At 63.8% G+C, this 57,671-nt stretch carries 42 protein-coding genes (1 of these 42 running past the window's edge); 15 read left to right on the plus strand and 27 right to left on the minus strand.

The genetic code is table 11. From position 1 onward, the window contains the following. Window positions 1-151 precede the first annotated feature (151 nt). From ABM562_RS16965 to ABM562_RS16975, 3 genes are all read right to left on the minus strand, one after another. On the minus strand, window positions 152-1,345 hold the full coding sequence (locus ABM562_RS16965) for a hypothetical protein (protein ID WP_115086504.1): 1,194 nt from the start codon (window positions 1,343-1,345) through the stop codon (window positions 152-154). Window positions 1,346-1,432: 87 nt separating this feature from the next. Next, window positions 1,433-1,900, minus strand: a complete 468-nt coding sequence (locus tag ABM562_RS16970; protein ID WP_460422702.1) for a VOC family protein — start codon at window positions 1,898-1,900, stop codon at window positions 1,433-1,435. A 108-nt stretch (window positions 1,901-2,008) separates the two neighbouring features. After that, window positions 2,009-3,628 (minus strand): NADP-dependent glyceraldehyde-3-phosphate dehydrogenase, encoded by a 1,620-nt coding sequence (locus tag ABM562_RS16975; RefSeq protein WP_115086506.1) that lies wholly within the window; start codon window positions 3,626-3,628, stop codon window positions 2,009-2,011. A 139-nt stretch (window positions 3,629-3,767) separates the two neighbouring features. Here ABM562_RS16975 and ABM562_RS16980 point away from each other — a divergent pair, with 139 nt between their 5' ends. Both ABM562_RS16980 and ABM562_RS16985 read left to right on the plus strand, forming a co-directional pair. Continuing rightward, window positions 3,768-6,008, plus strand: coding sequence for a putative bifunctional diguanylate cyclase/phosphodiesterase (locus ABM562_RS16980; protein WP_115086507.1), 2,241 nt, complete (start codon window positions 3,768-3,770; stop codon window positions 6,006-6,008). 770 nt (window positions 6,009-6,778) lie between these two features. After that, on the plus strand, window positions 6,779-7,081 hold the full coding sequence (locus tag ABM562_RS16985; RefSeq protein ID WP_115086508.1) for a DUF6124 family protein: 303 nt from the start codon (window positions 6,779-6,781) through the stop codon (window positions 7,079-7,081). A 141-nt stretch (window positions 7,082-7,222) separates the two neighbouring features. On the opposite strand, the gene ABM562_RS16990 is transcribed toward ABM562_RS16985, so the two are convergent. From ABM562_RS16990 to ABM562_RS17065, 16 genes are read right to left on the minus strand one after another with little or no spacing between them, the layout of a single operon-like run. Continuing rightward, a complete protein-coding gene (locus tag ABM562_RS16990; RefSeq protein WP_460422704.1) occupies window positions 7,223-8,011 on the minus strand; it encodes a carbohydrate deacetylase in 789 nt (262 codons plus the stop codon). Beyond that, window positions 7,983-9,155 (minus strand): GNAT family N-acetyltransferase, encoded by a 1,173-nt coding sequence (locus ABM562_RS16995; RefSeq protein ID WP_460422706.1) that lies wholly within the window; start codon window positions 9,153-9,155, stop codon window positions 7,983-7,985. The genes ABM562_RS16990 and ABM562_RS16995 overlap by 29 nt, the downstream gene beginning before the upstream one ends. Before the next feature lie 4 nt (window positions 9,156-9,159). Continuing rightward, window positions 9,160-9,849: a GNAT family N-acetyltransferase gene (locus ABM562_RS17000; protein ID WP_115086511.1), complete on the minus strand. Its 690-nt coding sequence runs from the start codon at window positions 9,847-9,849 to the stop codon at window positions 9,160-9,162. Between the two features lie 34 nt (window positions 9,850-9,883). Next, a complete protein-coding gene (locus tag ABM562_RS17005; protein ID WP_460422708.1) occupies window positions 9,884-11,803 on the minus strand; it encodes a hypothetical protein in 1,920 nt (639 codons plus the stop codon). Further along, entirely contained in the window at window positions 11,800-13,104 is a 1,305-nt protein-coding gene (locus tag ABM562_RS17010) for a lipopolysaccharide biosynthesis protein (protein WP_115086513.1), read from the minus strand. Before ABM562_RS17010 ends, ABM562_RS17005 begins: the two co-directional genes overlap by 4 nt. Next, window positions 13,101-14,111 (minus strand): polysaccharide deacetylase family protein, encoded by a 1,011-nt coding sequence (locus ABM562_RS17015; protein WP_115086514.1) that lies wholly within the window; start codon window positions 14,109-14,111, stop codon window positions 13,101-13,103. Before ABM562_RS17015 ends, ABM562_RS17010 begins: the two co-directional genes overlap by 4 nt. 9 nt (window positions 14,112-14,120) lie before the next feature. Continuing rightward, complete coding sequence (locus ABM562_RS17020) at window positions 14,121-15,257, minus strand: glycosyltransferase (RefSeq protein WP_460422710.1); 1,137 nt, start codon at window positions 15,255-15,257, stop codon at window positions 14,121-14,123. Beyond that, window positions 15,250-16,215: a glycosyltransferase family 2 protein gene (locus ABM562_RS17025; protein WP_115086516.1), complete on the minus strand. Its 966-nt coding sequence runs from the start codon at window positions 16,213-16,215 to the stop codon at window positions 15,250-15,252. Before ABM562_RS17025 ends, ABM562_RS17020 begins: the two co-directional genes overlap by 8 nt. Continuing rightward, window positions 16,212-17,582, minus strand: coding sequence for an O-antigen ligase family protein (locus tag ABM562_RS17030; RefSeq protein ID WP_134062543.1), 1,371 nt, complete (start codon window positions 17,580-17,582; stop codon window positions 16,212-16,214). Before ABM562_RS17030 ends, ABM562_RS17025 begins: the two co-directional genes overlap by 4 nt. Continuing rightward, window positions 17,579-18,667, minus strand: a complete 1,089-nt coding sequence (locus ABM562_RS17035; protein WP_460422712.1) for a glycosyltransferase family 4 protein — start codon at window positions 18,665-18,667, stop codon at window positions 17,579-17,581. The genes ABM562_RS17030 and ABM562_RS17035 overlap by 4 nt, the downstream gene beginning before the upstream one ends. Beyond that, window positions 18,664-20,253: a GumC family protein gene (locus tag ABM562_RS17040; protein ID WP_134062545.1), complete on the minus strand. Its 1,590-nt coding sequence runs from the start codon at window positions 20,251-20,253 to the stop codon at window positions 18,664-18,666. The genes ABM562_RS17035 and ABM562_RS17040 overlap by 4 nt, the downstream gene beginning before the upstream one ends. A 20-nt stretch (window positions 20,254-20,273) precedes the next feature. After that, on the minus strand, window positions 20,274-21,296 hold the full coding sequence (locus ABM562_RS17045) for a polysaccharide biosynthesis/export family protein (RefSeq protein ID WP_460422714.1): 1,023 nt from the start codon (window positions 21,294-21,296) through the stop codon (window positions 20,274-20,276). A gap of 22 nt (window positions 21,297-21,318) precedes the next feature. Next, window positions 21,319-21,966, minus strand: a complete 648-nt coding sequence (locus tag ABM562_RS17050; protein ID WP_115086521.1) for a CpsD/CapB family tyrosine-protein kinase — start codon at window positions 21,964-21,966, stop codon at window positions 21,319-21,321. Beyond that, complete coding sequence (locus tag ABM562_RS17055; protein WP_115086522.1) at window positions 21,967-22,713, minus strand: sugar transferase; 747 nt, start codon at window positions 22,711-22,713, stop codon at window positions 21,967-21,969. It lies immediately after the preceding gene. Next, window positions 22,710-23,780, minus strand: coding sequence for an NAD-dependent epimerase (locus ABM562_RS17060; RefSeq protein WP_134062547.1), 1,071 nt, complete (start codon window positions 23,778-23,780; stop codon window positions 22,710-22,712). The genes ABM562_RS17055 and ABM562_RS17060 overlap by 4 nt, the downstream gene beginning before the upstream one ends. Then, the gene (locus ABM562_RS17065) at window positions 23,777-25,129 is read right to left on the minus strand and encodes a UDP-glucose dehydrogenase family protein (protein ID WP_115086524.1); all 1,353 of its coding nucleotides are present in this window, start codon (window positions 25,127-25,129) and stop codon (window positions 23,777-23,779) included. The genes ABM562_RS17060 and ABM562_RS17065 overlap by 4 nt, the downstream gene beginning before the upstream one ends. Before the next feature lie 403 nt (window positions 25,130-25,532). On the opposite strand from ABM562_RS17065, the gene ABM562_RS17070 reads away from it, so the two are divergent. The 3 genes from ABM562_RS17070 to ABM562_RS17080 all read left to right on the plus strand — a co-directional run bounded on the left by ABM562_RS17070 (window position 25,533) and on the right by ABM562_RS17080 (window position 38,491). Then, window positions 25,533-27,242 (plus strand): sulfatase-like hydrolase/transferase, encoded by a 1,710-nt coding sequence (locus tag ABM562_RS17070; protein ID WP_460422715.1) that lies wholly within the window; start codon window positions 25,533-25,535, stop codon window positions 27,240-27,242. Between the two features lie 890 nt (window positions 27,243-28,132). Further along, entirely contained in the window at window positions 28,133-33,316 is a 5,184-nt protein-coding gene (locus tag ABM562_RS17075; protein WP_460422717.1) for a dermonecrotic toxin domain-containing protein, read from the plus strand. A 75-nt stretch (window positions 33,317-33,391) separates the two neighbouring features. Further along, window positions 33,392-38,491, plus strand: coding sequence for a dermonecrotic toxin domain-containing protein (locus tag ABM562_RS17080; RefSeq protein WP_460422718.1), 5,100 nt, complete (start codon window positions 33,392-33,394; stop codon window positions 38,489-38,491). A gap of 36 nt (window positions 38,492-38,527) precedes the next feature. On the opposite strand, the gene ABM562_RS17085 is transcribed toward ABM562_RS17080, so the two are convergent. Then, window positions 38,528-39,493: a LysR substrate-binding domain-containing protein gene (locus ABM562_RS17085; RefSeq protein WP_134062558.1), complete on the minus strand. Its 966-nt coding sequence runs from the start codon at window positions 39,491-39,493 to the stop codon at window positions 38,528-38,530. A 146-nt stretch (window positions 39,494-39,639) separates the two neighbouring features. Here ABM562_RS17085 and ABM562_RS17090 point away from each other — a divergent pair, with 146 nt between their 5' ends. Continuing rightward, window positions 39,640-41,016, plus strand: coding sequence for an L-serine ammonia-lyase (locus ABM562_RS17090; protein WP_460422720.1), 1,377 nt, complete (start codon window positions 39,640-39,642; stop codon window positions 41,014-41,016). A 165-nt stretch (window positions 41,017-41,181) separates the two neighbouring features. Further along, on the plus strand, window positions 41,182-42,480 hold the full coding sequence (locus tag ABM562_RS17095; RefSeq protein WP_258579227.1) for a serine/threonine transporter: 1,299 nt from the start codon (window positions 41,182-41,184) through the stop codon (window positions 42,478-42,480). A gap of 43 nt (window positions 42,481-42,523) precedes the next feature. Here the strand turns inward: ABM562_RS17095 and ABM562_RS17100 are convergent, their stop codons facing one another. Genes ABM562_RS17100 through ABM562_RS17110 form a run of 3 tightly spaced genes read right to left on the minus strand, consistent with a single transcriptional unit; the run spans window position 42,524 to window position 46,140 of the window. Further along, the gene (locus ABM562_RS17100; RefSeq protein ID WP_258579228.1) at window positions 42,524-43,348 is read right to left on the minus strand and encodes a hypothetical protein; all 825 of its coding nucleotides are present in this window, start codon (window positions 43,346-43,348) and stop codon (window positions 42,524-42,526) included. Window positions 43,349-43,360: 12 nt separating this feature from the next. Then, complete coding sequence (locus ABM562_RS17105; protein ID WP_460422723.1) at window positions 43,361-44,437, minus strand: hypothetical protein; 1,077 nt, start codon at window positions 44,435-44,437, stop codon at window positions 43,361-43,363. 44 nt (window positions 44,438-44,481) lie between these two features. Then, entirely contained in the window at window positions 44,482-46,140 is a 1,659-nt protein-coding gene (locus ABM562_RS17110; protein WP_346616997.1) for an alkaline phosphatase D family protein, read from the minus strand. Window positions 46,141-46,315: 175 nt separating this feature from the next. Here ABM562_RS17110 and ABM562_RS17115 point away from each other — a divergent pair, with 175 nt between their 5' ends. After that, window positions 46,316-46,723, plus strand: a complete 408-nt coding sequence (locus ABM562_RS17115) for an OsmC family protein (RefSeq protein ID WP_010226866.1) — start codon at window positions 46,316-46,318, stop codon at window positions 46,721-46,723. On the opposite strand, the gene ABM562_RS17120 is transcribed toward ABM562_RS17115, so the two are convergent. Further along, the gene (locus tag ABM562_RS17120; RefSeq protein ID WP_010226867.1) at window positions 46,720-47,397 is read right to left on the minus strand and encodes a DUF3313 domain-containing protein; all 678 of its coding nucleotides are present in this window, start codon (window positions 47,395-47,397) and stop codon (window positions 46,720-46,722) included. The genes ABM562_RS17115 and ABM562_RS17120 overlap by 4 nt on opposite strands. A 161-nt stretch (window positions 47,398-47,558) precedes the next feature. On the opposite strand from ABM562_RS17120, the gene ABM562_RS17125 reads away from it, so the two are divergent. Next, entirely contained in the window at window positions 47,559-48,059 is a 501-nt protein-coding gene (locus ABM562_RS17125) for a GNAT family N-acetyltransferase (protein WP_115086534.1), read from the plus strand. 302 nt (window positions 48,060-48,361) lie between these two features. On the opposite strand, the gene ABM562_RS17130 is transcribed toward ABM562_RS17125, so the two are convergent. The 3 genes from ABM562_RS17130 to ABM562_RS17140 are packed head-to-tail and all read right to left on the minus strand — an operon-like array spanning window position 48,362 to window position 51,734. Next, entirely contained in the window at window positions 48,362-49,108 is a 747-nt protein-coding gene (locus ABM562_RS17130; RefSeq protein ID WP_115086537.1) for an enoyl-CoA hydratase, read from the minus strand. 24 nt (window positions 49,109-49,132) lie between these two features. Then, window positions 49,133-49,738, minus strand: a complete 606-nt coding sequence (locus ABM562_RS17135) for a helix-turn-helix domain-containing protein (RefSeq protein ID WP_115086538.1) — start codon at window positions 49,736-49,738, stop codon at window positions 49,133-49,135. Window positions 49,739-49,784: 46 nt separating this feature from the next. Continuing rightward, entirely contained in the window at window positions 49,785-51,734 is a 1,950-nt protein-coding gene (locus ABM562_RS17140; protein ID WP_115086539.1) for an oxidoreductase, read from the minus strand. A 183-nt stretch (window positions 51,735-51,917) separates the two neighbouring features. Here ABM562_RS17140 and ABM562_RS17145 point away from each other — a divergent pair, with 183 nt between their 5' ends. The 6 genes from ABM562_RS17145 to ABM562_RS17170 form a co-directional block, all read left to right on the plus strand. Next, window positions 51,918-52,955 carry an ABC transporter substrate-binding protein gene (locus ABM562_RS17145; protein ID WP_346616993.1) on the plus strand — a complete coding sequence of 346 codons (1,038 nt, stop codon included), beginning with the start codon at window positions 51,918-51,920 and terminating at the stop codon, window positions 52,953-52,955. Between the two features lie 75 nt (window positions 52,956-53,030). Then, entirely contained in the window at window positions 53,031-53,786 is a 756-nt protein-coding gene (locus tag ABM562_RS17150) for a class II aldolase/adducin family protein (protein ID WP_233673406.1), read from the plus strand. A gap of 274 nt (window positions 53,787-54,060) precedes the next feature. After that, window positions 54,061-54,705, plus strand: coding sequence for a TetR family transcriptional regulator C-terminal domain-containing protein (locus ABM562_RS17155; protein WP_233673405.1), 645 nt, complete (start codon window positions 54,061-54,063; stop codon window positions 54,703-54,705). A gap of 72 nt (window positions 54,706-54,777) precedes the next feature. Continuing rightward, a complete protein-coding gene (locus ABM562_RS17160; protein WP_346616991.1) occupies window positions 54,778-55,494 on the plus strand; it encodes a response regulator in 717 nt (238 codons plus the stop codon). 4 nt (window positions 55,495-55,498) lie between these two features. Next, window positions 55,499-56,272 (plus strand): substrate-binding periplasmic protein, encoded by a 774-nt coding sequence (locus ABM562_RS17165; protein WP_258579232.1) that lies wholly within the window; start codon window positions 55,499-55,501, stop codon window positions 56,270-56,272. Continuing rightward, on the plus strand, window positions 56,269-57,671 hold the 5' portion of the coding sequence (locus ABM562_RS17170) for an ATP-binding protein (RefSeq protein WP_460422728.1). 853 nt of this gene lie beyond the right edge of the window; the window shows 1,403 of its 2,256 coding nt (coding positions 1-1,403); its start codon is at window positions 56,269-56,271; its stop codon lies beyond the right edge, outside the window. Before ABM562_RS17165 ends, ABM562_RS17170 begins: the two co-directional genes overlap by 4 nt.

The following is a 57,671-nucleotide window of genomic DNA, read 5'->3' on the forward strand; positions in this document are numbered from 1 at the left end:
GGACAATACCCCTTGGCGAGAGCAAACAGCCTGATCAAGACAGTTGCTCCCACAGGTCCATTGTGGGAGCCGGCGTTGCCGGCGATGGCCGCGCAGCGGCCTAGTAGTTGCCAGCGCCCCTTCGAAAGTGCGACGCACTCGACCAACGGCGCTACTCGCGCCCGCGCATGAAGAACCCCGCCACGTACTTGCGGAAGGTATCCAGGCTCTTGAAGTCGGCATAACGCTTGAACGTTTCACCCTCTGGCTCCGGCCCCAGCGGCTGCTCGGTCAGCGACACCGACAGCACCCGGTCCTGGTCGGAGCTGAGCACCAGTGCATCCATGCCCTGACCACCCAGCACCGGCCGGCGCATGATCACCTTGACGCCCTTGCTGGCCATCCAGTCAATCAGCGAGATGAGCATCTTCAACGGCTCTCGCTCTTCATCGCGATACACCGGAAACAGCTGCCCGCGGGACAACACCGGCACGCTGGCGACATGAATCAGCTCATAGAAATGACTGCCGGCACTGGCCGGCGAGTAGATCGCCAGGGCCAGCAACGGCCCCGGGGTTTTGCTGCCGCCCCAGAGCAGGTGATGGCCCTGGAAGTCGAAGCCGTCTTCACTGCGGTCGTTGAACACCTTGCGCGCCTTGACCTGGCTGACGCAGTCGAGCAGCAGGCCATGCCGGCGATGGTTGCCAAAGGCCGTGGACTCACGCAAGCGCCCCTTGAGCATCATCATGTGCTTCATGTCCAGGCGGGTTTCCAGGTAGTTGCTGGCCGGCACCCGCTCGATCAAGGGGTAACGGCTGGCCACCCCGCGCAATTCGGCGAACTGCCCGGTGAGGTCTTTTTTCAGGTGTGTGGCGTAGACATTCAGGCCACTGGCCTCGATCAGGGTCAGCAGCAGCGACAGCAGCCGGTGCTGTTCGCGTTTGTCGCCACTGCCTGCGGATTCGCCTGCGCCATCGCTGGCACGCTTGAAATCGCCGATCAGGCGCAACGGCGCGTCGGGCGCGAGCCAGGCCGCCGGTGGCGAATCGTTGTCGCTGTCGCGGCTGCCACTTTCACGCTCATCCTTGATGAACGCGCAGTCTGGCGCGTGCTCGGCCGTGCCCGGGTTGTTCTTGAGGAACAGGGTGCCGGTGTTGCCATTGAGGTTGACGTTGAGCACCGGCATTGCCCTGGGCTGGCAATCGCAGGCCAGCCAGTGGCCGGCGGCGCGCACCTTCATCAACAGCTGGTTGGCCTGCAACAGGCGTGGGCCCTCAAGACTACCCTGGACAAAGCCACGCAACAGCTCGTCTTCAGCAGGGGTGAGGGTGCGCACCAGCGCGATGTTTTTTTCGATGATTCGCATGGACAATCCTGGCCAGCCTTCCTTTGCCTGCCACCTTAATGCAAAGCCCGGCTGGCGAACATGCCCGCCAGCCGAACCAAGCGCTGCTTACTGGCCGCCAAACAGCTTGGCGGCGCGGGCGCGGATCTCTTCCACGGTGAGGTCTTCCTGGTGGGTGGAGACGAACCACAGGTTGCCGAACGGGTCTTTCAAGGTGCCGCTACGGTCGCCGTAGAACTGGTCTTTGACTTCAGTGACCTGGGTGGCACCGGCGGCGAGGGCCTGGGCATAGGTGGCATCGGCATTTTCGACATACAGGTGCAGGCCGATGGCGGTGCCATTGAGCGATTGGCTGCTGGTCAGCCCGCCAGACTGCTCGCACGGGTCGGCGAGCATCAGCGAGGAGTCGCCGATTTTAAGCTCGGCATGGCCGACGCGCCCGTCCGGGCTGTCGAGGCGGAACATCTCGATCGCACCGAAGGCCTTCTTGTAGAAATCGATGGCCTTGGCGGCATCCTTGATGCCCAGGTAGGGGGTAATGCTGTGTTGTCCTTCGGGGATTGGTTTGACTGCCATTTTATTGATCCTCCTTTAAAGCGCCGCAGGGGAATGGCGCGAAACTGTATATTTATACAGTTTCGGCGATTCGGCAAATCAAAATTCACAGCGCTGGACAGAAGGTCGTCAGAAAATGTAATCGGTGGTCAGGAAGCTCGACTCGCGGTTGCGGATGATGTCGCTGATCAGTTGCTTGTTGCTCTCCTGGAACCTGGTCGCCACCAGCGTGCGAATGGAGAACACGCGCAGTGCGTCGTGCACCGACAGGGTGCCTTCGGCCGAGTTCTTGCGCCCGTTGAACGGGTAGGTGTCCGGGCCGCGCTGGCACTGGGCATTGAGGTTGATACGGCCGACCTGGTTGGCGAAGGTATCGACCAGCATGCCGACTTCAGCCGAGTTGCTGCCGAAGATGCTCAGCTGCTGGCCGAAGTCGGAATCGAGCACATAGTCGATCACCGTCTGCAGGTCGCGATAAGGCACCACCGGCACCAGCGGGCCGAACTGCTCTTCATGGTACACGCGCATCTGCGCATTCACCGGGTACAGCAGGGCGGGGTAGAAGAACGAGCCACGGCTGGCGCCACCGCCTTCATTGATGACTTTTGCACCCTTGTCGACGGCATCGGCCACCAGGCCGTTGAGGTAGTCGATCTTGCCCGCTTCCGGCAGCGGCGTCAGGGCCACGCCCGGCTCCCAGGGCATGCCCGGCTTGAGCGCGGCCAGCTTGCGCTGGAACTTGTCGAGAAAGCTTGCGACCACGTCTTCATGGACGAAGAGAATCTTCAGCGCCGTGCAGCGCTGGCCGTTGAACGACAGGGCGCCGGTGACCGCCTCGTTCACCGCGTTGTCGAGGTCGACCTCGGGCAGCACGATCCCCGGGTTCTTGGCATCCAGGCCGAGGGCGGCGCGCAGGCGGTGCGGGCGCGGGTGGAGTTTTTTCAGGTCGCTGGCGGCCTTGTTGGTGCCGATGAAGGCGAACACATCGATCTTGCCGCTGGCCATCAGCGCACTGACGGTCTCGCGGCCACGGCCATAGATGACGTTGATCACCCCGGCCGGGAAACTGTCGCGAAAGGCCTCAAGCAGCGGACGGATCAGCAGCACGCCGAACTTGGCCGGCTTGAACACCACGGTGTTGCCCATGATCAGCGCCGGGATCAGGGTGGTGAAGGTTTCGTTCAGCGGGTAGTTGTAGGGGCCCATGCACAAGGCCACGCCCAGCGGCGCGCGGCGGATCTGGCCGAGGGTGTCCTGCTCCAGTTCGAAGCGGCTGGAACGGCGGTCCAGCTCCTTGAGCGCACCGATGGTGTCGACGATGTAGTCACAGGTGCGGTCGAACTCTTTTTCCGAATCCTTGAGGTTCTTGCCGATTTCCCACATCAGCAGCTTGACCACCGCCTCGCGCTGTTCGCGCATCTTGCCCAGGAAGGTCTCGACATGCTGGATGCGTTCGGCCACCCGCATCGTCGGCCAGGCGCCACGGCCTTTGTCGTAGGCATGTACGGCGGCGTCCAGGGCGGTGAGGGCGGTATCGGCGTCCAGCAGCGGCGTATTGCCGAGGGTCACCTGGCGCTCTTCGTTACCTTCCTTGAGCCACACCGGGCTGCGCACCGTGGCCAGGGGCCCGTCCCATTGCTGCAACTGGCCGTTGACCAGGTACTCGCGTTGCACCAGCGGTTCACCCAGGCGGTACGCCTCGGGGATCTCGTTGGCAGTGGGAAACAGCGAATCGAGCAGACGGTCCATGGGCGCAGCACCTCTTTTTCTGTAATGGGTGAAACGTTTCAGTCCGAGCATAACGCCAGGGCGCTAAAAAAAGCCAGCCTCGCTCAACATTGCGCCCAAGGCGCCGATAAAGCAGTAATCCGATGCGAATAACGGACCCATGAGCACAAGAACCCTCGCCCTTGATGACAATCTGGTCCTGCCAAAGAACCTGCGCACCACCCTCAATCGCCTGCTGCCGGTAGGTTTTGCCCTGATCGGTATCGGCCTGTCGGTGGTGCTCGGGCGTCTGGACGTGCAGCGCCAGGAAGCCGAAGTGATCGCCAATGCCAGCGCGCGCCTGTCCGGTGTGCGCGCCAGTATCGAAGCGCAATTGCGCTCGGCGTTCGGTGAGACCGAGGGCATTGCCCAACTGCTGAGCGCCGACGGCGAAATCAGCCCCGAGCATTTTCACGACATGGCCCGCCAGGCCATCGCCTCGGTGCCGCACATCCGGCATATCTCCCTGGCCCCGGGCGATGTGATCGCCGACGTCTACCCGCTGCACGGCAACCAGAGCGTGCTGGGCATGGACTACCGTCAGTTGCCGGACCAATACCCGCTGCTGCAGCGCGCCCGCGACAACTACAGCCCGGTGCTGGCCGGCCCGGTGCAACTGTTCCAGGGCGGGCGCGGGCTGATCTACCGGCGCCCGGTGTTCCTCAAGGGCCACAAGGGCGTGCAGCTGTACTGGGGCAATGTCTCGATCGTCGCCGATATCGACCGTTTGCTCAGTACCGCCGGGCTCGACCTCGACCCGGGCTTCGAGCTGGCCCTGCGCGGCGCCGACGGCCAGGGTTCGATCGGCGGCATGATCTGGGGCGACCCGAAGCTGTTCGAGCAGCACCCGGTCACCGTCAACGTCGACGTCCCCGGCGGGCTCTGGCAACTGGCGGCCAGCCCCCTGGGCGGCTGGCCATCGATGAGCCTGTTTGCCTCGCCGTTGTTCCTGTTTGCCCTGACCTGCACCGGCCTGTTCAGCGTGTTCGTCGCCCAGCTCAACCGCAGCAACCACCTGATCAACCTGCGTAACCGTGAACTCAAGCTGTCCCAGGCGCAACTGGAGCGCCTGGCGCATTTCGATGCGATCACCGGCTTGCCCAACCGCCTGCGCTTTCATCAGCAACTGCTCGATGAAATCAACCAGGGCCAGCGCCTGGCGGTGCTGGTGCTGGATATCGACGGCTTCAAGCAGGTCAATGACAGCCTCGGCCATGCCATGGGCGACCTGCTGCTGCAGCAGGCCACGGCGCGCTTCATGCAGATCATCGAACCGCAGGATTGCCTGTGCCGGCTGGGCGGCGATGAATTTGCCTTTGTTTTCAAAGGGCCGGATGGCCGGTGCATCGAGCGCATCCAGGCGTTGCTGCAAACCCTGCAGTTGCCCTTCGACCTCAAGGGCAACGCTGCCCTGGTCACCGGCAGCATTGGCCTGGCCTGGTGCCCGGAACACGGCCAGAGCGCCGACCGCCTGCTGCGCCATGCCGACACCGCGATGTACGCGGCCAAGGAGAGCGGGCGCAACGCCTACCGCCTGTACCAGCCGGAGATGACCCAGCGCCTGCAGCAGCGCCTGGACCTGGAACACAACCTGCGCCGTGCGCTGAAGCACAACGAATTCGAGCTCTGGTACCAACCCAAGATCGACCTGTTCAGCGGCCGTGTCGAAGGCGCCGAAGCGCTGCTGCGCTGGCGTGATCCAGAGCACGGGCTGGTATCGCCAGCGCAGTTCATCCCCCTGGCCGAACGCACGGGGCTGATCATCCCCTTGGGGGAGAAAGTGCTGGATCTGGCCTGCGCGCAGATCGCCGCCTGGCGCGCCGCCGAGCGCCTGCCCGGGCCGGTGGCAATCAACGTCGCGGCCCTGCAGATCGAGCGCAGCGACTATGTTGCCAGCCTCAAGCGCAGCCTCAAACGCTACGACCTGGCGCCAACCCTGCTGGAAGTCGAAATCACCGAAAGCCTGCTGATGGAAAGCCAGCAGCATGCCTGCGCGGTGCTGGCGCAGTTGCAGGAACTGGGCGTGACCACGGCGGTGGACGACTTCGGCACCGGTTACTCGTCACTGGCCTACCTGAAGATGCTGCCGATCGACCACCTGAAGATCGACCGCGCCTTCATCAAGGATTTGCCCGAAGACGACGATGGCGCGGCGATTACCCGGGCGATCATCGACCTGGGCCATGCCCTGGGCTTCAAGATCACCGCGGAGGGCATCGAGACCGCCGAACAATATGCCTTTTTGCGCAACGCTGGCTGCGACCAGGGCCAGGGTTTCTGGATGGGCCGGCCGATGCCGGTGGCTGAATTCGACAGCTGGCTGGAAACAAAAGTAGCGGATAAAGGCATTTTGACTCGGTGAATTTAAGATTGTCGAATTTCGGCTGAGATGTGATAGCAGATCGCTTGGCTTTTCCTATACTCGGTGAACATGCCACTGGGGTGGAGTAAAAAAATGCGACGCGACGGAACATCAACCCTAAATTCTTACGATGCGATTCAAATATTGAATGACCAAGGCTTATGCCTAAGCGCTATAAGTTCTTTATGTAGATATAACGATTCGAAAGGGAAGCTCTCTGAGCAAGAGGTCGAGATTCTTCGTGTTGAAGCCGAGTTGCAATTCGCTAGGTTGCAAGAGTTCTACCTAAGAAAATTGGGCGGATACGCTTTCGTTCGTCATTGACTCGCTTCGTGGCGCCTAATTTGGCTGAAATGTCTGTGCTCACAGGTGACGGCGTTACTGCTGTTAGTAGATAGAGGACTTCCTAGATTTACTTGAAAATTCGCCCGTCAAGCCTTTTTAAGCTAGTTCAAATGGTTCCTAGGATTTATCCTACGCGCTCTGTCGCCTTCAGTCGCTTGCTTGGGCTAAATGTTCAAACTAGGCTCGCTCGGTCACTAAATTTTTGGTGATCGGGTTTGGCGACCCGGGATCTATATGCAGATATGTCCCTGAAGAAAGGCGGGCGTTTTCATGCCCGTATGTCTTTTATGGTGGCTGTACGCGGGAGGGCTTAGGCCCTGCCGGGGTTTCCTGCGTTGATCCGGTTCGCCAACCCGCGTACAGCTGCCACCTAATCTCGTTTGGCGACGAGTTCGTGGTAGCTCCACTCAACCAGGAGCCTATCGATGAAAAAGCCAGTACCCGACCCACCATCACTTCATCTTGTCGAAACCATAGAAACCAGTGTCAATAGTTGTCCAGATCATCCACCACTTTTCAATGTTCGAGCTGGTGTGTGTGCAGAGGATGCATTAGTTCATGCGCTCCTTTACCTGAAATGTGCAAGCGCGACAATCTCGCAGGCTGCTCAGCATACCGGTGAGGCAGGGCGTGCTTTTGTATGGTCTTCGCAGCACTCTGTTGAAATGGCCAGCGCGCTCATGGACGCCTTGCTAGATGGAGTCGAAGCTCGACAGCTCCAGGTCTGAGCCATAGCTGAAAGCGGGTACGAATTAGATCCTGCTCTATTGGATAAAATCACTCGCTTTCAGTAACCGGACCTATTGACAGGGGAATCGACAGCCCAGTCAGCGCAACGGCTATGCGCTGACTGCTTACACTCAAGCATCCTAAGATGGTGCCAGCATATTTCTTTCCACAGTAAGCACACTATACCCAACCCGCGGCACCCCCCCCAACCGCTGCTCCACCAACGCCTTCAACGACTCCCCACTCCCCAAATACGCATCACCAAAATCATGCCCGCCCAACGCACTCGGGTGCGCCACCACCTCCAGCAATCCTTCAGCCGGCGCCAACCCCGCCCTTAGATCCGCCGGCGTACACACATAATCCGCCGTCGCCCCCGCCAACTGCTTCAACCGTCGATTAAGCAACGTCTTGAACACCCGCTTCAGCGGCCCGATGTTGTGCCCAAGGTTGCGCGCCAACCTCACCGCCACGCCTTCACGCGCCGCAAACCGGGCGACGATTACGCCAATGGGCCAGATGTTGTGCACGTGCTGGTGCGAGTCCAGGTGGCTGGGCGTCAGGCCCTGGTTCAGGCAGTGCTGCCACTGCGCCTGCAATTCCTGCTCGACGGCCTCGCGCTCGGCCCGGCTCAGGCGCAGGGTGCGCTGTTTCAGGCGCAGGTCGAATTCGCCATTGGGCGCGCAGAAGCGCGGCTGCTTACCGATGGCTTCGCTCAAGGGCCGGCCATAGGTGAGGTTGAAGTGCAGGCCGATGCGCCCGCGCAAGGCCGGCAACTGCGCCAGGCTGCACGCCGCGCTGAACGCCGGCATATTGGCCATGGCCGTGGCCGAGCTGATCAGCCCGGCCTGGAAGGCATGCAGGATGACGGCGTTGGTGTGGGCGCTGAGGCCGAAGTCGTCAGCGTTGACTATGACCTGTGAGGGCATCCGGGTTCTCCTGTGGCGAGTCGGGCTCGGCGGTTGCGTCCGAGGGTGGGCGGCGCAGGCGCTGCAGCTGCGGCTTGAAGCGTTGCCACAGGCGCACGGCCAGGCCCAGGGCCAGGCCGCTGGGGCGCCAGCTGTAGAAGCTTTGGCGGTGGTGTTCGAGGGTGCCGGTCATGCGTTCGTGCAGTTGGTGGCTGGAGTTGTTCAGGCTCACCCGCGAGGCGTCGACCCATTCCCAACCGTCGTCCAGGCCCCAGTGAATCCATTCCTCCAGCAGCACGCGGCCACTGCCAAGTTCGGCATGGGCGGGGACGAAGGCGAGGTTGTAGTCGTACACCCGGCCGCGCTCGAACACGCCCAGGCGGTAGCTGATGCAACGGCCATCGAGCTCCAGCAGCACCAGGCGCACCAGGCCCTGGGCCGCCAGGGCGGTGAAGGCCTGGTACATCCATTGGCGGCGCAGGCGCCCGGAAAAGATGCCGACGTCGTCGTCGCCTTTCCAGCTGATGTGTTCCACGGCGCTGACGGCATCGAGCAGTGCGCTGATGGTCTCGGCGTCGGGCGTCACCCGGCGCACCTGGGCGCCGCAGGCGGCAATGCGCTTGCGTGCGCGGCGCAGTTTGTAGCGCGGGTCGCCGCTGATTTCCTGGCGGTCTTCAGGGGCGATGCGGTGCACCGGTACCCGGCAGCTCAGGCGCTGTTGATGGGTGGAGCTGCGCCGTGCCCAACGGCTCAGCAGCGTGTGGGTCGCCGAGCCTTCGGGCACTTCGTCCAGTTGCAGCAAGGCGTGGGGCAGGTGCGCGCGGATCGCCCGCAGTACCGGCGCGGCAGCCTTGGCGGGCAGGTCGCAGAGCAGGGCGATGCGGTCACTGAGCGGATACCCCAGGTGGCGTACCACCGGTACCGTCAGTGGGCCGAAGCGCTCGTTGCTGCGGATCAGCGGCAGGCACAGGCACAGCCGGCCCTGATCGCGGCCAACCAGTACCTGCAACTGTTGCCCGACTGCCAGCGCCGCTTCGGCCGCCTGCATCCAGCCCAGGTGGTTGAACGGTGTGCTGTCGGCCAGTCGCTGGCGCAGCTGCTCGTACTCGGCGGCGGGGAAGTCCGCCGCCGCCAACGACGGGTACCACTGCAGTTCAAGGCTCATGGGCTCAGGTCACCGTGGCCGGGGCCGGGCTGGCTTCAGGTTTGCGCAGGGGCTCCAGGCGCGACTCGCTGTAGCGCGTTTCGCGGAAGAACTTCCAGCGCCCGAACAGGCAGTACACGTGCATGATCCGCCCCTGTTCCTGATAGCCCATGCGCAGGTGCAGTTTCAGCGCCGGGATGTTGTGGCTCTCGCACACGTCGACCACGGTGTCGCAACCCTGGGCGGCCATGGCCTTCCACAGTTCCAGCTGCAAATCGACCGAGAGCAGGGTGCCCCAGTATTTGCGCGTCAGCTCGCCACCAAATTCGAAAAACTGCCCGGGTTCCACCGGGAACCAGCAGCCGTAGAAGTGGCGGTCGTGGTAATGGCGCTGGCTGCCCCAGATAAAGGCCACGGTGTCGCCGGCGTCATCGAGAAACATCAACCCGGTGTGGCCTTCGACGGCCAGTTCGCGCATCGTCTCGATGCGGTCGCCGAAGTGTTTGGCAAAGGCTCGCACGTTGTGCACGGTGATGGTTTCGATGCGCAGCGCCGGGTAGGGTCTGAGTTTGTGCGGTGGCACGGGGCTGACCAGGTCGCGTTCCATCCACAGCAGTTCCCAGTGGTAGAACAGGTAACGCTTGACCCCGGCGTTAAGGGTATTGCGCAGTCCTTTGCGCTTTATACGGTCCTGGATTTTGCTCAAAGCACTCATGGTGCCTCCTGTTTCCGGCAGGTGAGGTGCGCGCTCATGACGCGCTCCAGGTCAGGGCGAACAGGGTTTGCCCCGGCAGTTGAAAGTGGATGCGGCCTTGCTCGCAGGCGAACGGCGCGCTGCGGGTCTTGTTGTCCGGGCCGAAGAAGCTCAGCGCGCCTTGCGGGCAGGCTTGCTCGGTGGCCAGGCTCACCTGCTGCAGGCGCTCGCCCTTGTTCACCCCCAGCAGGCTGCGCTGCTTGCCGCGGGCCATGGCCAGGGCGTCGACTTCGAAGGCGTCGTTGTCCAGGGCCAGCACCTGGTCCAGCCAGTGCTGCTGGATGAACTGCTGGGCCAGGCCCACCGGCTTGAGCTCAAAGCGGTTCTCGCCGAGCACCCGGACCATGCCTTTGGGCCACTCGGGTTCGTCGGCGACGTGGAACCAGTTGAGCATGTCGAGCAGGCCGTCCTGGGAGGCGTTGATCACCACCGAGGTCCACCACAGGGCGGTGAAGTGGGTTTCCTGGTCGTAGGGGCTCAGGCTCGAACCGCTGGAAAGGTTGGTCTGGTCGAGCAGCAGGGCCTTGTTTGGCCGGCCCTGGGCGTTGAGGCCGACCAGGTTGGCCGCCTGGCGCACCGAATCGCGGTAGCTGCGGGTGGCCAGCAGGTCGCGGACCATCCATTCGTGCCAGGCCAGGGCGTCGATCTGGCTGCCATGCTCCTTGAGCAGGCGCCGCGCCCAGTCCAGGCCGATGCGTTTTTCGCTGCTGCCGTGCAGGGGGCCATTGACCAGCCGGGAGCTGGCCGGCATGGCGATGCGCACCCCGGCTTCGCGGGCGCCGGGGCTGCGTTGCACGCGCTCGGCCATGGCCTGGAAGTAGCGGCTGAAGGTCGGGTAGTCGCTGTAGTTGAGGTTGGGCTCGTCGGCGAAGGCCAGGTAGTGCAGGGTGCTGCCGCCCAGCTTGCGGGTGGTGTTCAGCCAGTCGTCGAGGCCGTCGTGGCTGGTGCGGTCGGCGGCCAGTACCGATTCGCGGCCGGTGCCGGCCAGCAGGGTGATGTCCTGTTTGATGGTGTAGCGTTGCTGGTAAAAGCTGCGGAATGCCGTTTCGTACCCCGGCTTGCGCGCGAGCAGGTCGGCAAAGCTGTAGTAGCCGGCGGCTTGCGGCTGCAGTGCATCGAGCACGGCGTAGCTGGACGGCGGCGGCAGCACATAGGGCAGGTTGACGCCCAGGTCCGGGGTGCGGCCCAGCACCGTGTGGCCGAGGGTTAGCGCGACCTTGCCGTCGCTGTTGTGCAGCGGCCGCAGTTGCCCGGGCTGCTGGGCGAACAGGTTGGCGCTGCCGTCGAGCCAGAACGCCACCTTGCCGCGCCCTTGCAGTTGCAGGCGGAAGGTCTGCTCTTTACTCGACTGCGGTAGCGTCAGGCGATCGAACTGCCAGTAGGCGGGGTAGGGCTTGAGCGCCAGGCTCAGCTGTTGAGCATCGCCCAGGCGCTGCACCTGCAGGCCGCGCACGCCGCCGTGGTACTTGCCGGCCAGGCTGGCTTTCTCGCCCGCGGGCACTTTGAAGTACAGCTCGACATTGGGCCCAACCTCGGCGCTGAAATGCACCTTGGCCGGGGCGAACAGGGCGCGGGTGCTGTCGGCGTGCTCGATGCGGTAACGGCGGAAGCTGTAGCCGGGGATTTCCAGCTGGTAGTCGCTGTTGCTCGCCGCCAGTGGCCACTGCACCCGGCCACGGGGTTCATCGGCCTTGATCGGGCGATCGGTCTGCAACTGGCCCTGGCCATTGAGCAGGAAGATGTGTTCGGGGTTGGCGTCGGCCTGCCAGGCCGGTTGCCAACTGACCGTCACGGTGTCGGCCTTGGCCGCCTGCAGGTACAGGCTGCCGTCGCGAATGTCGCCCCATTGCAAGGGCGCAGCCTGCAGCGTGGCACTGAGCACCAGGGTGGCGAACACCAGGCCGGCGCGTTTCATGCCGGCCGCCGTTGCAGCATCTGCCGCAGGGGCGCCAGGTCGCTGGGCAGTACCAGCAAGGTTTGCCAGAACGGCACGCCGCTAAGTTTGCAGTACAGCAGCAACATCGCCAGGGTCACCGCCAGGTAGGCAATGGACGAGGCCATGGCGGCGCCGACGATGCCGTAGACGGGAATCAGCAGCACGTTGAGCACCAGGTTCAATGCCGCACCCAGGCCCATCAGCAGCGATACCGTGCCGGGGCGGTTCTTGCCCAGCAGGTCGAGGCGCAGGATGCTCGCGTAGCACAGGCCGAACAGCCCGGGCAGCAAGGCCAGCAAGGCCGGGTAGGCCGGCTGGTATTCGGCGCCGAACAGGGTGACGATCAGCCACTCGCCGATCAGCGCCATGCTCAGGCAGGCGCCGAGCATCACCGTGGCGGTCAGGCGCAGGGCCAGCGGGGTCAGTTTGTCCATGCCGGCGTCCTGCTGCAGCAGGCGTTTCATCAAGGGCGTGGTCACCGCTTCGGGGACGATCAGCAACAGTTCGGCGGCAGCGCTGGCCATGGCGTAATGGCCCAGCGCCGCACTGCCGAGCATGGCGCTGATGAACAGGTAGTCCGAACGCAGGATCACTTGCTGGAACAACAGGTCCGGATGGCTCTTGGCACTGTAGGAGAGCAGCTCGCGCTGGCCGCTGCGGTCCCAGCACAGGCGGATTGCATGTTGCCGGCCGAGCCAGTACAGGCCCAGCAGCACCACCAGGCTCAGGCCCAGCAGCCAGCTGATCAGCGCCGCTTCCAGCGCCGCGTTCTGCCACATCCAGAACATCCCGACAAACAGCAGCAGCGGCACCAGCGACTCGGTCAGGCGCAAGGCGTTGAAGGCGCCAACGCCGCCGGTGGCGTTGTGCAGGGTCAGCAGGCCGCTTTTGAGCACCGTCAGCGGCACCGCCAGCAGCAACAGCCAGGCCAGCAGGCCGAGCTGGGTGGTCACTTCAAGTTCGTTGCCGAACGCCCGGGCCAGGGCCACACAGATCAGGGTCAGGGCGCCGGCCACCAGGCAGCCGTAGATCAGCACCTGGCTGAGCAGCAGGCCCATGCTGCGCTGCTTGGCCGCCTGGTAACCGACGGCTGTATTGAGGCCGCCGCTGGTGGCGGCGCTGATCAGGTCGGGCAGGGTGCTGAGCAGGGCGAACAGGCCACGCTCGCTAGGGCCGAGAATGCGCGCCAGCAGCACGTTGCGCATCAGCCGCAGGGCGATCATCGCCAGGCGCGTGCCCATGCTCAGCAGCAGGTGGCGAACATAGTGGCTGCGGCTCATGGGCGGCCCCCGCGGCTGATGCGCCAGGCCAGCAAGGAAGGCCGGCTGGCGGTGCGCTGGCTGACGCTGATGCGCGGCAGGGCCAGGGGGTCGTCATGGCCCTGGCAGATCCCGGCGCGGGTGCTCAGGGCAAACGGGTACCGGTGCGCGGCCAGGCGTTCGCGCACCCGCGCATCGTGGTCGCCATTGGGGTAGCAGTACACCGGCAGCGGTTGTTTGCAGCCTTGTTGCAGGGCGTAGTGGCTGCGGCTCAGTTCTTCTTCCAGGCGCTGGTCGTCCAGGCCTGGCAGCAGCGCGTGGCTGGCGCCGTGGGGGCCGAAGCTGATCAGCCCGGAGTTCTCCAGGTGACGCACCTGGTTCCAGTCCAGGGCCTGGGGCAGGGATTCGGCCGGGCAGGCATCGGTGAGGTGATGCAGGGCCATGGGGCTCAGGGTTTTCAGGCTTTGCAGGTATTTGCCCAGGGCCTGGCTGCGGGCATGGGACCGATCGCTCATGAAGTAGGCGGCCGGCAGCGGCCGGCCGATCTTGCGCAATTGCTCGATCAACGCCCGGCGCGATGTTTCGCCGTGGCTGCCCCAGAGGGTTTCGCCCAGGCTTTCCCACCAGAAGCGCTGGCGGCTGCCGATGTAGTCGGTGGACAAAAAGATGCTCGCCGGCACCTGGTATTGCTGCAGCAGCGGGAAGGCATTGAGGGCATTGTCGCGCCAGCCGTCGTCGAAGGTCAGGGCGACCTTGGGCCGGCCGCCGTTGCGCGGCTGCTCGTGGGTTTTCAGCAGGTCCATCAGGTGCACGCAGTCAAAGTGGCGTTGCAGCCAGCGCAGCAAACGCTCGAAGGCCTGGGGGCCGACGCACAGTTCGTTGCGATGGGGCAGGGCGGCGCTGCTGTCGTCGGCCAGCACCCGGTGCAACATGAGGATTACGCCGGCGCCGCGCAACTGGCTGCGACCCTTGGGCGAGTTGAGGTAAAACCAACCGCTGGCACGCTTGATACTGGTTTTTATCGGCATGTCAGGTGCTCATCGAGTCTGGTCGGGGTTCCATTGGTTGTAGCTGTGCCCGCGCAAGAACTGCCACAGGCCGACGCTCATGCCGGCCAGGGTCACCAGCACGAAGGCCGCCAGGCGAAACGGTTTGGGCAGGCGTTGGCGTACATCCAGCAGGCCGGCGATGGCAATGGCATAGCCAAGCAGTTGCGCGGCCAGGGTCAGTTGGTAAAAGCCGTGGCCATCGAACAACCACAGGTTGGCCAGCAGCAAGGGCAGCAACAGCACCGGCGCCAGGCGGCGGATCAGCTTGTGGCTGATCAGGGCAATGGCGTACAAGCCATGGCGCAGCGGGTTGAGCAGTTCGCGGCGGGCGGCCAGGCTGATCAGGCCGCCGACGGTGACCCGCTGGCGACGGCTGAACTGGCGGTCGGCTTCGTCCACGCCCTGGTCGAGGACCTGGGCCTCGTCGACATACACCACGCGCTTGCCGGCGACTGGCGCACAGGTATTGATGTAGAAGTCGTCGTTGACCCGCGCCGGGATCGGCTGGTACAGCTCGCGGCGCACGGCCTGCAGGGCGCCGTCGGCGGACACCGTGCAACCGGTGCGGCTTTCCACCCGCCGCAGCCAGGCTTCGTAGTGGCGGTACAGGCTTTCGCCCAGGCTCAGGCCCTTGCCGGCCACCGGGATGATCATCTTGCCGACCGTGCCGCCGACCTGCGGGTCGGCAAAAGGCGCCAGCAACGCCGCCAGGGTGCCGTCGATCCAGTGCACATCGGCATCGGTGAACACCACGATGTCGCCCGTGCACTGGGTGACGGCGACGTTGAGCACGCTGTTCTTGCCCATCCGCGGCAGGTCCAGGACCCGAATGCGCGGGTCGTCGAAGCTGCGCGCCAGGGCCACGGTGCGGTCGCTGGAGCCATCGCTGGCGACGACGATCTGCAGGCTTTCAGCGTGATAATCCTGGGCCAGCAGGTTGCGCAGCTTGTTGTCGATGTTGCGTTCCTCGTTGTGCGCGGCCACCACCACGCTAACCCGTTGCGGTGGCAGCGCTGCCGGTGTGTGGCGCGGGAGCAACGGCCCCAGCACGGTGAGCAGCAAGGGGTAGCCTAGCCAGGCATAAAACGGCAGCAACAGGCACAACCAAAAAATGAATTCAGCCACGGGCGGGCCTCCTTGCGCTCCAGTTGAACAGGCTGAGCACGAAGGCCGCGCCGGCCAGGTGCAGGCGGATCCAGTGCAGGCCCCAGAGCTGCAGGGCGAACAGCAGGTCGCGGTGTTTCAGGCTCTGGCGCAGGCTCAGCACCAGCGCCGGGACACTGGTGACGAATAGCATGAATAGCGCCACGTGCGGGTAACCATCGAGCAGCGCCAACAAGGCCAGGGCATCGAGCAACCAGGCAGCCAGTGACAACAGCGGGAAGCGCAGCAGGCGCAGGCTCAAGCCATTGCAGCGCAGCAGTTGCAGGTTGCTGCCCTGGCGCCACAGCTCCTTGCCCAGCCACTCGCTCCAGCTGCCCTCGAAACCCCAGTGCAGCACCACCGGGTCGCGCAGGGCCAGCAGGCGTGCGCCGGCCTTGTTCAGGTGCCAGGTAAAGTCCTTGTCTTCGCCGGTGCGCAGGGTTTCGCTAAAGCCGCCGACCTGGTCGAACCAGTGGCGCTGCATCAGCAGGTTGGGCGTCGGCAGCCATTGCATGCGGTGCAGCGCCGGCAAGCCTGCGCGCAGGGTGCGCCGTTGCCAGGCGCGGGCGAACCAGGGCGCCAGGCGCGGGGTGTCGCAGTCCAGGGCAAACACATCGCCACGGCCTTCGGCATGCAGGTCGAGCAGCAGGCTCAGCCAGTGCTCCGGCACTTCGATATCGGCATCGAGGAACGCCAGCCACTCACCGCTGCTGGCCTGCACGCCACGGTTGCGCAGGGCGCCGATGGTCAGCCCCGGCAGGCTCAGCACCTGGGCACCGAGGCTGCGGGCGATCTGCGGGCCGTCATCGCTGGAGCCGTTGTCGACCACCACCAACTCGCATTCGAGGCCGGCATCGGCGGCGGCTTGCATGGCCGACTGCAGGGTCCGGGCAATGTGCCGCGCCTCGTTGAACATCGGCACCACGACGCTGACTTTCATGCCTTCACCTGCGCCAGTTGTGCCTGTTCAGCCTTCAGGCGCAGCACGCTGGACAGCGCCAGCAGGATCCACAGGTATTTGTGGTTGGGCGCACTGAGGAACATCAGGAACAGGCTGATGGCGAGCATGCTCATGCACAGGTGCGTCAATAGATCCGCCTGGGCGTGATCACCCTGGCGCAGCCACAGGCGCCGGGCGTACCAGACGTTGTACAGCGCCATCAGCACCAGGCCGACGAAGAGGATGCCGGCCGGTATGCCGACTTCGCTGAAAATCTCCAGGTAGGTGTTGTGTGCCCGGCGGTACAGGTCGCCAACCTTGCGGTTGGCCGAGAAGGCCTTGGCATAACCGGTGGTGGCGTAGTGCAGGGGGAAGGTACCCGGGCCGGTGCCCAGCACTGGATGCTCGCGGATCATCTTGCTGCCGACCACGATGTAGGAGGAGCGCCGACCCAGGGAGTCATCCTTGAAGGCATTGACCCCGGACTTGAGCAGTGCCAGCGACTGGATGCGCGCCACGTAGCTTTCCGGCATCAGCGCCACCAGGGTCGGCAGCAGGATCGCCAGGCCGAGCATGGCAAAGCCCAGGTGCCGCGGGCGCAGGTGGGCGACCTGGGTGCGGTAGTGCACCAGGACAATCCCCAGGCTGATCAACAGCACCACCAGGCCGGAGCGTGAGTTGGTCTTGGTCATGCCCGCCAGCAGGAGGATGCAGCAGGCGATCCAGAACAGCTTGTGCAGCCGTCGGGGGCTGTTGAACACCAGCCACAGGGCCATCGGTACGGCAATGGCGATGAGCATGGCGAATAGGTTGGGGTCTTCCAAAAGGCCGGCGGCGCGGCCTTCGTCCTGGTACTTGGCCGAGACCATGGCCATGATGCAGGTCAGGCCGACGCTTAAGGTCACCAGCCGGTACATCATCGGCAGGTTGAGGTCGCGGCCGATCAGCAGGGTGATGCCGAACAGCAGCAGGCCCACCGCCAGTTCACGAAAATGCCCCAGGGACATCTCGCTGCTGTCGCTGGCCCACAAACTCAGCAGGTACAGCGCCAGAAAACCCAGCAACAGCCGCCACATGGGGCTGCGCAGGCGCTCGGCGGGCAGTTGCTTGACTGCCAGTTGCAGCACCAGCACCAGGGCCAGGGCCGCGCCGATCAGTTTGGTGGCGGTCAGTTGGCTGTCCTTGAACAGGCCTTCCAGCGGTACCAGGGTGATGATCGCCAGCAGGCCCCAGGCCGGGCGTTTGTACAGCGCCAGCAAACCGGCCAGGCCGATGACCGCGCCGGGGGCGAGGAACGGGTAGGGGCTGGCCAGCAGCGCCAGGCAGGCAATGGCCAGCAGGCCGATCAGCGACAGGGGGATGATCATGCGCAGGTCTCCTTGGCTGCGCCCAGGTACACCCGGGCCCAGCGTTGTGCCAGCGTCGGCAGGTGATAACGTTCGCGTTGGGTGCGCCGTGCCTGGGCGATCAGTTCGCCGGCCTGGGCCGGGTCGAGCATCAGCGCCTCCAGCTGTGCCGCCAGTTCTTGCACCGCCAGGGGCCGGGCCAGCAGGCCGCTGCGCCCGTGTTCGATCACATCGGGGATACCACCGACGCCAAAGGCCACCACCGGCACGCCATCCTGCATGGCTTCGAGCAGGATCATCGGCGTGCCTTCGGTACGCGAGCTGATCACCAGGGTATCCAGGCGCGCCATCCACTGGCGCATGTCGGCCTGAAACCCCGGCAGGCGGATGCGCTGGCTCAACTCCGCGGCGTCGATGCGCGCTTGCAGCGCGTCGCGCTCCGGGCCGTCGCCGAGCATCACCGCATCGAGCTGCGGGTGGCGCTGGCACAGCGGGATCAGGGTATCGAGAAACAGGTCCGGGCCTTTTTCACTGCTCAATCGCCCGACATAACCGGCCAGCCAGCGGCCATCGCCATGATTGCGCGCGGGCAGGGCGTCGGCCTCGGGCAAGCCGTTGGGGATGACCTGCAGCTTGGCTTCGGCAACCCCGGCCTGGCGATGGATGCGCTTGATGCTCTCGGCCACGCAGACCACCCGTTCGATGGTGGCGGTGCGGCACAGTTGCAGGCTGATCCAGGTGTACAGGCGCTGTTTGCGGCTGGTGGGGGTAAAACCATGCTGGGTGGCGACCATCGGCAGGCGCCACAACCTGGCGCCCAGCCAGCCGAACAGCAGGCCCTTGAAGTTGTGGCTGTTGATCAGCGGCTGCTGATCGTGACGCTGGCGCAGTACGCTGAGCAGCTCGCCCACCCCGTCGCAGGTCTGGCAGGCCACGCCGGCGGCGCGAAAACGCGCCACCAGTTGCTCCGGGGCCCCGAGAAACAGCACTTGGTGCTGCCCCGGGGTGGCCTGGCAGTGGTCCAGCAGCATCCGCTCGGCGCCGTAGAAACCACCACTGCTGAGCAGGTGCAGGATCGGCCGTGGCGGGGGCAGGGCTGCGTTCAATTGCGCACCCAGTGCACCAGCCGCGGCAGCGACCAGCCTTTGTAGGGGTTGGGGGTTTCCGGTGTCTGGTCGTTGATCACCAGCAGTACCGGCAGGTCCAGTTGATGGCTGATTTGCGCCGGGTGCTTGAAGCGCCGGTCAAAGAACTCTTTGACGTACACCAGGGCAATCGCCAGCAGCAGGCCGGTGAGCATGCCGAACGGTACGATCAGCAGCGGCTTGGGAAACGCCGCCTCGGCAGGCTCGTACGGGGCGCTGAGGATCCGCGCGTTGGACAGACCGTCCAGCAGGTCGGCACCGCGCGATTCTTCGTAGCGCTGGGTGTAGGTGAAGTAGGCCTTGTGCAGGGCGTCGATCTCGGTGTCGAGCTGGCGCGCCTTGCTCTGGGTCTCTTGCAACTGGTGCACGCGGCCTTTGAAGTCAGCAATGCGCGCGGTCTTCTGGGCGATCACGTTCTGCACCACGGCCAGGTCTTTTTCGCGCTCCTTGATGCGGTTGGCGACGATCTTGAGGAACTGCTGGCGGGTCTTGGCGATCTGCTCGCGTTGCAGCAGCATCTGCTCGCTGCCGGGCTGGAACACCGCCAGGTCGCTGACGTAGGTCAGCACCAGGGTGGTCAGCTGTTCACCGAGCTGCTTGATCTCGCGGTCTTCGAAGGCCACGTTGTCGACCGTGGTGGTGAAGGTGTAGGGGAAGGCGAAATCGCGCATGTTGGCGTTGTTGGCCGCGGCCAGGCTGGTTTTCAGGTACTCCAGCCACTGCTGGCTTTGCAGCAGGCGGTCGCGGTACAGGTTCAGCGCCTGTTCTTCGGTGTTGATGGCGTTGAGACGGAAGGTGATCTCTTCTTTGGGGTCCGAGGAGCCGATCTTTTCGAGCATCCCCAGGCGCTTGCCTTCGAGGTCATCCATGCGCACCTGGTACTGCAGTTTCTTCTGCTCGTAGAACTGCTCGGGCAGCTCGTTGGACTGCAGGTTCTGGCGGTTGCGCAGGTAGTTGTCGAGCAGGCGGCTGACGAACAGCGTACCGAGTTTCGGCTCGGGGAAGCTGTAGGTCACCGAGACCACGTTGGAGCCCGGCAGGGTCTCGATCTTCAGGTCCTTGATGGCGTCATCGGTGAGGGCATCGAGCTGGGTGTCGCGCACCGGGTCGACTTCCAGGCCGAACCGCGCCCGCAACGGGTTGATCACGTGCTCGCGCAGCGGGTTGATCACCGCCGTGCGCAGCGGGTCGAACACCACACGCTGCATCAGGCTTGGCGGCACCTCGTACTTGCCTTCGTCGCGCAGCTGGCTGATGGTTTCGCGGATCAGGGTCGGCGAGCGCAGGATGTTGCTCTCGGTTTCCATGTCGGCCAGCGACGGCGGGATGAACTTGTCGGTCTCCTGGGCCAGGGCGGTGTTGGTATCGCTCTGGGACAGTTTCTTCGACTGCACGATCACTTCCGCAGTGATATCGAAGCTCTGTTTGAGCACCAGGGGCAACAGCAAGGCGATCACTGCGAACACCAGGAAGACTCGTTTCACCAATTGGCGGTTGGCGAAGAAGATCCTGAAGAATTCATGCAGGTAGTTTTCTTTTGTATTCATGCTCGGATACCCGCCTGGGATTAGTTGTTGTCGCTGTCTTTGTTGTCAACGCGATAACCGAAGCTGAAGCCCACTCCCTGGAACAGCACCACGTCAGCCAGTTGCCGGGCCAGGTCGCCGGCGCTGGCGAGCTTGGTCTTGGGCACGTAAAGCATGTCGTCCGGCTGCAGATAAGCCACTTGCGCCGCGCTGGCATCCAGGGCCTTGTCGACGTTGTACGGCACGGCCTGCACCTGGTTGCCGTTGCGGCGCATGATCACCACCGAATCGAGCCGGGCCTTGACGTTCGGGCCACGGGCCAGGGTCAGGGCTTCGAGCACCGATACCGGGCGGCGGATCGGGTAGGCGCCGGGCTGGCCGACTTCACCCAGCACGTAGATCTCGTTGACCGCAGTGGACTTGAGCATCACGTCCACGGTCATCCGCCCGGGCAGGTCGGCGTAGCGTTTGTTCAGGTAGGTCTGCAATTGGTTGACGGTCATGCCCTGCAGCGGTACCGAGCCGATTTCCGGAAAGCTGGCCTGGCCATCGCTGCCCACGGTGATCTCGCGGCTCATGCCGGTGGCCGGGTGGTTGAGGGCGCTCTTGAGGTTCTGCTCGTTGGTCAGCGGGCTGATCACCTGCACGGTGACGTTGTCACGCCCCGGCTGGAACAGGCGTTTGTTGCGGTACGCCTGCTGGATGGTGCGCCGGGCTTCATCCGGGGTTTGCCCGGCGATGTTCACCGAGGTGTTGGCCCGTGGCAGCTCGATGGTGCCGTCGGGCAGCACCAGCTGGTTACCGTTGAGCGAACTGGCGGCGGGGAAGGCCAGGCCGACGGTGTCGCCGGACTGGATGCGGTACGACGCCGATCCGCTGGTGCTGATGTGGAAGATCACATCGAGCACGTCCTGCGGGCGCAGCACCTGCTCGCTGCGCGGCAACTCGGCATCCTGGGCGTTGGCCGGGGCGGCGGTCATGATCTGTACCGGCATCTGCCGGGTGTCCTGATTGGCGCAGCCGGCCAGGGTCAGCAGGCACAGCGCGAACGTCGTGTATTTCATGTGAGGCTCCTGGGCTGCTGGCCTAAAGGTTGTTGTACAGCCACTTGGGCATGTAGTACTTGCGCCGGTTGAACACGCTGCCGATCAGCCTGGCGCCGGCCTGGGTCAGGCGCTGGGCGGCGGCCTGGGCCACTTCCCACCGGGTTTCCTCGGCGCACACCACCAGCACCACGCCATCGACCAGGGTGCCGATGATCAGGCTGTCGGCGCTGGCGTACACCGCCTCGCCGTCGACCACCACAAAGCGGTAGTGCTCGCCCATGTGCTTGAGCAGCACGCGCAGCAGGTCGGGGTTCAGGCGCTCCTTGCCGCGCTTGTAGGTGCCGGCCGGCAGCACGTCGAACGGCTGGTCGGACAGGCGCACGATGCAGTCCTGCATCAACGGCGGGGTGTCCTGGTTGAACATCAGGTCGTTGAAACCGCGCAGTTTGTGCAGGCTCAACTGCTGGCTGAGGTTGTTGTTGCTGGGGCTGCTGTCGACCAGCAATACCGGGCCGCCGCTCATCAACGCCAACTGGCTGGCAAAGGCCAGGGCGCTGGTGCTGGTACCGCTGCCGGTGTTGGCGGCGGTTAGCAGCAGGATGCGCTGGTCTTCATCGAGCACCGTGGAGGTCAGGTTGGTTTCGCTCGGGGTGGCGATCGTCAGACTTCTAGAAGTAGAACCGTCCATTCAACTTGCTCCGTGGCCGCTGAAGACTTTGAAAGGAGTCTTGAAGAGGATTTTCAGATCCAGCATCAAGCTCTGTTCGTTGATGTAGCTCAGGTCCAGTTCGACTCGCTGGTCGAAGTCTATGTCGCTGCGTCCGGAGATCTGCCACAGGCCGGTCATGCCGGGGTGGATGCTCAGGCGGGCGAGGTGGTTGTCTTTGTAGCGATAGGCGTTGAACGAGGTGGGGCGGGGGCCGACCAGGCGCATGTCACCGCGCACCACGTTGAACAGGTTGGGTAACTCGTCCAGGCTGCTGCGCCGCAGCCAGCGGCCGATCGGGGTGACGCGCGGGTCCTTGTCGATCTTGAAATCGATGGCATCGGCGCCGTGCTTGTTCAGGTGGCGCACCGAATCCTTCAAGGCTTCGGCGTTGGCGACCATGGTGCGGAACTTGTACATGCCAAAGGTGCGGCCGCGGTAGCCGGTGCGCTTTTGCACGAAGAACACCGGGCCGGGGCTGCTGAGCTTGACCAGTACGGCCAGTGGCACCAGCAGCGGCGAAATCAGCACCAGGATGCACAGGGCGCCGAAACAGGCCAGCACCCGGTTGGTCCGCGACAGGGTCCAGGGACGCCCGCCAGCGCGGCCGGTCAGCCAGCCACGGCCTTGCATGTGAATGGCCGCGTCGATGCGTTGGCGATGCGCAGGGTCCATGCGCTTGTCTTGGTACAGTGCCTGCAGTTGCGCACTTTTAGGTTGTCCTGTCATACCGCCCTCCGTTGATGCTCGGGCGCCTGCCCGTTATCGCGTTTGGCGTCCTTGCCAGTGTGCGAGTAGTACTGATGAAACCAGGCAATAAAGCGCCCGAGCCCTTCATCCAGCGAAACCTGGGGGGTGAAGCCGGTGATCCGTTCCAGGGCGCTGCCATCGGCACAGGTGGCTAGCACATCGCCCGGTTGCAGCGGCAGCAGTTCGATGGCTGCCTTGCGCTGCAGGTGTTTTTCCAGCAGCGCGACGTAGTCGGTGAGCTCCACCGGGCGCTGGCCGCCGATGTTGAACAAGCGCCACGGTGCATGGCTGCTGGCCGCGTCCGGTTGATCGCGGTCCCAGCCCGGGTTGGCCTGTGGCGCCAGGGGAATCAGGCGCACCAGGCTTTCGACGATGTCGTCGATGTAGGTGAAGTCGCGCTGGTGCTGGCCATAGTTGAACAGCTGGATCGGCCGGCCCTCGGCAATCGCCCGGGCAAACTGGATCGGCGACATGTCCGGACGGCCCCAGGGGCCGTACACGGTAAAGAAACGCAAGCCGCTGGCGGGAATGCCGAACAGGTGGCTGTAGCTGTGGGCCATGGCCTCGTTGGCCTTTTTGGTCGCGGCGTACAGCGACAACGGATGGTCGACGGCATCCTCGACCCGGTACGGGGTGTGCTGGTTGGCGCCGTACACCGAGCTCGACGAGGCATACAGCAGGTGCTGCACGGGATGGCGGCGGCAGCCTTCGAGAATGTTGAGAAAGCCGCAGAGGTTGCTGTCGATATAGGCCCGCGGGTTCTCCAGCGAGTAGCGCACCCCGGCTTGCGCGGCCAGGTGAATCACCACGTCGGGTTGCTCGCTGGCGAACAGTTCGGCCATGCCGGCGGCATCGTTGAGGTCCAGGCGGTACAGGGTCAACGGACCCGCTTCGGCTTCGACCCAGCGCACCCGTGCTTCTTTGAGCGCCGGGTCGTAGTAGTCGTTGAAGTTGTCCAGGCCGATCACCTGATGGCCGTCGCGCAACAGTCGCAGGCTGCAATGAGCGCCAATGAAACCGGCAGCGCCGGTGACCAGGATCTTCATGGCGCCGGCACCTCCGGCTGGACCTGGCGCAGGCCGATGCCAATGTAGCTCAGGCCGAAGGTGGCGACCTGATCGGGGTTGTACAGGTTGCGCCCGTCGATGATCAGGCGGCTGCGCAGCTTCTTGGCCAGCAGGGCGAAGTCGACCACGCGAAAGGTCTTCCACTCGGTGCAGATCACCAGGGCATCGGCGTCTTCCAGGGTGTCGTCGCGGGTGGCGCACAGTTGGAGGTCTTTGCGGTAGCCGTAGAGGCGCCGGCATTCGGACATCGCCTCCGGATCGAAGGCGCATACGGTGGCGCCTTCGGCCCACAGCGCTTCCATCAGGTAGCGGCTGGGCGCTTCGCGCATGTCGTCGGTGTTGGGCTTGAAGGCCAGGCCCCAGACGGCAATCGACTTGCCCGCCAGGCTGCCGGGGAAGCGTTGCTTGAGCTTGGCGAAGAGGATCTGCCGTTGCGCGTCGTTGACCTCGCTGACACTTTGCAGCAAGCGCAGCGGCATGCCGCTATGCTCGGCAGTGTGCAGCAGGGCGCGCAGGTCCTTGGGAAAGCACGAACCGCCAAAGCCGCAACCCGGGTAGATAAAGTGATAGCCGATGCGCGGGTCGGAGCCGATGCCCTTGCGCACGGCTTCGATGTCGGCGCCCAGGTGCTCGGTGAGGTTGGCCAGCTCGTTCATGAAGCTGATGCGCGTGGCGAGCATGGCGTTGGCCGCGTACTTGGTCAGCTCGGCGCTGCGGTTGTCCATGAACATGAGCTTTTCATGATTGCGGCAGAAGGGCGCGTAGAGCTCGGCAAGCTGGTCATGGGCCTGGCTGTCGGCGGTGCCGACGATGATCCGGTCCGGGCGCATGCAATCGGCCAACGCGCTGCCTTCTTTAAGGAACTCGGGGTTGGACACCACCCGTACCTTCAGCGCACCTTTGCCCAGGCGCTCCAGTTCGTCGCGGGCCAGGGCGGCGACCTTGTCGGCGGTACCGACCGGCACGGTGGACTTGATGATCAGGGTGCGGTCGGCGTCCATCAGCCCGGCGATCTGCCGGGTCACCCCCAGGACATGGGAGAGGTCGGCCGAGCCGTCTTCGTCCGGCGGCGTGCCGACGGCAATGAAGATCAGTTCGGCGTGGTTGACGGCGTCACTGGCCTGGGTACTGAACAGCAGGCGGCCTTCCTTGATGTTTTCTTCGAGCATGCTCGAAAGGCCGGGTTCGCTGATTGGCGGTACGCCCTGACGCAGTTGACTGATCTTGTGCGCATCAATATCGATGCACAGAACCCGGTGTCCTACGTCTGCGAGGGCTGCAGCTTGTACAAGACCGACATAGCCGGTGCCAAATACGCTCACGTCCATGTCGGCGTGCCTCGTATGGAGTAATGAGGATGAAACAGTGGTGTGATTTCGGTATAGCCCACCCGTAGGAAGTCGTGTCAATGAAATGGCATGTTTCGTCTGATTTACACAGGCTAAGTTTTAGGCTTTTTGCCATCAAGCCGTTCTAAATCCGTGAGTTAGCTTGAGTAAGCACTGGCCAATTGCCGCATAGCAAAACGATGAACGGTCGCAGCCCCCGGTAAACAAGGGCTTAACGGATATCACTGTTTCACGAATGCAACGTTTTCGCATTTTTGAACTGTCAGAATTGGCGCTGCCAAGTTGAGTCATAAAATTGACGTTGTTCCGGTTTGCGCTTTGTCGGGGCACTGCTAACGTGTCAGTGTCCGGGGCAGTTGCAAGCGTTGCTGGCGAGGGAGAGATGCACAGATATTTCAAGGAACTGCTGCTCGCGCTGTACCTGCTGAGCAACTACCCGTACTACATCGAGCGCTTTCAGGCCATCGGCCTGAGCCCGGCGTTGCTGTTGTATGTCGGTGTACTGGTGCTGCTGGTGCTGGCCTTGCTGCTGTGCGCCAACATCCGCCAGGCCTGGCTGCGCTGGGGCCTGGCCCTGGTGTTCAGCGCCAGCGCGGTGTTTTTCGATGCCTACACGCGCATTACCGCCGACTACCTGACCTACAGCGGCTTTATCTCGATGGTGTATTCCGGTGGTTTTGTCGGTGAAGCCATCGAGCAGTACCACAGCGTGATCCTGCAGGTGCTGGGCAGGTCGTTGCTGTTGCTGCTGGGCCTGGGGCTCGCACCACGGCACAGGGTGCCAGGGCCCAGGGCACTGCCGTGGGCCGCGCCGCTGCTGGGCATCGCCTTGCTCACCGCGATCCTGTTCGTGCGCGCTGGCGAGGGGGCCCGTGGCCTGCCGATCATGTACACGCCACTGGCCTACGCCAACCTGATGCTCTACGAATCGCTGCACGACAGCGTCGGCCCGCGCGAACCGGTGACCCTGGCCCGCAGCGGCCCGGCCCTGGCCCGCGACATCGTGCTGATCATCGACGAAAGCGTCTCGGGCAATTACCTGGACCTGAACACCGCCCATGGCGTACGCAGCCAGCTCAACCAGGCGCGCCCCGGGGTCAGTATCTTCAACTATGGCTACGCCGCCTCGATTGCCAATTGCAGCTCCGACACCAACGTCACCCTGCGCTATGGCGGCACCCGCGACGACTACCTGCGCATCAACTCGACCCTGCCGTCGATCTGGCAATACGCCAAGGTCGCAGGGCTTGGCACCGTGTACATCGATGCCCAGCGCACGGGCGGCAACCTGCAGAACCTGATGAATGCGGCGGAAAAACGCGACATCGACCAGTTCATCCAGTTCGACAGCACCCCGGTGCGCGACCGCGACATGGCCGCAGCGGCCAAGCTCACTGAACTGTTGGGCGATGAAAAGGCGCAGCTGATCGTGATCAACAAGGTTGGCGTGCATTTCCCCGTGCACGACAAGTACCCGGACGACTTCATGACCTACCGCCCGGCCTTACCGCGCGGGCAGTACACCGACATCACCGATACCGGCCGGCGCGATGGGTTTTCCGGTCAGCCCGAAGACTGGGTGCTGTACCGCAATTCGTACATGAACAGCCTGTTGTGGAATGTCGGCGAGTTCTTCAATCGCCTGTTCGCCCAAGCTGATCTTAGCCAGGCGGTACTCATCTACACCTCCGACCACGGCCAGGACCTGCACGAACGCGGCAACCCCGGCCTGAATACGCACTGCGACAGCAACCCGGTGGAAGAGGAGGGCCTGGTGCCGCTGGTGGTGATCCAGGGCCAGGGTTTGCAGACCCTCGATTGGCAGGCGCAACTGGCGGCCAACAAAGACCGCTCCAGCCACTACAACATCTTCCCGACCCTGTTGCAGCTGCTTGGTTACGACCCGGCCGGGATCGCCGCGGTGTACGGGCGCTCGCTGGCGGTGCCGACCGATGACCCGTTCAGCTTCAATACCCGCTTCAATGCGCGGCTGGGGGCGAAGCCGGTGTTCAAGCATATCGACCTGGGCGAGGTGGTGACACCGGGCCAGGGCTTGCCGCCGTCCCAGATGCCGGTGGGCAAGGCTGATTAAAAGGCTCTTCGCGGAATCCCGGGGACTATGAGCCTTGGGTTGGGTTGGGTTGGGATGTTGAGGCTGCGGGCTTATCCATTCGCTGTGGCGCCGCTGCTGGCCCCTTCCGCCTTTACGGCGGGTCCCTTTTGTCTTGGCAAAAGGAACCAAAACCGCTTGCTCCTGCATACGGCCCTACGCTGCGCTTCGGGTCCCCTCGCTACGGCACCTTCCGGGGCATCGCGGCCTACGACTTGCTACGCCAAGTCTACGTCTCGCGTCTTCGGCTGACGCCGAAGGTGCTGCGCACCGCCCCTCCAGGCACCTCCGCTCGGCCTCCTGAAGTCGCTTTTGGCGGCGCCTGGAATTACGCGCATGAAGATCAAGATCAACATCAAGATGAAGCAAGTCGCTCCTCGCTTCAGCGTCAGCTTGGCGCCGCCACAATCTGCTTTCGCAGATACGCTAGTGCAGGCGCCGCCCGTAACTTCGCGACTTCAGGAGGCTGAGCGTAGGTGTCTGGAGGGGGCTGGTGCGTAGCACCCTTCGGCCCAGGCCGAAGTCGCGAGACGTAGACTTGGCGAAGCAAGTCGTAGGCCGCGATGCCCCTGGAAGGCACCGTAGCGAAGGAACCCGGAGCGCAGCGTAGGGCCGTATGCTGGAGCGAGCGGTTTTGGTTCCTTTTGCCAAGACAAAAGGGACCCGCCGTAAGGGCGGAAGGGGCCAGCAGCGGCGCCACAGTGAATGGATAAGCTCGCAGCCTCAACATCCCAACCCATCCCAACCCAAGGCTCATAGCCCCCGGGATTGCGTGAAGAGCCGATTAAAACGCGGGCAGTAGTTATGTAACGCCTGGGAAGCAATCGAATCGGGTTACCTGCGGATCCATTCCATCCGCAGGTAACCTGGCCATGTCCGATACCCCTGAACCATCCGCCGTCCTCTTTCACCACAAGCGCCTGGCCGCTGGCTTGCGCCCCAGGCTCGAGCATTTCAATCGCAACAACCTTCAAGCGCTGCTGCACAGCCAGCAGGCGATTCATGCTGACCGCCAGGGCCAGCCCCATGCCTGGTTCAATGACAGCGAGCCACAGCAGCGCAAGGCCCTGCTCGATGCAGCGAAGGCGCAACAAGACGCGCGCTGGCGCCTGGCCGGGACATTGTCCGGGCTGCAGAGCATCACCAAGTTCGCCACCCCCTTGCTGACCCGGGCATTGCTTGACCAGCACGGCCTGCAATTGGACGTGACCCGTGCCCAGCTGCACCGTTGGGCCCGCGAATTGGTGGACGGACGGCCAGTGATCAAGGGGCCGGAGCGACGCGCCAGCCTGCTGGAAGCCGCGTTGCAGAACTTCGCAGCCAATGAGGACTTCCACTTCAGCTATCTCACCCGCGAGGGCCAGGTGGCCGATACGCTGGCCTTGGCCGGCGAGGATTTCGCCGCCCTGTGCCGTGACCTCGATCTGGGCCAGCGTTATCAGCAGCACTTGCAACAGGTCTTTGACGAGGCGGGCAATACGCAGCAACTGCGTGAGCAGATGAGCGAAGCCACCCGCGCCGATTTCCAGCTGCTGGTGCAACGGGCCAGGATGAAACGCGAAATCAGTGCCTCGGCCCATGCAATGCTGCAGGCGCTGCTCAAGGGGATCCCGGCCATGCTCGACGGCAGGCCGGTAGTCTGCCGTCGCCTGGCCATCCTCGGCTGCGAGCTGGCCGACGTGCTGTTGATCGGGCCACAAACGGCCGGCAGCGAATCGACAGAACGTTGTGTGGCCTGGATCGCCGGTGCGCCCCTGGCACCGTTGAAGGAGTACAGCTCGGCCAGCGCCTTCGCCAAGGACCTGGCGATCAGTCTGCAATCCACCGAGTACAGCCGTGCCCTGGCGGCCAAGGTGCCGCAGGCGCTCAAGGGGAAATTCCTCCGCCGCCTGGAGCGCACCCTGTTCGAGGTGCGTTTCCACGGCAACGAACAGATTCGCCAGGCCATTGCCCAGCCGCGCCTGGAGGTCAGCGAGCGCATTCTTCAAGGGCCGCTGTGGGCGAAGCTGCAAACCTTGCAGGTACGCAGGCTCAAGGCCAATGCCCGGGTGCTGGCGGTGCCGACCGGTGATGAAGACTACCAGGCACGGCTGCGGCGCCTGGACAGCTGGTTGGGGATTGCCCTGGATGTACTCAACGCCGCCGCGTTCGTGGTGCCCGGCCTGAATGAGGTGATGCTGGCGGTCACTGGCGCGCAGTTGATGGGCAACCTGTTCCAGGGCGTCCATGCCTGGGAAGTGCATGAAACCGCCGAGGCGCTCGCCCAACTGGAGTCGCTGGCCCTCAACCTGGGGCTGTTCGCCGGCCTGGGCGCCGCGGCTGGCGCCTTGCAGCCATCGGCTTTTGTCGACAGCCTGCGTAGCGTCGAACTGGCCGACGGCCAGACGCGCCTGTGGAAAGCCGACCTGAGCGACTATGCCAGCAAGGTGCAGATCCCCGATAGCGTCCAGGTCAACGACCTGGGCCAGTACCTGCACGAGGGGCGCTACTACCTGCGCCTGCAGGAGCACTGGTACGAGCAGCGCCAAGCCGACAGCGGGCAGTGGCGCCTGGTGCACCCGGCCGACCCGGCGGCCTATGAACCTGTGCTCAGGCACAACGGCCAGGGTGCCTGGCAGTATCAGGGTGAGCAACCGCTGCACTGGCCACGCGGCCAGTTGCTCAGGCGCATCGGTGCACTGGCCGACGGCCTGGATGACGCACAGCTCGAGCAGGCGCTGCACATCAGTGGCGTCGAGGAACAGGCGCTGCGCAGTGTCCACGTTCACCAGTTGCCAATACCTGCGCTGCTGGCCGATACCCTGCAGCGCATGCAGTTCGAACGGCGCATCACCCGGCTGATCAGCGATGTGCGCGCCGGCCTGGCGCCGCAGTCCGGCATGACCTACCCGGTAGCCTTGCTGGTCGAGCTACCGAACTGGCCCGCCAACCGGGTGCTGGAGGTGTTCAAGGGGGCTGAGCTCTGGGGCGCTTCATCCACCTACGGCCTGGAGCGCTGGCCGCAAGGGCGCCCGATCAAGCTGCTGGCCCACGAGATCCGTCAAGGCCAATTGCCGGAGAAAGTCCTGGCGGCGCTCAGCGAGGACGAAATCATTCCGCTGCTGGGCAGCAGCGTGGCAACCGCTGATCGCCTGCAGGCCTTGCGCGAGGCCGTGGCCAAGCAAGTGCACAAACGCCGCGGCGCTATCTTCGACAGCTTGCGGCAAGGTACAGCAGGGCCGTCTTCAGCGGGGGTTGCGCTGCTGCTCAGGGACTTCCCCACGCTGCCCGATAGCATCGCCCGGGAGATCGAAAGCCAGGCCAGCCTGACTGAACATGCCCAGCTCAATCAGGCCGGGGCCCGCCTACCGTTGCGCCTGGCCGAAGAGGCGCGCCTGTATCAGCAACAAGTGCGCCTGAGCCGTGCCCTGGAAGGGCTGCAGTGGTCGGCCCCGCACAACCCGGACAGCCAGCGCCTGGCCCTGGGCCTGCTGGAATCGGTGCCGGGCTGGACGGGTGAGGTGCGTATCGAGCTGCGTGAGGAGGTCGCTAGCGGTCGCCTGCTGGCCCGTGTCGGCCGCGCCGATGGCGAGCTCAAGATCCTGGTCGCCAGCGCCGAGCGCTATCGTGCCTATGATGGCCTGGGTAACGAGTTGTTCAGTGGTGAGGATTACGCTGCCGCCATCCTCAGGGCCTTACCGGACGCCGAGCGCCGGGCATTGAGGATCGAAGTTTTTGATGTCGGGCAGTTGCGCATGAGGCTGCAGCAACTGGCGATCGACGATCGTGCCCGGGCCTCGCGCCTGCTCGGCCAGCAACCGCGTAAACCCTGGCACCGCGCACCGCTGCGCCTGGCAGACGGGCGCGGCGGTTATACCCTGGGCGGTGCCTCCAGTACCTTGCGGCCGGAAACCCACCGACGCCTGGGCGTGCTGTACCCGGAGTTGAACCGGGAGCAGATCACCCGCCTGGTCGCTGAGTTGCGCAAGAGTGGCCGCGACCTGGCCGAGCGTGTCGAGGGGCTGGAGATGGAGTACCGCCAGCTGCAGCTCAAGCTCGACTACTGGCAGCGGTCGGGTCCCGACAGCCCGACCCGGCGCCTGGCGGTTTCCCGGCTGAAACGGGCCTGGCAACGGGGAGGGGGCTCGGAAAGCCACAGGCTTGAACTCAAGGAACTGGATATCACCGGTTTGCCAACGCTTGACGTTCAGTTCCCGCACATCACCGAACTTAACCTGCGCGGCGTGGCCGGGCCTACTGGTGTGCATGGCGGTGAAATTCCGGCACATCTGTTCAGCAGCTTTCCGAAGTTGAAGGCCCTGGGCCTGGTGGGTAACCACTTACCGGAGATTCCGCTGTCGATCAGGCACTGTGGAGAACTGGAAGAACTGGCCCTGGGCCACAACAGGCTGCAGGTCACAGACACCATGTTCCAGCCGCTCCAGGCCCTGCCCAGGCTACAGATTCTGAGCCTGGCCAGCAATCAACTGGGGCAATTGCCCGATGCCGCAATCGACGCGCTGTCGGGGCTGCCTAAGTTGACGTATCTGGACCTGAGCAGCAACAGCCTGGTGCTTGAGGCCCGCCACCTGGAGCAGTTGGCCAACCTTCGCCTGGGCAATCTGAACCTGGCGGACAACCGGATTACCCTTGATGAAGCCGGGGCGGCGGTGTTTCAGCGCTTTATTTACCTGCGCAACCTGAACCTGAGCGTAAACCCGCTGATGCGTGCCCCCGACCTGGTTATCATGCCCTGGCTGCAAAACGTCGACCTGAGCTTCTGCCAGCTGCGCGAATGGCCAGGCGGGCTTACCGGGCTGATGAATCAACACCAGTTTCAACTGCGTTCGATCAACCTGGCCGACAACCAGATTGAACAGCTACCGCAACTGGCGCAAACCCGCTTCGGCCAGACCCTGCGCCACATAGGGCCGCGTGGTAATCTGGCGCTGCGCCTGACCAACAACCCGCTCAATGCCCAGGGCATCTTGCGCCTGCATGCGCTGGGCCTTACCCATGTGTTCTATGGTGACGCTGCGGTCAACCGGCTGTGGCTCGAAGGCGCCAGCGAGGCGCGACAGGGTTTGTGGCAGGACCTGTTCGACAGTGAGCGTAACCGCCCACTGTTCATTGCCCTGAGCACCCTGGAGCGCTCGCAAGCCGCGCAGATCGACGCCGCGCACCTGACCCGCCGGGTGTGGAACTTGCTCGAACTGGCAGCGCAGGATGAAGTGCTGCGCAACGAGCTCAATGACATTGCGGGCAGTTTTCCCGACACCTGCGGCGATGCCGGGGCCGATGTGTTTGCCGCGCTGGAGGTCGAGGTCATGGCCAACCGTCTTGCCGGGCAGGCGCTGGATGACCAGGGGCGCAGCGGTGAGTTGCTGGGGCTTTACCAGCGGCTGTATCGGCGCCATGAAGTGGAGCGAATTGCCGACCGCATCTCCAGTTTGCGCCAACTGCGCAAAAATGCGCTGGACAGCGGCGAGGCATTGCCAGCCCTGGATCCGCTGGACGACATCAGCGACGCCGACCTGGGGTTCACGGTCGACGACATTGAAGTTCGCCTGGCATTGCGCCGTACCCTGGCGACCCGCCTGGACTTTCCCGAGCCTTCGGCCGGAATGCTCTATCGCCAACTGGCCTATGTCAGCGATAGCCTGGCCAGCCGGGTCGAGCGAGAAGTGCGCAGCCTCGACAGTGCCGCCAACCGTCAGCAATGGATGCTCGAGCAGCCGGGCTGGGCAAGGTTTCTCAAGCAACGCTTCAAGCCGCAGTTCGATGCTTTGACCGATCACTGGTATCAGGGTGCGGAGTATGCCGAGCATTGCCTCGACCCGAGCAACCCAGCCGTACCGATGCTCGATGCCAGCCTGATCAGCTTCCTGCATGGGCAGGCCGCTGACGTGGCGTTCATCGAGGCCGGGATCAGCGCCCTCAGCCATGATGAAGCGGGTGCCTTGCGCCGGCAGGTGTTCAATGATCACCAGTACACGGTGTTCCTCAACGTGCTGGCCAGGGGGCAGGCAGCCGCCGAACGCGCACTGTTGTTGCAGCTCACGCGCCAGTCTGGTTGATGCACTACTTATCTAGCACCGTCGCGACTGACGGTGCTGGTCTCCTGACAGCCCCCACTGTCAGGAGTTTTCCCGATGACACCCGTAACGCAAACCTCGCCACTGATCTACCATCGCGCCTTGATCGGCGCGGCCATTCCCGCCTGGGTCAGCCATCTGGCGGCCAAGGATTTTCAGGCCCTGCTGCATAGCCAGCAATTGCCATCCTCGACCGAGCCGCAACTGCGGGCCGCGATCATGGCCTCGCAGTCAGCGCGTCAGGCGCTGGCTTTGCAGCTTGCCGGGCTCAAGGGCATCAGCGCGTTCTGTGCACCGTTGCTGGCCCGCACGTTGCGCGAGACCTACAGGCTCGACCTTGATGTACTGACGGCGCAACTGCACTACATTGGTTTTGAAAGCAGTGGCGGGCGCACCTATCCCAAGGGCGGCAGGCGCCCCAGCAGCCTGCTTGAAGCGGCCTTGCAGAATTTCAGCGCCAACGAAGACTTGGGGCCCTTCAGCTACCTGGTTGACGGGCAGAATCAATCACTGAACCTGACCTGCGCTCAGTTCGTCGCGCTGTGCCGCCAGCTCGACCTTGGCCAGCAGTACCAGGACCATCTGGCGCAGATGCTGGATAGCCCTGGCACGGACGCCAGCATGATGGAGGCGGCCCGGGCCGACTTTGTCGTGCAGGTGCATCGGGCACGCGGCAACGACGAAATCACCGGACAAGTTCTGAACCTGTTGCTGGCGCTGGCCAACGGTGCGCCGGGTACCGTGCCCAAGCTCGACGGCAAACCGGTGGTTTGTCGTCAGGTCAGCGTGCTGGGCAGCGTACTGCAGGGCGTGCTGTTGATCGGGCCGGATCCGGAGACGAGCAACGTTACCGAGCGCTGTGTGGCCTGGATCGTCGGTGCACCGTTGTATCCGGTCAAGGAGTACTCATCGACCAGCGCCTTTGCCCACGACCTGGCCATCAGCCTGCAAAGCGACGGTTATCGCCAGGCGATCCTCAGCTGTGTCCCCCAGGCGGAACGCTCGGCATTCGTCCGCGCCCTGGACGCAGCACTGTACCTCGAGCGCTACCGGGGCGAAGAAAAGATCCGCCAGCCGATCCTTAATCCGCGCCTGCAGGTGCAGGAACATGCGCTCGGCGGCGAACTCTGGAGCCGCTTGCAGCGCCTGCAAGTGCGCAGGCTGAAGGCCAATGCCCGGGTGCTGGCGGTACCTAACGCCGATGAAGATCGCGCCGCGCGCCTGGCGCGCCTGGCGTATTGGCTGGACATCGGCCTGAACGTGCTCAATGCCGCGGCCTTTGTCATCCCGGCGCTCAACCCGCTGATGCTGGCGGTTACCGGCGCGCAACTGATGGGCAATGTGTTCCATGGGGTAGAAGCCTGGGAGGCCGGCGAAACAGCTGAAGCCCTGGCCCAGGTCGAGTCGCTGGCAGTCAACCTGGGGTTGATCGCTGCGCTGGGAGCAGCCGGCAGCGCTGTCGAGTCGTCGCGGTTTGTCGATGCTCTTGAGCGTATCGAATTGCCCAATGGCCAGGTGCGTCTGTGGAAGCCCGATTTGAGCGGCTATGAAAGCCCGGTGCAACTACCCGAGCGCCTGGCACCCAATGACCTGGGGCAATACGCGCTGAACGAGCGGCTGTACATTCGCCTGGACGGCAAGCTCTATGAGCAGCGCTACGATGCCGATGGCCAGCAATGGCGCATCCGCCACCCGCGCCAGGGCGATGCCTTCCAGCCGGTGCTCAAGCAATATGGCGACGGCGCCTGGCAGTTCCAGGGTGAACAACCGTTGCACTGGGAACGCAGCCAACTGCTGCGGCGCATCGGCGTTCTGGCCGAGGGGCTGGACGATGCCACCCTGGCACAGGCTGCCGATATCAGCGGTATCGACGACGATATGCTGCGGCATATGCATGTCGAGCAGGGGCCGCTTGCACCGCTGCTGGCCGATACCTTGCAGCGCCTGCAACTGGACCGGCGCATCGCCCGGATGGTCGCCGATATTCGCAGTGGTGCGGCGCTGGAGCCGGGCATGACCTACCCGGTGGCGTTGCTGGTCGAGCTGCCCAACTGGCCAGCCAACCGCGTACTGCAAGTGTTCAACGGGCCGGAGCCTTGGGGGCAATCGCAGACCTACGGCCTGGAACGCTGGCCGCAGGGCCATGCAATCAAGGTCCTGGCCGGTGATGTACGCAGCGGCAGGCTGGCCGAAGTGCTGTTGCAGGCCTTGAGCGAGGTGCAAGGCAGCGAGCTGCTGGGCCAGCACCTGCCGCAACCTGCGCGTGTGCCGGCCTTGCGCGAGCACATGGCCGAGCTGGCGGAACGCAGGCGTAGCGCGGTGTTCGACAGCCTGTATGCCAGTGTCGAAGGTTCGTCCGATCCGGGGGCCAAGACCCTGCAGCGCGACTTTGCGCTGCTGCCTGATTCACTGGCGCAAGAGATCGCCCGGCATGCCACTGCCCAGGAGCGTGCGCAATTGATCGGCGAGCAGGCGCGGGTGCCTCGGCGCCTGGCAGAAGAAGCCCGGGCCTATCAGCGCCAGCTGCGCCTGAGTCGTGCACTGGAAGGGCTGGTGTTCCCAGCGCACCTGGCGCTGGACAGCGAGCGCTTGGGGCTGCAATTGCTGGCAGATTTGCCGGGTTGGAACGCCGATGTTCGCCTTGAGTTGCACGAGCAAACGCTGGGCAGCGAAGTGCTGGCCAGCGTCGGTGACACCGGGGCAGAGCTCAGGTCGTTGCTCAAGTACGACGGTGGCTACCGCGTCTTCGATACCCGGGGCAATGAGCTGGGCGTCAGCGATGATTTTTTTGCTGCGCTGTTGCGTGCGCTGCCAGACACCGTGCGAAGGTCGCTTGACGTGGAAATCTACGAGTCCGCGCAACTGCGCCAGCGCCTTGCCCGGCAAGCCCTGAGCGATCGCGCACACAGTTCCACCCTGATCGGCCAGCAACCTTCGCGTCCCTGGCTGCAGTCGCCGCTTAAACTGGCCGACGGGCGTCGCGGCTATCCGTTGGGTGGGGCAGTGGGGACGTTGCGCTCTACCGAGTATCGTCGCTTGAGCGCGCTGTACCCTGAGCTTCGCGAAAGCGAAATCACCGAGATCAAGCATCGGCTGAGAGTCGAGAGTGAAGACCTCGCCGCTGCCATCCAGCGCCTGGAGGATGAGTATCGCCAGCTCGGGCAAAGCCTCGATAGCTGGGTGGCGCAAGGCCCCAGCGCCCGCGAGCGGGTGGACCGTGAGAGGCTGCGTGACCGGCTCAAGGCCGCCTGGCGCCGCGTGGGGGGCGACCTCAAGCACGAGCTGGACCTGTCCTCCTGGGTGCCGGGCGCTTTGCCTGCCATTGAAGCGCGTTTTAGCCATGTCAACCGACTGTTTCTGCATCGGATGGAACTGACGGCAGTGCCGGAGCATTTCCTCTCGGCGTTTCCTGAACTCAGAGATCTGGGGCTGGACCATAACCGCTTGACTGAAATTCCCGCTGCACTCGGCACCAGGACCAAACTCAGCTCGCTCGGCCTTGAGAATAATCAGGTCAGCGTCAATGCCCGCATGTTCGACTCGCTGCAACCGTTGCGGGCCTTGCAGGTGCTCAGCCTCACCGGCAACCAGATGGCCACGCTGCCCATAGAAGCCATTGGCACGCTGGGCAAGCTCCCCAGCCTGACCACCCTGGGCCTGCGTGCCACTGGCGTGACGCTTGACGCCGAGCAACTGCAGGCCCTGGCGGCAATCCCGTTGCAACATCTGGACCTTGCCCGTAACAACATCCGGCTGGACGCGGCCGGAGCCGAAGCCTTTGCAGGCTTGGTGCGGGTGCGCAAACTCAACCTGGCCGACAACCCTCTGGGCCGAGCTCCGCGGCTGGGTACCCTGAGGGCATTGGAGCACCTGGGCCTGCGTGGCTGCCAACTTGAAGACTGGCCCGAGGGGCTTGTGGAATTGATGCAGCCGCGGGGGTATCGGTTGCGCACGGTCGACCTGAGCAGCAACGAGCTGACCCAGCTCCCCGACCTGGCAACCACGGCCTTCGGCGCCGACCTGCGCGCCGACGGCCAGCGCAGTCGCTGGATCCTGTTGAACCAGAATCCGCTCAGTGAAGCCGCTGCTGCTCACTTGCGCGGCCTGGGCATGCCGTTCAGTCGTCGCGCCAGCGGCCTGGCAGCCGGCTGGCTGCGCGAGGCCAGCGTCGATCAGCAACAACTGTGGGACACCTTGTTCCCGGATGACGACACGCATCGTCCGCTGTTGCTGGTGCTTGACCGGGCGTTGGAGTCCAGCGAGGGCAGGTTCGATTTCGCCAATATATCCGCCAGGGTTTGGAAGCTATTGCGAGCGGCGGCACGTTCCGATCAGCTGTTCAGTGATCTGCAGGCGGTGGCCGAAGCCTATCCGCCAACCTGCGGTGACGCCGGGGCTGACGGCTTCAGTGCCCTGGAGATCGAGTTCCTCGCCTATCGTCGGAGCCAGGAGGCGCTCGATCCGCTGCAGCGCACTGCGGCCGTGGTCGGGTTGTACAAGCAGCTCTACCGCCGCGACCTGGTCAATTCCCTGGCCCAGCGTATTGGCCTGGCGCGTGACCTGCGCCGCAATGGCATTCGTGCCGGTACTCGGCCACTTCCTGCCTTCGATCCGCTGGATAACATTACCGACCTGGATCTGGAGCATGAATCCGATCCGGTGGAGATCCGCCTGAGGTTGCGTCAGCAACTGGCCGACAAGCTCGACTTCCCCGAGCCGTCCAGCGGCATGCTGTTTGCGCACAGGGCGGATGTCGATGAGCGCATCATCAAGAACGTCGCGCGTGAAGTCCGACGCCTGAGCAGTCAGCTGGAACCAAGGCGGGAGTGGATGGCGCTGCAGCAGGGCTGGAAACGTTACTTGCGCAACCTGCACGGGCAACGCTTCGAGGCGTTCGAGCAAAAATGGCGAGATGCAGCGAAGTACCTGTTGAGCTGCCTGGACGACTGGCACGAGTTCGACGGGCCGCTGGCGCCCGAGGTGCGCAGTGCCGTGCAGCAGATCCTGCCTGACGCCCCGGTGGACGGGCAGGGGCAACTGCAACGGTTGCCGCTTTCGGAAGGGCGTTACTTCATGGCTGAACGCCAGTTGAAAGAAGTCAGCAGCGCCGCCGAGCACGGGCTGATCCTTGAGCTGACGCGCAGCAGCGAAGTGTAAGGTTGTAGAACGGCCTTGCCTCCCGCTGGCGCATTTTCAGCGGGAGGCAAGCGCGTTTGCAGGTGCCCCGTCCTGGGCGTGAAGCGCCCGAAACCCTTCGGCTTCCTCCACCAGCCAGTCGTGCACTGCCCGTGCCCCCGGGTGCGCCAGGCCGCCTGGCGGGTAAAGCAGCACATAGCGCTTGTGGTTGGCGATCGGCAGGCCGAACGGCACGATCAACGTACCGCGTTCCAGCTCGTCGTTGAGCAGGGTACGGCGGGCGATCGCCACGCCGATGCCGGCAATCGCCGCCTCGATGGTCAGGTGGTTGCGGTTGAACGTGTGCCCACGGCGCACATCCAGGCCGCTGGCACCAATCCCTTCCAGGTAGAACTCCCACTCGGCGTATTCCGAGCTGCCGCGCCAGGCGGTGATGTCGTGCAGCAACGGGTAGTGCGCGAGGTCCGCCGGGCCATGCAGCGGGGGGCGGCCGCGCAGCAACGCCGGGGCGCAGACCGGGAAGATCTGCTCATCGAGCAGGGGCGTTGAATGCATGCCCGGGTAACTGCCGTCGTTGAGGTCGATGGCCAGGTCGAAGTCGCCTTCGTGCAGAGCCTGGCTGCTGTCTTCGGCCACCAGGCGCAGCTGGATATCCGGGTAGCGTTGCTGCAGGCGCGGCAGGCGCGGGGTCAGCCATTTGGCCAAAAACGAAGGAATCGAGCGCAGGCGCAGGGTGCCGCGGATTTCGCCAGCGTCCAGGCGGCGCAGCTCGGCATCGATGCTGCCATAGGCTTCGCTGACGGTTTGCGCCAGGCGCTGGCCTTCGGCGGTCAGCTCCACGCCGCGGGCGCGGCGCAGGAACAGGCGAAAGCCCAGGCGCTCTTCCAGCTGGCGGATCTGCTGGCTGACCGCGCCCGGGGTGATGTGCAGTTCTTCGGCGCAGCGGGTGAACGACAGATGCCGCGCCGCACAGGCAAACACATGCAGCCAGACGTACATCTGGCCATTCATTTGTCGCTTCATTGTTTAGTTCTGCTAAAGGCTTGCTTAGAAAGTTTCGTTGGTCAACACGGCAGTGACCGGGCAGTATCGCGCAACTTCGCGACATCCATCAATTTTTTAACAGTGCCGTTGCGTGACATGGATTGTTGCCTCGGTCAGGCATTAGCATGGCTATCAGTGTTTTCGACCTTTTCAAGATTGGCATCGGGCCCTCCAGTTCCCATACCGTAGGCCCCATGCGTGCGGCGGCAACCTTTGCCCAGGCCCTGCGTGAGCAAGGTGTGCTGGCGCAGGTGAGCCGGGTCGAGGTGCGCCTGTACGGTTCGTTGTCGGCCACCGGTGTTGGCCACGCCACCGACCGCGCCTGCCTGCTCGGGCTGATGGGCGAATGGCCGGACCAGATCGACCCGCAGAGCATCGAGCCACTGATCGCCCAGTTGCAGCAGAGCCAGGTGCTGATGCTCGACGGCAGCCGGGCGATCCCGTTCGACTGCGCAACCGATTTACTGCTGCTCGATGAAAGCCTGCCGTATCACCCCAACGCCATGACCCTGGAAGCCAGCAGTGCAACGGGTTCGTTGCTGCAGCAAACCTATTATTCGGTTGGTGGCGGTTTTATCGTCGAGGCGGCGCAAGTGGGCGAGGCGGGCAACGGCGCCGAGCAGGTGCAATTGCCCTATGACTTCGGCAGCGCCGCCGAGCTGCTGGCGCTGTGCAAGCAGCACCAGTTGCGGGTCAGCCAGGTGATGATGGCCAACGAACTGGCCTGGCGCGAGGAAGCCGAGGTGCGCAGCGGCCTGCTCAAATTGTGGGCGGCCATGCGCGAGTGCGTCGACAACGGCCTGCGCAACGAGGGTATCCTGCCGGGCGGGCTCAAGGTCAAGCGCCGCGCCGCCAAGCTGCACCGCAGCCTGCAGGAACTGGGCAAGCCCAACGTCATTGGCTCGACCCTGAGCGCCATGGAATGGGTCAACCTGTTCGCCCTGGCGGTCAACGAAGAGAACGCTGCCGGCGGGCGCATGGTCACCGCGCCGACCAATGGCGCAGCCGGCATCATCCCGGCAGTGCTGCATTACTACATGAAATTCAACCCCGATGCCTGCGACAACGACGTGGTCGACTTCCTGCTCAGCGCTGCCGCCGTGGGCATCCTGTGCAAGAAGAACGCCTCGATCTCCGGCGCGGAAGTGGGGTGCCAGGGGGAGGTGGGTTCGGCCTGCGCCATGGCCGCTGCGGGCCTGGCCGACGTGCTCGGGGCCACGCCGATGCAAGTGGAAAACGCCGCTGAAATCGCCCTGGAGCACAACCTCGGGCTGACCTGTGACCCGGTTGGCGGCCTGGTCCAGGTGCCGTGCATCGAGCGCAACGCGATTGCCGCGGTCAAGGCCATCAACGCCGTGCAGATGGCCTTGCGTGGTGATGGCGAGCACTTTATTTCCCTCGACCGGGTGATCCGCACCATGCGCGATACCGGTGCCGACATGCATGCCAACTACAAGGAGACTTCGCGCGGCGGCCTGGCGGTCGCGTTCGTCGAGTGTTGATCGTTTAAAAAGCAAGGCTTCGCTGGCAAGCCAGCTCCCACAGGGATTGCACCATTCCTGTGGGAGCCGGTCTTGCCGGCGATGGGCTGCACAGCAGCCCCAGGTTTTACCCAGCAACAAAGCAGTTCGTTCATACGCAACAAAAACAACTACAAGGCAATATCGATGACTGATGTAAATAGCACCACGACCGTTCGTGTGGAATCGGCTGCGCCTGCGCAAAGCCGTGCCTGGAGCCGTTACGACACCACCTGGGTTCTGGGCCTGTATGGCACCGCCATCGGCGCCGGCACCCTGTTCCTGCCGATCAACGCCGGGGTAGGGGGCTTCTGGCCGCTGCTGGTCCTGGCAGTATTGGCCTTCCCCATGACCTTCTACGCCCACCGCGGCCTGACCCGCTTCGTGCTATCGGGCAAGCGCGGCGCCAGTGAAGACATCACCGAAGTGGTCGAAGAACACTTCGGCGTCGGCGCCGGCAAGCTGATCACTCTGCTGTACTTCCTCGCCATCTTCCCGATCCTGCTGGTGTACAGCGTCGCCCTGACCAACACCCTGGGCAACTTCATGGAGCACCAGCTGCACATGACCCCGCCGCCGCGGGCGCTGCTGGCCCTGTTGCTGATCTGCGGGCTGATGATCGTGGTGCGCAGCGGCCAGGGCATCATCGTCAAGGTCATGAGCCTGCTGGTCTACCCGTTCGTGGCCGCGCTGTTGCTGCTGGCCGTGAGCCTGATCCCCAACTGGAACGGCGCCTTCTTCGCCCAGGCCAGCGAAGGCATGCCCCTGGACCTGTTCTTCAAGACCTTGTGGCTGGCCATCCCGGTGATGGTGTTCTCGTTCAACCATTCGCCGATCATCTCCGCCTTTGCCGTTGACCAGAAGCACCGCTATGGCGAGCAGGCCGATGCCAAGAGCGGCAAGATCCTCGCCAGCGCCCATGTGATGATGGTGCTGACGGTGATGTTTTTCTGCTTCAGCTGCGTGCTGGCCCTGAGCCCGGCCGACCTCGCTGCCGCCAAGCAACAGAACATCTCGATCCTGTCGTACCTGGCCAACCACTTCCAGACCCCGGTGATCGCCTTCGTCGCGCCGCTGATTGCCCTGGTGGCAATCACCAAGTCGTTCCTCGGTCACTACATCGGTGCCAGCGAAGGCTTCCAGGGCATGATCGTGAAAACCCTGCGCAGCCGTGGCAAACAAGTGTCGGCCAAGCGCCTGGAACAGATGACCGCGCTGTTCATGGTGGTTACCTGCTGGGCCGTGGCGACCCTGAACCCGAGCATCCTCGGCATGATCGAGAACCTCGGCGGGCCGATCATTGCCTGCCTGCTGTTCCTGATGCCGATGTACGCCATCCACAAAGTGCCGTCGCTGCGCAAATACTCGGGCAAGGCCTCGAACGTGTTTGTGGTGCTGATTGGATTGATTACCTTGTCGGCGATTCTGTATTCGTTCTTTGCCTGAGTGAACGGCTGCACACCGCTTGATGCTGTGTGCAGCCGACTGCCTAGAACGGGGCGGTGCCGGGGAAGGGCTGATGCGGGCCGTTGCCCAGAAAGTGAACGGCGTGTTCCTCAGGCAGGCCGGCAATCGGCGGCGGATGGGCAGACAGGTTTGCAGCGAATATCGCTTGCAGCTTTTGCGGGTCCAGGAGGACCAGGGCGACTGCCGCCCGACAGGTTGACCAGAACCCGGTTGTGCCGATGAACTGGCGCAGTTGTTGGGTCATGGCATCAACCACCTCGGGCGTTCCGGCTTCCTTCAAGTCTCGAGCAGCCTGGATCGCATGGTGCCAAGCCTCGGTGCGCTGCTCCATCCGCCGATCAAGTAATGACTGGTAATCCTGCCAAGGGACCACCAGTCTGTCCTCGTCCAGATACGCGGTATTGAGCGCGAAATAGCGAATCGTTGCCTGGGCCCGGTAGTCGGTCGCAGAAACCACCACCTGATGGACATCATCGTGTTGAATCAATTTCTGTTCTTGGTCGACCAGATCCCTTTGCAAGGGTGTCAGCAAATACCGCAGTGACGGACCTTCCCGCTGAAAGACAGCTGCATCGGTTGGCAGCATCAGCAAGTGCAGGTCCAGTGGGCTGGCCTGTAGTTGAGCCTCGTGGCAGTTGTGGTCGAGCAGGTAAAGGTGTTCCCAGTCCTCACCGGTGCAGTGGTCACCTTCCTGGCTCTGGCCCGTTTTCGCATTCCAGACCCAGAGGTTATCCAGCAAAGGACGCTCACAGAACGAACAGAAGTTACCGAACGCGCTCACCAGCAACCTGGCAGCGGGAGCCTGTTGCAATTGCGTTGGCAGCGCAGGGCGTACAAGCGGTCGCATGGCGCACCTCGTTCAGGGAAGCGTGTGAGTATTAGTCTGGGGGTAGTACAGCGAGTTGTTGGTCTCCTGGATAACGCGTTTGGCGTAGTAGGTGCCATAGGTTGCGTCGTATGCCTGCATTACCGTCAACCATACCGCATAGAAGCCGGAGCTGGCCGCGCGGCGTGGTGTGCTCCTCCAGAGCCAGTTCAGGTCCGGTGTGCTGTTGGCGGTACTCAATAATCGACATTCCTCCAACGCATCGAACCAGGCCCGCGTGCGATTCATCTGGCGTCGGTCGTAGATGCTGGAGGAGTCATCGTTCAATCCAATCAGGTCGATGGTATCGGCGGCCACGGTGTCATGCACGGCGCAATCCACAACGACGGTAACCGGAACGTCGTTAAGCAGTGTGTGGTTGACTTCAATAGTGGCCAGTACCTGATGCTGTATCACATCGTAGGCCGTGAGCTGGTTGTTGGCATTCACCGATGCCGCCGGGTCAAGCTCGATCCATCTGTTGCTGTCGTGATAGTGCAGCTTGAGCGGCAACCGTCGATAGCAGTCTGGCGCCAGGTCGGGCCAAATGTAGCTGTGGTACCTGATGGTATTGCGCAACTCCGTCTCATTCGGAGTTTGGATGCCTGACGACTGGATCGCTGTTATGCGGTCTGGCGTGTTGCCTTTGCTGGTATTGCAGGGGCCGCAAGCAGGCAGAAAATTTTCCCAGGTTGTGGCGTACGTTGGGTAGGGTGCTTTTGGCACTGCATGCTCCACTTCCACCAACCCGGGCAGGGCCGTACCGCAGTAGGCGCAGAAAGCACCCAACTCCTGGGTCAAGGGAAGGGCGGCGGTTTTGTAGAGACTGCTGACTCGCTGTTTGAGGCCTGTTACCAGGACATCCTGTTCCACGGCTGAAACACCGCGAATGGGTAAGCCTTTGGCGCGATCCAGGAGCAGGTCCAGCACACGATCCAGGCTAATCGTGTAGGTGGGTTGCGTGGCGACACGGTCAATTTTCTGCAGCAGCGCCGCAACAGCACCGCTGAAGCTCTGTGCCGCGGAGGGGGCGTAGATTGGATTGGCGAGGCTTTTTTTGACCGGGCGCATGGCGCAGTCCTCATATGGCAGACTGACATCAATTGAGTATAGTGCTACTTGAGCAACACCCGGCGCTTGGTCAGCTCACCATCCTCGCCACTGGGCCAGTGCAGTTCCACCAGCACTTCGGTCTGTTTGCCGTCCAGTGACGGGCGCACGCTGAGCAGGGCGAAGTTCTTTGAACCGGCCATGGCGTACCAGCGCTCGCAGACCATGTTGGCAATGCCCGGCATCTCGCCACCGCCGCTGATGGCCATCTTCAGCATGTCCGGCGCCGGTAGGCGCGAGATGGCGCTGGAGGTGACCTGGAACACCTTGGCCGCCGGGTATTGCTTGTGCAACAGGCGAAACACCGCCGCGCAGTGCACGTCGCCACTGAGAAACACCACCGGCTTGGCACTCTTGCCCAGCGCCGCATAGACCTGATCGAGCAGTACCTTGCGTTCGGCGCGGTTGGTCTTGTGGTCCCACTCATCCATGCAATCGTCCTTGAGCGAGCCGAAATCGGCGCCGTTGGTGACCGCGTTCTTCCAGTGCATCACCGGCACCGGCGAGACAATGAACACCGCCTTGGCGCTCTGCACCACGGCACTGTTCAACCAGTCCTTGAAGCGCTTCATTTGCGCGCTGCCGAGGATCTTGTGCGGGTCGTTGGCCTCGATATCGTGATGGCCGCGCATGTCCAGCACATAGAAGGCCGAGCCGCCTTGCTCGAAGGCGTAGTCCCAGTGGCAGTCGTCGGGCTTGTCGAGGTTGATCGAGGTCACCGGGTTGTGGCTGTGCTCGTATTCGTAATAGGCGCGGCAGGCGGCGCGCCACATGAGATCGACGAGCATCTGGTTGGTGGGGCCGTTGCTGGTGCTTTCAAACAGCAGCGAGATGCGTTTTTGCCGCTCCTTGTTGGTCAGCGAGCCCCAACCGTCCATGATCTCGTGATCGTCCCAGATCATGTACTGCGGGAACTGCTCGTACACCTCGCGCAGGGTCGGGATGTTCCAGTACACCCGGTAATACCAGCGGTAGATGTTCAGCAGGTACTGCTCGATGCCGGGTTTGTCGTAGCTGTTGCCTTTCTTGTAGTGGGCCAGCAGGGCCTGCTTGTTTTCTTTCAGCCATTCCCAGATATCCAGGAAGCCGTTTTTCTTGTTGGTGTCGACGTACATCTGGTCGCCACCGCCGATGACGAACTGCGCGCGCTGGTCGATCAGTTGCTGGTGCAGCAGCGGCCAGGCGCCGGCACTGCCGTCGGCGCTGATCGGGTCGTGGCAGCTGTAGAAACCAAAGGTCAGGGTTTCGGGATTGATCGCCGGGGTGATGAAATTTTTCGGCGAGTCGGCGCCGATTTCGGTGCGCCGACGAATGATCAGGTGGTCGGTTTCGCTGCTGATCAGCGCGTAGTAATAGGTGCTTTGCGCCTTCAGGCCAGTCACTGCAAAGACACCGGTGAGGTCGCTGTCGAAGCTGAATTTTTGCGCCTGGACGAACACCGGCTTGATCTTGTGTTTTTTCAGGAAATCGGCCACGGGCAGCTCATCCAGGCGCTGCAGGTCGCCGCTCAACGGCGTGGTGGTGACCACCAGCACCCACTCGCCGGGCATGTACACGCGAAACCACAAGCGAACGCTGGTTGGCGTGATCGCACCGATGATCGCGGCGCTGGCCAGCTTGGCGTACTTGCTTTCGTTGGAGGTGGGGTCCAGGAGCTGGGACATGGTCGATTTCCTTATCAGGTCAAGTTGTTGTTCCGGCAAGTAAAGCGGATTGGCCTGGTTCTGCCATTGTGCGTCGTTCTGCGCGCAGGACGCTGTAGTTCAACCGCGCGACTGGCGGCGGCGGGTCTTGGGCGCTAGGGTAGGCGGGTGTACCCATCTCCGATTAAGGAAGCTCATGAGCGCATCAACCGTTTACGCCGACCTTGGCGATGTCCCGTATCAGGTAAGCCTGGCTGCCGGTGCCCAGCAGTGGCTGGCTGATGAGGGCCGCGAGCTGGGCGGCCACGACAGCGGTCCCAATCCGCATCAATTGCTGCTGTCGGCCCTTGGCGCCTGCACCGCAATCACCTTGTCGATGTATGCAAAACGCAAGGAGTGGCCGCTGCACCATGTGCATGTGCAGCTGGACATCGTCAGTGAGGTGAAAAGCCCTGAAGTGCGCACCGAGATCAAGCGTGTGATCGAACTGCACGGTGATCTCGATGCGGCCCAGCGCGAGCGCCTGCTGGGCGTGGCCAATGCCTGTCCGGTGCACAAGCTGCTCAGCGGCAGCATCGTCATCGACAGTGAACTGAGCGACTAGCGCGATTCGCTCTTGAGCTTGGCGAAGCTTTTGCGCAGGTCGCTGGCCCAGCCGTCCAGCACTGGCTTGACGTTCTCCAGGGCCAGCTTGGAGGTGTTGTTTTCCAAGGCCTCGCCGGTGCCTTTGCGTACCACCTGAGCGATCACCTTGTTGTTGCCACCGTCGAGGAAGGCCGCCTCGGTGGCGATGTCCACTTCCTGGTCGCGGCCACCGGCGGCAGTGTTGACGGCGGCGGCCACCAGGGCGATGGGGATCACTTCGTAGGGCTTGAGGCCTTCGGTCTTGGTCGACACGGCGGTGATCGCCGGGCGCACCACCAGCACACCCGGGCCCGGACCCTGGGCCAAGGGCAGCTCGGCACCCAGTTCACGCTTGAGCGCGGTGTTGTAGTACTGGGTGATCTGCCCCAGGGTCTGCGGCGATATCGCCGCAGTGGGCTGGGGCTTGGGGTAGAACTGGCTGGGCTCGATATACACCTTGGTGAAGCGCGCGGCTTTCACCTGCGGGTCGATCCAGCGCATCACCGGCTGGCCGGAGATGCTTTCGGCGGGCTTGAGGCGGCTATAGTCCTTGAGAAACCCGGAATACTGGCTGGGGTCGACCCGGGAGCTGGCGCAACCGGCCAATACGATAAGGGCGGAGCAGAGCAGGGTGGAGCGCAAGGTGGGTTTCATCGACTTTCGTATCCTTGGCAATGACCGCACGGGGCAGGGGATTGATCGCCTGAACAACGCTAGCAGCTCTTGGCCAGGTCGCCAGCGATCAAGCGCAAAGCGCTCGTAAAGGATAGGTCTATGCAATACTTGTCGGTCCTTACCCGCCTCAGGACCCCGCAATGGACTTGCCCCGCCGCCTGCGCAGCAAACAGCTGAAACTCCACGCCCCGGAACTGACCTTTGCCGCGCAACTGCAGGCTGTGCTCAACGCCAACTACGGCTTCCACCGTGAATTTCTGCCCTGGGCCCGCGACGACTGGACCCTGGAACAAGCGCGACAAAGCCTGCTTCAGGCCCGGCAGAACTGGGCAGCGCCCCAGGGCGAAAAACGCTATTACCTGTTCCTGGCCAGCGGCGAACTGATCGGCTGCCTGGGCGTGCGGCCGGATGCTCAGGGCAAGGTCGGCTTGGGCTACTGGATCGCCGAGGGCCATGCCCGGCAGGGCTTGATGACCGAGGCGCTGGAAACGCTGTTGCCGGTGCTGGAAGGTTCGCTGCTGTGGCTGACCACGTCGCCGGCGAATGTGGCCTGTCAGCGGCTGGCGGAAGGGCTGGGGTTCAGGCGGGTGGCTGCGGCGGGTGGGGCGAATGCGCGGTTGCGGTATGAGTTGAGGTGCTGATTCAAAGTCGGCGTTGCCTGGATTACGAGCGCTTCGCGCTCGATCGCTGGCAAGGCCAGCTCCCACAAGTTCAGCGTCACGCCGGCCACTGTGGGAGCTGGCTTGCCAGCGATGAGGCCGGCACAGCGCTAGCCACCCATTCGTTGCTCGATGGAATTGAGTTGAGGGTGCTGAAAGACTGACTCGGTATCGCCTGGATTTTCGAGCGCTTCGCACTCGATCGCTGGCAAGCCAGCTCCCACAAGGTCAGCATGTGGGAGCCGGACTTGCCGGCGATGGGCTGCAAGGCAGCCCCGCAATCGTCAATCCTTGACCAACGCCCGCAACGCCGCTTTCGCCTCGGGCGTGTGCAGACGCTCGATAAACAGCAAGCCTTCACGTTGAACAGTGACCTCCAGCTCCTGCCGATGAGCATCCTTGAGCAAGCGCTTGCTGATCCGCAGTGCATCCTGGGGCAAGGCCTGCAGGCGCTCGGCCAGTTTGCGCGCCGCTGCCAGGCACTGCTCACCATCCTCATGCAGTTCATTGGCCAGGCCCCATTCAACGGCCTGTTCGCCCGTGAGCAGTTCATTGCATAGCAACAACCGCGCCGCACGCGCATGGCCGAGCAGCCGCGGTAGCAACAGGCTGGAACCAAACTCCGGGCACAAGCCCAGTGGCACGAACGGCATGCGCAGCTTGGCCGAACGACTCACCAGCACCTGGTCGCAGTGCAGCAGCAGGGTGGTGCCGATGCCGATGGCCGGCCCCGCCACCGCCGCAATCAATGGCTTGTCCAGGGCCATGACCAGCCGCATCAGGCGGAACACCGGGCTGTCCATGTCGCTGGGCGGGTTGTCGAGAAAGTCCTTCAGGTCGTTGCCGGCGCAAAAGCACTGCGGGCCACCGGTCAGCAGGATCACCTCGACTTCAGCGTCCTCAGTCGCTGCCAGCAACTGATCGCCCAGTTGCGTATACATCGCGGTGTTCAGCGCATTGAGCTTGTCTGGGCGGTTGAAGGTCAGGGTCAGCAGGCCCTGGTGCAGGTCCCGTGTGATCAACTCGTTCATGGCTTGCCTTTGTTGTTGTAGGTATCAGAACGTCGGCGGGGTGATCACCCAGATCACCACCGCATCCACCTCGCCAGGGTTGCCGTAACGGTGCGGCTCCTGGCTGGAAAAACTGAAGCTGTCGCCTTCGCTCAGCTGAAAATGCCGCTCGCCGACCCACAGCTCGAAACTGCCGGAAAGCAGGTAGCCGGCTTCTTCGCCGTCGTGGCTGTAGCTTTGCTGGCTGTAGGTGCCCGGCGGGAAGCGCGAGTGCAGAATCTCCAGCTGGCGGTTGGGTTGCGGGGTGAGCAACTGGTCGACGATGCCGTCTTCGTAATGCACGCTCAGGCGGCTGTTCTTGCGCACCACGTAGCCGTTGTCTTCCGGGGCGGTGCTGGCTTCGCTGGCGAAGAACCACTGGATGGTCACGCCGAGGCTGCGGGCAATATTGAACAGCGCCGGGATCGACGGGTAGGAAAGGTTGCGCTCCAGCTGGCTGATGTAGCCGGCAGTCAGCTCGCTTTGCTCGGCAAGCTCGGCCAGGGTCATGCCGCGGCGCTTACGCAGGCCGCGGATGCGGGTGCCGAGAAAATGCGGGGCGCTGGTGCCTTCCTGGCTGGCGGCGGGCGGCGTCTTGCTGCTGTTGCTCATGGCGTGCTCCGAACCGCACTGTCAAAGCCCCGGAGTATAAACAGGCTTACAGGCTCCAGGCGACCTTCAAACCGTCGTAGACGGCTTCTTCCACCGTGCGCGGGGCCAGGCAGTCGCCAATGCGTTTCACCTCGACCAGGCCGTGCAGCTCGGCGGCGAGGCTATCGACCGGCTGATGGCCCTGGCACAGCACCAGGGTGTCGATGTCTTCGAAGATCATCGGTTCGCCGCTGGCGGTGTGTTGCAGGTACACGGTGTTGTCGTCACAGCCGTACAGGCGTGCATAGGGGGTGATCGGGATGCCCAGCTTGTGCAGCTCGCCGGCCATCTGGTCGCGTACGTACAGTGGCAGGCTTTCGCCGCAGTGGGTGCCGTTGACCGCCAGTTGCACCTGGTGGCCTTCACGCACCAGGCGCTCGGCGATGCCCGGGCCGATCCAGTCGCAGCGCCAGTCGACCACCAGCACCGAGCGCCCGGGCTTGGCCTCGCCGCGCAGGATTTGCCAAGCGTCGACCACCTGCAGTTCGCCGCCGCGCTCGAAGGCCGGCCAGTAAGGTTCGGCGCCGGTGGCGACGATCACCAGGTCGGGCTGCTCGCGCTCGACCAGGGCGCGATCCACGCGCGTGTTGCGCACCACCTTGACCCCGGCCAGGTGCATCTCCCGTTGCAGGTTGGTGCTGGCACCGCCGAACTCGGCCCGGCGCGGCAGCAGTTGCGCGAGCAACACCTGGCCGCCGAGCTGGGCGCTGGCTTCATACAAAGTGACGTCATGGCCACGCGCTGCGGCCACCGCCGCGGCTTTCATGCCGGCCGGGCCGCCACCGGCGATCATCACCCGCTTGCGTGTAGTCGCTGCCTGCAGGGTGCCGAACTGCTGCTCGCGCCCGGTTTCCGGATGCTGGATGCACGAGATTGGCAGGCCCTTGTGAAAATGTCCGATGCACGCCTGGTTGCAGGCGATGCAGGCGCGCACGTCTTCGGCGCGATCGCTGCGGGTTTTGTTGGGCATCTGCGGGTCGCAGATCAGCGCGCGGGTCATGCCGCAGACATCGGCCTGGCCACGGGCGAGGATCAGCTCCGCTTCCTGGGGCTGGTTGATGCGCCCGGTGACGAACAGCGGAATGCTCAGTTGCGCCTTGAAGGTCCCGGCCTCACGCGCCAGGTACGCCGCTTCGATGGCCATGGGCGGGACGATATGTACCGCGCCACCCAGCGACGCCGAGGTGCCGGCGACGATATGCACATAATCCAGCTCGGCCTGCAGCATCTTCACCGCCGCCAGCGATTCATCCTCGGTCAGGCCCTCGGCATCGCGCTCATCGGCGCTGATGCGCAGGCCGATGATGAAATCGTCTGCCGTCGCCGCACGTACCGCCGCGATCACTTCGCGGACAAAGCGCAGCCGCTGCTGCAACTCGCCGTTGTAGCCATCGCTGCGGCGGTTGACCCGTGGGTTGATGAATTGCGCGGGCAGGTAACCGTGGCTGGCAACCACCTCGACGCCATCGATGCCGGCCTGGTGCAGGCGCCGGGCCGCGGCGGCGTAACCGGCGACGATCTCGTCGATCATCCCCTGGTCCAGTGCCCGCGGCATCACCCGAAAGCGCTCGTTGGGCACCGCCGATGCCGAGTAGGCCACCGCCAGCAGGCCATCACTGGACTCCATGATTTCCCGCCCCGGGTGGAAAATCTGCGACAGCACCACGGTGCCATGGGCATGGCAGGTCTCGGCCAGCTGGCGGTAACCCTCGATACAGGCGTCGTCGGTGGCCATCAGCACGTGGGAGGTGTAGCGGGCGCTGTCGTGCACCCCGGCCACCTGCAGCACGATCAGGCCGACGCCGCCGGCGGCGCGGGCCTGGTGGTAGGCGATCAGGCGCTCGTTGACCAGGTTGTCGGTGGGCATCGAGGTGTCGTGTCCGCTGGACATGATGCGGTTCTTCAGGCGTTTGCCACGGATTTGCAGCGGTTCGAACAGGTGCGCGAAGGTCGACATGCGGGTCAGGCTCCAGCGGGGTGTTGTTATTATTTTTCTATAGAAGTGTACCGCCAGTAAAAAATCAACTTGTTTTTTTACTGGCCTTTGACTAGCGTGCAATCACCCCGGGTCCTGGGGCACACCTCACAACAACAAGAAAACGGGCCACGCATCACGTGGTACCGGCAAGAGGAACCATTGATGAAATCGAATCTGCTCAAGCGCTCTCCCTGGTTGTTCGCCCTTGCTGTCGGCGCCGTCCAGGCAGCACCGGACATGGTCGTGGTCGCCTACGGCGGCGCCGGCCAGAAAGCCCAGGATGCGGCGATCTTCAAGCCTTTCAGTGCCCAGGACGGCAGCACGTTGATCCAGAGCGAGTACAACGGCGAAATGGCCCGGATCAAGGTCATGGTCGATACCGGCAACGTCGACTGGGACCTGGTGCAGATCGAAGGCCCGGACCTGATGCGCGGCTGCGACGAGGGCATGTACGAGCGCCTCGACTGGACCCAGCTCGGCCGCGCCGAGCAGTTGATCCCCGATGCCGCCCAGGAGTGTGGCTCGGCGGTGCTGGTGTGGAGCGTGGCGATCGCCTACGACCGCAACAAGCTGGCCCAGGCACCGACCTCGTGGGCGGATTTCTGGGACGTCAAGAAAACCCCCGGCAAGCGCGGCCTGCGCAAGCGTGCGGTGTACAACCTGGAGTTCGCGCTGATGGCCGACGGGGTCAAGGTCGAGGACGTGTACAAGGTCCTGGCCACCCCCGAGGGGGTCGACCGCGCCTTCAACAAGCTCAGCGAGCTCAAGCCCTACATCCAGTGGTGGGAAGCCGGCGCGCAACCGGCGCAGTGGCTGAGCGCCGGTGACGTGGTCATGACCTCGACCTACAGCGGCCGGGTCGCCGTCGCCGCCCAGGAGGGCAGCCCGCTGGCCCTGGTGTGGCCCGGCAGCCTGTATGGCATGGACTACTGGGCGATCATCAAGGGCTCCAGGCATGTTGACCAGGCCAAGCGCCTGATCGCCTTCGCCAACCAGCCCGACACCCAGGTGCGCTACGTCAAGGAAATCCCCTACGGGCCGACCAACACCCAGGCCGCTGCCGAGCTAGATCCGCAGCTGGCCAGCTGGGTGCCGACCTCCAGGCAAAACCTTGAAGGCGCGTTGTCGATGAATGTCGAGTTCTGGGTCGATCATGGCGATGAGCTCGAGGAGCGCTTCAACGCCTGGGCCAGCCGCTGAACCCTCGCTGTGGCTGGACATCGAACGATGTCCAGCCCTATTGTCTGGCTAGCCTTTCGCCTGAGGACAACAATAATGACCGAGACCGAAATCCACCTGCGCCAGGAACTGGCCGCCTGCTACCGGTTGATCGCGCACTTTCGCATGACCGACCTGATCTTTACCCATATCTCGGTGCGCATTCCCGGCCCCGAGCATCATTTTCTGATCAACCCCTACGGCTTGATGTTCGATGAAATCAGCGCCTCCAACCTGGTCAAGATCGACCTGCAGGGCAAGGCGGTGGAGGCGTCGCCGTACCCGGTCAACCCGGCCGGTTTCGTCATTCACAGTGCCATCCATGGTGCCCGCGAGGATGCCCAGTGCGTGTTGCACACCCACACCAAGGCCGGTTGCGCGCTGGCGGCGCTCAAGTGCGGGTTGCTGCCGGTGAACCAGATTTCCATGGAGTTCCATGGCAAGGTTGCCTACCACGATTACGAAGGCATCGCCCTGGACATGGCCGAGCAAGTGCGCCTGGTCGATGACCTGGGTGACAAGGCGGTGCTGATTTTGCGCAACCATGGCTTGCTCAGCGTCGGGCGCAGTGTCAGCGAGGCGTTCCTGCGCATGTATTACCTGGAAAAAGCCTGCGAGATCCAGCTGACGGCGATGGCCGCCGGCGAGCTGGTGTTGCCGACGGAAGAGGTCTGCGCCCACACCGAACGCCAGTTCAACGAACCGGCGCGGGCCTTGAAGGAAGGCGAGTTGAGTGATCCGGACGGCATGCAGCTGGCCTGGTCGGCGTTGCTGCGCTTGCTCGAGCGGGTGGCGCCGGGCTATCGCGACTGACACACATACCCTGTGGGAGCTGGCTTGCCAGCGATCGAGCGCGCAGCGGTCGTAACCCAGTCAGCGCCTGATGTGCTGACTGCACTGGCCTCATCGCCGGCAACGCCGGCTCCCACAATGGTTCGGTGTACGCCAGACCTGTGGGAGCTGGCCTTGCCAGCGATCGAGCGCGCAGCGGTCGCAACCCAGCCATCGCCGGCAAGACCGGCTCCCACATGGTTCGTGGCTCGCACTTGTTGTACAGTCGTTCAATACCACTGCCGATGAGAACCCCATGACCCAGGAAGCCCGTTACAGCCGCATGGTCCCAGAGCTACGCAAGGCCAACCTGGTCGAAGCGACCCTGGTGTGTTTGAAGCGGCACGGCTTCCAGGGCGCCTCGATTCGCAAGATCTCCGCCGAGGCCGGCGTCTCGGTGGGGCTGATCAGCCACCACTATTCAGGCAAGGACGAACTGGTCGCCGAGGCTTACATGGCGGTCACCGGCCGGGTCATGGGCCTGATCCGCGAAGCCATGGCCCAAGCCGCGCCCAATGCCCGCGAGCGGCTGTCGGCGTTCTTTCGCGCCTCCTTCTGCGCCGAACTGCTCGACCCGCAGTTGCTGGATGCCTGGCTGGCGTTCTGGGGCGCGGTGAAAACCGCCGAAGCGATCAACCAGGTGCACGATCACTCCTACGGCGAATACCGCAACGAACTGGGCCGGCTGCTGGCTGCGCTGGCCGCGGAAGAGGGCTGGCAGGCCTTCAACGCCGACCTGGCCGCCATCAGCCTGAGCGCCTTGCTCGACGGTCTGTGGCTGGAATCCGGGCTCAACCCGGGCACCTTCACCCCGGAGCAGGGCGTGCAAATCTGCGAGGCCTGGGTCGATGGCCTGCAGGCCGGTGGCCGCCGGCGCTTCACTCTGACCGAGGGCTGTTGATCGGTCGTTCAGTAATGGGTACGCTGCTGTCGCGGGTTTCACAACAACACCTATAACAAGAGACAACACGCAATGACGCCTCGGGTACTGGTCGTCGATGACGATCCGCTTATTCGCGACTTGCTGCACGCCTACCTGTCCCAGGAAGGCTACGACGTGCACTGCGCCGCCACGGCGGAGCAGGCCGAGCATTTTCTCGCCGAGCAGGCTGTCGACCTGGTCATGCTCGACATCCGCCTGCCGGGCAAGGACGGCCTGACCCTGACTCGCGAACTGCGGGTGCGCTCGGAAGTCGGCATCATCCTCATCACCGGGCGCAACGACGACATCGACCGTATCGTCGGTCTGGAATGCGGCGCCGACGACTACGTGATCAAACCGCTGAACCCGCGCGAGCTGGTGTCACGGGCCAAGAACCTGGTGCGCCGGGTGCGCCATGCCCAGGCCGGCAAGCCGCCCGGCGCCACCAATCACCCGCTCAAGCAGTTTGCCGACTGGGCCCTGGACACCGACCGGCGGCGCCTGATCGACCCGCAGGGCGGCGAAACCTTGCTGACCCACGGCGAATTTCAGCTGCTCAGCGTGTTCCTGCGCAACAGCGGCCATACCCTGAGCCGCGACCAGTTGATGGACCAGATCCGCAACCGCGAATGGGTGCCCAACGACCGCTCCATCGACGTGCTGGTCGGCCGCCTGCGGCGCAAGCTGCACGACGACCCGGCCGAACCGCAGCTGATCATTACCATTCACGGCGCCGGTTACCTGTTTACTGCCAGCGTGGCGGCCTGATCATATGTGGCGGCTGCTCTGGCTCGCCATGCTGATGCCCGGCGCCCAGGCCCAGGCGGCCGAGCGCGTCCGCTATTGCGACTACCCGGTGTACCCGCCGATTTCCTGGAGCGACGGCAAGCAGGTGCGCGGCCTGGCGCCGACCGTGGTGCGCCAGCTGTTCGCGCGCCTGGGCTATGAGGTGGAGATCGTCGTGCTGGGCAACTGGAAGCGCTGCCTGCTCGATGCCGCCGAAGGCCGGGTCGACGTGGTGCTGGCCTACAACAGCGACCAGCGCGATCAGGGCATGCGCTTTTCCACGGTGCCGGTGCTGCGCGAGGAGGTGGCAGTGTTCTTCAATCGCCAGCGGCCGGTGACCTTCGAGCGCCTTGAAGACCTGGCCAGCTACCGCGGCGGGCTGTTGTTCGGCGAAAGCTACGGGCCTGACTTCGACCGCTTCGTCGCCCGTCACCAGAACATCGAATGGGTCTCCGACAGCCAGCAGAACTTCGGCAAGCTGATTCGCGGGCGCATCGACTTCGTCATTCAGGAGCGGCGCACCGGTCAGCTGTTCGTCGAACATCTGCCCGGCGCCAAGGACATCCAGGCCTTGCCCACGGCGCTGAGCGTCGACTACCTGCGGGTGGCGGTGTCGCGGCATTCGCCCTTGAGCCAGCACATGGCGCAGATCGACGAGCAACTGCAGCGCATGACCGACAACGGCGAGATCCAGCGCTGGCTGGAACAGAGCGAAGTCACCTACCGCGACATGGTCAACCTGCCGGCAGACGCCAAATGATGCGCCTGCAACCCGGTGGCCTGCTGCGGCGCCTGCTGTTGTTCATCCTGTTGTTCAGCCTGTGCTTTACCGTGCTGGCCAGCACCGTGCAGCTGTATTTCGAGTACCGCCGCGAGATGCGCGACATCGACGCGCGCATGGCGTTGATTCGCGCCGGTTACCTGGCAAGCCTTGAACGCAGCCTCTGGGACCTCAACCAGGAGCAGTTGAAGGTGCAGTTGCGCGGCCTGGTGGACTTCTCGGATGTGGCGCGGGTACGCCTGAGCAGTGCCGACTTCGACTTGCTGCAGGGCGAAGCGACGCCACAAGGGCCGCTGCGCATCGAGCGTTTCGCCCTGGACTATCAACCGCCTTCCGGGCCGTTGCGCCACCTTGGCGAGCTGGAGGTCAGCATCGACCTGGGTGCGGTGCACCGGCGCCTGTTCGCCACCGGGCTGACCAGCCTGCTGTGGATGAGCGTGTTCCTCTGCGGCCTGGCGGTGGCGTTGTCGGGCTTGTTTTACCGCCTGGTCACTCGCCATTTGCAGGTGATGGCCGAGTTTGCCCGGCGCATCGGCGCGGGCGACTGGCAAGAGCCGCTGCGCCTGGACAAACGCCGCTCGGCCCGCGAAGACGAAATCGACACCGTGGCCCACGCCCTGGACGACATGCGCCGGGCCATTCTCAGTGATATCGACCGCCGTGAAGTCGACCGCCTGGCCTTGCAGGACAAGCGCGACGAGCTGCAGAAGATGGTCGAGCGGCGCACTGCCAGCCTGATGCGTGCCAAGGATGATGCCGAAGCGGCGAACCTGGCCAAGTCGCGCTTCCTGGCGACCATGAGCCATGAACTGCGCACCCCGCTCAACGGCATCCTCGGCATGGCCGAATTACTGCGCGAGGCTGATCTCGACGCCCAGGACCGCAAGCGCCTGGATGCCCTGTACAAGGCCGGCGAAGGCTTGCTGACCATCCTCAACGAAGTGCTGTACTTTGCCCGCCTGGAGGAGGGCGAAAGCCACCCGGAAGCGGTGGATTTCTCCCTGCGCCAATTGTGCGACGAGGTCATGACCCTGCTCGAACCGCGGGCCCTGAACAACGACACGGTGTTGCGCTGTCGCATCGATACCCAGTTGGCGCCACGTCAACACGGCGCCGAACAGTTCCTGCGCCAGGTGCTCAGCAACCTGCTGGCCAACGCCATCAAGTTCACCGAGGCCGGTGAGGTGCGCGTCGAGGTCCAGGTGCTGGGCCAGGAGCAAGGCCAGCAGCAGCTGCGGGTCAGTGTTCGCGACAACGGCATCGGCATCGACCCGGCGGTGCAAGGGCGGATTTTCGATCGCTTCGTCCAGGCCAGCGAAGCCGTGGCCCGGCGCTATGGCGGCACTGGCCTGGGCCTGGCGATCTGCAAACACCTGGT

This window comes from Pseudomonas sp. ZL2, assembly GCF_054788455.1.

Excerpts from the sequence above, each read along its gene's own strand:
- ABM562_RS17070 (WP_460422715.1), top strand. The coding sequence starts at position 25,533 with ATGCACAGATATTTCAAGGAACTGCTGCTCGCGCTGTACCTGCTGAGC.
- ABM562_RS17005 (WP_460422708.1), bottom strand. The coding sequence starts at position 11,803 with ATGAAACGCGCCGGCCTGGTGTTCGCCACCCTGGTGCTCAGTGCCACG.
- ABM562_RS16990 (WP_460422704.1), bottom strand. The coding sequence starts at position 8,011 with ATGCCCTCACAGGTCATAGTCAACGCTGACGACTTCGGCCTCAGCGCC.
- ABM562_RS17140 (WP_115086539.1), bottom strand. The coding sequence starts at position 51,734 with ATGTCGACCTTCGCGCACCTGTTCGAACCGCTGCAAATCCGTGGCAAA.
- ABM562_RS17080 (WP_460422718.1), top strand. The coding sequence starts at position 33,392 with ATGACACCCGTAACGCAAACCTCGCCACTGATCTACCATCGCGCCTTG.
- ABM562_RS17000 (WP_115086511.1), bottom strand. The coding sequence starts at position 9,849 with ATGAGTGCTTTGAGCAAAATCCAGGACCGTATAAAGCGCAAAGGACTG.
- ABM562_RS17135 (WP_115086538.1), bottom strand. The coding sequence starts at position 49,738 with ATGAGCAACAGCAGCAAGACGCCGCCCGCCGCCAGCCAGGAAGGCACC.
- ABM562_RS17100 (WP_258579228.1), bottom strand. The coding sequence starts at position 43,348 with ATGCGACCGCTTGTACGCCCTGCGCTGCCAACGCAATTGCAACAGGCT.
- ABM562_RS17095 (WP_258579227.1), top strand. The coding sequence starts at position 41,182 with ATGACTGATGTAAATAGCACCACGACCGTTCGTGTGGAATCGGCTGCG.
- ABM562_RS16995 (WP_460422706.1), bottom strand. The coding sequence starts at position 9,155 with ATGAGCCTTGAACTGCAGTGGTACCCGTCGTTGGCGGCGGCGGACTTC.
- ABM562_RS17055 (WP_115086522.1), bottom strand. The coding sequence starts at position 22,713 with ATGACAGGACAACCTAAAAGTGCGCAACTGCAGGCACTGTACCAAGAC.
- ABM562_RS17130 (WP_115086537.1), bottom strand. The coding sequence starts at position 49,108 with ATGAACGAGTTGATCACACGGGACCTGCACCAGGGCCTGCTGACCCTG.
- ABM562_RS17060 (WP_134062547.1), bottom strand. The coding sequence starts at position 23,780 with ATGAAGATCCTGGTCACCGGCGCTGCCGGTTTCATTGGCGCTCATTGC.
- ABM562_RS17040 (WP_134062545.1), bottom strand. The coding sequence starts at position 20,253 with ATGAATACAAAAGAAAACTACCTGCATGAATTCTTCAGGATCTTCTTC.
- ABM562_RS16970 (WP_460422702.1), bottom strand. The coding sequence starts at position 1,900 with ATGGCAGTCAAACCAATCCCCGAAGGACAACACAGCATTACCCCCTAC.
- ABM562_RS17105 (WP_460422723.1), bottom strand. The coding sequence starts at position 44,437 with ATGCGCCCGGTCAAAAAAAGCCTCGCCAATCCAATCTACGCCCCCTCC.
- ABM562_RS17120 (WP_010226867.1), bottom strand. The coding sequence starts at position 47,397 with ATGAAACCCACCTTGCGCTCCACCCTGCTCTGCTCCGCCCTTATCGTA.
- ABM562_RS17030 (WP_134062543.1), bottom strand. The coding sequence starts at position 17,582 with ATGATCATCCCCCTGTCGCTGATCGGCCTGCTGGCCATTGCCTGCCTG.
- ABM562_RS16965 (WP_115086504.1), bottom strand. The coding sequence starts at position 1,345 with ATGCGAATCATCGAAAAAAACATCGCGCTGGTGCGCACCCTCACCCCT.
- ABM562_RS17110 (WP_346616997.1), bottom strand. The coding sequence starts at position 46,140 with ATGTCCCAGCTCCTGGACCCCACCTCCAACGAAAGCAAGTACGCCAAG.
- ABM562_RS17075 (WP_460422717.1), top strand. The coding sequence starts at position 28,133 with ATGTCCGATACCCCTGAACCATCCGCCGTCCTCTTTCACCACAAGCGC.
- ABM562_RS17050 (WP_115086521.1), bottom strand. The coding sequence starts at position 21,966 with ATGGACGGTTCTACTTCTAGAAGTCTGACGATCGCCACCCCGAGCGAA.
- ABM562_RS17090 (WP_460422720.1), top strand. The coding sequence starts at position 39,640 with ATGGCTATCAGTGTTTTCGACCTTTTCAAGATTGGCATCGGGCCCTCC.
- ABM562_RS17065 (WP_115086524.1), bottom strand. The coding sequence starts at position 25,129 with ATGGACGTGAGCGTATTTGGCACCGGCTATGTCGGTCTTGTACAAGCT.
- ABM562_RS17160 (WP_346616991.1), top strand. The coding sequence starts at position 54,778 with ATGACGCCTCGGGTACTGGTCGTCGATGACGATCCGCTTATTCGCGAC.
- ABM562_RS17115 (WP_010226866.1), top strand. The coding sequence starts at position 46,316 with ATGAGCGCATCAACCGTTTACGCCGACCTTGGCGATGTCCCGTATCAG.
- ABM562_RS17145 (WP_346616993.1), top strand. The coding sequence starts at position 51,918 with ATGAAATCGAATCTGCTCAAGCGCTCTCCCTGGTTGTTCGCCCTTGCT.
- ABM562_RS16980 (WP_115086507.1), top strand. The coding sequence starts at position 3,768 with ATGAGCACAAGAACCCTCGCCCTTGATGACAATCTGGTCCTGCCAAAG.
- ABM562_RS17125 (WP_115086534.1), top strand. The coding sequence starts at position 47,559 with ATGGACTTGCCCCGCCGCCTGCGCAGCAAACAGCTGAAACTCCACGCC.
- ABM562_RS16975 (WP_115086506.1), bottom strand. The coding sequence starts at position 3,628 with ATGGACCGTCTGCTCGATTCGCTGTTTCCCACTGCCAACGAGATCCCC.
- ABM562_RS17085 (WP_134062558.1), bottom strand. The coding sequence starts at position 39,493 with ATGAAGCGACAAATGAATGGCCAGATGTACGTCTGGCTGCATGTGTTT.
- ABM562_RS16985 (WP_115086508.1), top strand. The coding sequence starts at position 6,779 with ATGAAAAAGCCAGTACCCGACCCACCATCACTTCATCTTGTCGAAACC.
- ABM562_RS17155 (WP_233673405.1), top strand. The coding sequence starts at position 54,061 with ATGACCCAGGAAGCCCGTTACAGCCGCATGGTCCCAGAGCTACGCAAG.
- ABM562_RS17150 (WP_233673406.1), top strand. The coding sequence starts at position 53,031 with ATGACCGAGACCGAAATCCACCTGCGCCAGGAACTGGCCGCCTGCTAC.
- ABM562_RS17045 (WP_460422714.1), bottom strand. The coding sequence starts at position 21,296 with ATGAAATACACGACGTTCGCGCTGTGCCTGCTGACCCTGGCCGGCTGC.
- ABM562_RS17015 (WP_115086514.1), bottom strand. The coding sequence starts at position 14,111 with ATGCCGATAAAAACCAGTATCAAGCGTGCCAGCGGTTGGTTTTACCTC.
- ABM562_RS17010 (WP_115086513.1), bottom strand. The coding sequence starts at position 13,104 with ATGAGCCGCAGCCACTATGTTCGCCACCTGCTGCTGAGCATGGGCACG.
- ABM562_RS17165 (WP_258579232.1), top strand. The coding sequence starts at position 55,499 with ATGTGGCGGCTGCTCTGGCTCGCCATGCTGATGCCCGGCGCCCAGGCC.
- ABM562_RS17025 (WP_115086516.1), bottom strand. The coding sequence starts at position 16,215 with ATGAAAGTCAGCGTCGTGGTGCCGATGTTCAACGAGGCGCGGCACATT.